This window comes from Poseidonocella pacifica (assembly GCF_900111875.1).
Taxonomy (GTDB): domain Bacteria; phylum Pseudomonadota; class Alphaproteobacteria; order Rhodobacterales; family Rhodobacteraceae; genus Poseidonocella; species Poseidonocella pacifica.
Window position 1 is genome coordinate 1 of sequence record NZ_FOJU01000009.1, and the last position, 56,396, is coordinate 56,396.

The window sequence follows — 56,396 nt, forward strand, 5'->3', positions numbered from 1 at the left end:
CTTGGCCTCCTCGGCCCGCAACACGGCCCGTCCATCGGCAACGGGCGCACCGTATGCCCGCAACAATCCCTTCGCCTGGTATTCGTGGATGTTCATGAAACTTGTCCCGTCTTGTTGCGATTCCCGAGCCTTTGAGCCCTATAATCGGGACTGTAGCCAAAACCGAAGCGAGTACATCGGAAAACCGTAGAAAACCAACATTTGTGATCACACTCAAAATTCGTGTGATCACAAAACATGGAATCTGTGCACGAACAGGGCGGCGGAACGGCGGACGGCCATGCGAACCGGGCCGAATTGAAGGGGACGAGGATGGCCGATTCAAGCTGGAGCGTGGCCTTGACGGTGCGGGAACCTGCGCCGCTGGTTCTTGCGAATGTGGCCTGGCATCTCGGGCAGGGCGCACGAGAGGTCCGAGTGTTTCTCGATGATCCCGGTGACCCGGTAGCGCCTGAACTGGAGGCCATACCGGGATGCATCGTGACCCGGTGCGATGAGGGGCACTGGGCGAAACGCGGCGGACGCAATCAGATGCAGACCCGGCGGCAGGTGTACAATGCGACCTTGGCCTATCAGGAAACCACGGCGAACTGGTTGATCCACCTTGATGCCGACGAATTCCTTTATCAAAAAACGCCCCTCGCGGATGAGCTTGGGCATCTGGCGGAGTTGCCCGGCTACCTGCATCTGGATGTCAGGGAGCGCTTCTATGAGGCGGGACATCAGGCACAGGATATTTTCGCGGGCGGGTTTCGATGCCCCTCGCGCGGGATACCGGTGTTTGACCGGGCGTTGTTCCGCGATCTTTCCCCGTGGCTCGCCAAGGGGCTTGCCGGACATGCGGCGGGTAAGGCGATCGTCCCAACAGGCAGGCCATGGCGCGTGGGCATTCACGCCCCCAAATACGGACAGCGGCGCAAAGAGAATCGGCTAGCTGGGCTCCCGTCGGGCAGTTCGGTCATCCTGCATTTCGATGGGCTCACGCGGGACCATTGGATCGGCAAGCTGCAGCGGTATGCGGGGCTGGATATCGAGGATGTGAACCGGATCGCCGCGCCCCATCGCCGGGCGCAAATCGCCATGGCGCGGGAATTCGGGGGCGATCACGAGGCGCTTGGCGCATTCCACGACCGCCTGAAATGCCTGAACGCGGATGAGGTCGCCCGCATGCGGGATCTGGGGCTGATCGACGACATCGCGTTCAACCCTGCGCCGGTCATCGCTTCGGTACTGGGGGAGCGCACGCCGGATCTGTCCGCAGCGGCCTTTGATCGCGCCTTGGGGACGCCATGAACGAAAAAGCCCCGGCGCGAAGACCGGGGCTTTTGTCAGGTATGATGTGCAATCACGCGAGGGAGTCGTCGATCCCCTTGCAAGCTTCGACGAGCCCTTTGACCGCTTCGACCGATTTGTCGAACATGGCTTGCTCGTCCTTGGTCATCTTGATGTCGACGATCCGTTCGACGCCGCCCGCACCGATCACCGAAGGGACGCCCACGTAAAATCCGTTGAGCCCCAAGGCACCGTCCACATAGGCTGCACAGGGCAGCACGCGCTTCTGGTCTTTCAGGAAGGCTTCGGCCATTTCGATGGCCGATGTCGCCGGTGCATAGAAGGCGGACCCGGTCTTCAGCAGGCCGACGATCTCCGCGCCGCCATCACGGGTGCGCTGTACGATGGCGTCGAGCTTCTCCTGCGTGGTCCACCCCATCTTCACGAGGTCGGGCAGCGGAATGCCCGCAACCGTGGAATAGCGCGTCAGCGGCACCATGGTATCGCCATGCCCGCCCAGAACGAAGGCGGTCACGTCCTTCATGGAAACGTCGAATTCCACGCTAAGGAAGTGGCGGAAGCGCGCGCTGTCCAGCACACCGGCCATGCCGCAGACCTTCTCGTGAGGCAGGCCCGAGAATTCACGCAGCGCCCAGACCATCGCATCGAGCGGGTTGGTGATGCAGATAACAAAGGCATCGGGGGCATTGTCGCGGATGCCTTCGCCCACGGCCTTCATGACCTTGAGGTTGATACCCAGAAGATCGTCGCGGCTCATGCCCGGCTTGCGCGGGACACCGGCGGTCACGATGCAGACGTCGGCGCCTGCGATATCGGCATAGGACTGGGTGCCGCGCAGCTTGGCGTCAAATCCCTCCGAGGGCCCAGATTCGGCGATGTCGAGCGCTTTGCCTTCAGGCGTGCCCTCGGCAATGTCGAACAGGACGACGTCGCCGAGTTCCTTCAGCGCGGCAAGATGGGCAAGTGTGCCGCCGATCTGTCCCGCGCCGATGAGGGCAATCTTGGGTCTGGCCATGAATCTCTCTCCGGTCCGTTGTTGGTCGCGCGTCTGCGTAAGCCCAAACCCGCGATCTGACAAGGGTGCCGCGCGGGGAGCCTTGGGTCGGTCGGGTCTCGCCATTCGCCCAGCTTCGCTCTAACTGAGTGGGAACACCCAACTTTTGCCGGAGCCGACAGCGTGATCGCGACCGACCTCTCCTTCTTCCTGATTGCCGCGCCGGCCGTCATCTTTGCTTCCGTGTCCAAGGCGGGCTTCGGGTCAGGCGCGGCCTTTGTTTCCTCATCGATTCTAGCACTTGTGCTTGATCCGGGGCATGCGCTGGGGATCATGTTGCCCCTGCTGATGCTGGTCGATGCCTTTAGCATGCGCCCCTATTGGAAGAAATGGAGTTGGCCCGACGCGCGCCTGCTGATCCTCGGCGGCATTCCGGGAACGGCGCTTGGGGCGTGGCTCTATACCATCGCCGACGCCAATCTCTTTCGGCTGTTGATTGGGGCGGTCTGCCTGCTTTTTGTACTCTGGCAGAGTTTGCTGTGGCTCGGAGTGGCGCGAATGCTCAATCGCCCGATGCCGCCATCGGCGGGGCTCATCGCCGGGGTCGTGGCCGGATTCACCAGCTTTGTCAGCCATGCCGGGGGGCCGCCAGCCTCCGTCTATCTGCTGTCGCGGCGTCTGACGAAGACGGAATTTCAGGGAACGACGGTGGTGTTGTTCTGGGTGCTGAATATCGTGAAATTCGTACCCTATGCCTTTCTGGGCATCTTTACGGCGCAGACCCTTCTGATTGATCTGATGCTCGCGCCGTTTGCGCTGTTGGGCGCCTGGATTGGCATACGCGCCCATGCGCTGGTGCCCGAACGGGCCTTTTTCGCGCTCACCTATGTGCTGCTGACCGCGACGGGCCTTCGGCTCATCTGGATCGCGCTGGCCTGATCAGGCGTCATTGCCCTTCGCGGGAAGAACTTCGGCCAGTTCCTCAAAGGCCTGACCGCTGGCGATAAGACAGGTGGTGCCTTCCGCGGTGGTCACGGTGATCGTCCACGAACCGGTTTCGTCGGAGGCAAAGACTTCGACGAGGGCATTGTTGGCCCCAAGGCCGATGGACTGGCGCGTTTCGCCGTATTTGTCGGCAAGTCGGCTCAGGACGGTTTCACGCTCTGCACATCCGCGCGCCTGTTCCGCATGGGTCATCCCGGCGGAAATGGCCAGAAAGCCGGCGGTCATCAGGGTCATCATCATCTTGGCGTTCATAGGTTCAACCTTTCAAAAAGGGGGCGTCAATTCAGGGTGCGCCCCAACCGTTCCTTCCTTTCGGACGATGCCGATATTCCGCAGTGACCTCTTCAACGGGCCTCATCATGTCTGATCCGATGCACAAAAGCTGGACCCTAACCCGTAAAGTCTGGTTAACGGCGCGCGCCGCAGGCTCTATTTTGGCCAGTTTCCGCAGTGCAGAAAAATACCCTTGAATTATTCGCGATAAAACGGGCATAGAAAGCGCAATAATATTACGGAGAACCCGATGGATTCGCACGCTCGCCCCTATCGCTCGATGCTCTACATCCCCGGCTCAAAGGTGCGCGCGTTGGAAAAGGCGCGCGGCCTGCCCGCGGATGCCATCATCTTTGACCTGGAGGATGCCGTCGCCCCGGCGGAAAAGGTCAGGGCCCGGGAGACATTGGCCGCTGCGCTTGGCGAGGGGGGATACGGCCCCCGCGCGCGGATCGTCCGGATCAACGGGCTCGACACGGACTGGGGCGAGGAGGATGCCCGCGCCGCCGTCGCCATGGGCGCCGAGGGTATATTGTTGCCCAAGGTCGAAAGCGCCGCGATGCTTGATGATCTTGCGCGGATCACGGGGGAGGTGCCGCTCTGGGCGATGATGGAAACCCCCTTGGGTATGCTTCACGCCGAAGAAATCGCCGCGCATCCGCGACTCGCCGGGCTGGTCATGGGCACAAACGATCTGGCGAAGGATCTGGGCGCACGGTTTCGGCCCGACAGGATGCCGATGCTGGGCGGACTCTCCCTATGTCTTCTCGCAGCGCGGGCGCATGGCCGGATCATCGTTGACGGTGTCTATAACGCCTTCAAGGACGAACATGGGCTGAGGGCAGAGGCGGAACAGGGGCGAGACATGGGGTTCGACGGCAAGACCCTGATCCATCCGGCGCAACTCGACGTGGCAAACACGGTATTCGCGCCGACTCAGGAAGAGGTGGATCTGGCCCGCCGGCAAATCGCCGCTTTCGAAGAGGCGCAGGCCGCCGGGGAAGGGGTCGCGGTGGTCGATGGACGCATCGTGGAGAACCTTCACGTTGCGACTGCCCGGGAAACTCTGGCAAAGTCCGCCGTGATAGAGGCGCTCGCAACGGAGTAACCCATGATTTTCCTCATTCTCGGCATCTTACTGTGGTCCATACCGCACTTGTTGCGGCGCTTCGCGCCGGAGCGACGTGCCCAGATGGGGGACAAGGGGCGCGGCCCCATCGCGCTCGCCATCATCCTCGGGGTGGTATTGATGGTCATCGGCTATCGCATGGCGGATGGCCCCTATTGGTGGGGACGTACCTCCGCCACCACGGGCATCAACAACCTGCTTATGCTGGTATCCGTCTATCTCTTCGCGGCCTCGGGGATGAAGACCCGCGTCACCCGCCTGATACGCCATCCACAGCTGACCGCCGTAATCCTCTGGGCGATCGCGCATCTTCTGGTGAACGGGGATCTGCCCTCATTCGTGCTCTTCGGCTCCCTGTTCATCTGGGCGCTGGCGGAAATGAGCCTTATCAATCGCAGCGAAAGCTGGACGCCGCCATCACCCGGTCCCGCACGCAAGGAGATCATGGCACTCGTCGGCACCGTGATTGTCTTCGGCGTCCTCGGCGGGGTGCATTATCTCTTTGGTCTACAGGTTTTTGGATAAACGCATGAAACTCTATCGCTTCCTCAGTGACGACGACACGTCCGCCTTTTGCCACAAGGTCAGCGCTGCGCTCGCCAAGGGGTGGGAATTGCACGGCAGCCCGACCTATGCCTTCGATCAGGCAAACGGCGTCATGCGATGCGGGCAGGCAGTCGTGAAAGAGGCGGCGGGTGAGTATTCTCCGGACATGAAGCTCGGGGAACAGTGATGGCCAAGACCTCCCCGGGGCGCTTTTTTGAGGATTACCACCCGGGGCTGATCCTCGATCATGCGGTTCCTCGCACCGTGACCGAAGGCGAGCGGGCGCTGTATCATGCGCTCTACCCCGCGCGGCACGCCTTGCAATCTTCTGACGACTTTGCCCGGGCTTGCGGCCTCCCGCGCAGCCCGCTGGACGATCTTGCCGCGTTTCACATCGTTTTCGGCAAGACCGTACCGGATGTGTCGATCAACGCCGTCGCGAATCTCGGGTATGCCGAAGGCCGGTGGCTTCGTCCGGTCTATCCCGGCGATACGCTGCGGGCGCGCTCGGAGGTGATCGGGGTCAAGCAAAACTCCAACGGGCGCACCGGCATTGTCTGGGTCCGTTCCCGTGGAGAGAACCAGCGCGGCGAGACGGTGATGGAGTACGTCCGCTGGGTCATGGTTCGCAAGCGCGACGCCGCATCCCCCGCGCCCGCGCCTGTGGTTCCGGACCTTCGCGACGCGCTGTCGCCGTCCGATCTTGTCGTTCCAGAGGGGCTGAATTTCACCAACTATGATTTCGCGCTGGCGGGGGAGCGCCACCGCTGGGGTGACTATGAGGTGGGGGAGCGGATCGACCATGTCGACGGCGTGACCATCGAAGAGGCCGAACACATGATGGCCACCCGCCTTTGGCAAAACACCGCCAAGGTGCATTTCGATGCGACACAGCGCGAGGATGGCAAGCGGCTGATCTATGGCGGGCACGTCATGTCTCTCGCGCGGGCGCTGAGCTTTAACGGTCTCGCCAATGCACAGCTTGTTGTGGGTCTCAACGGCGGAACCCATGCGAATCCCTGCTTCGCGGGTGAGACGGTTCGCGCATGGTCGGAGGTTATCGATCGCGCGGAAATGCACGCTCCGGGTGTGGGGGCGCTGCGTCTGCGCCTTGTTGCGACAACGGGTGGGGAGCCCTTCGTGCGAAAGAACCAAGACGGTAAATTTTCCCCTAACGTCTTGTTGGATTTAGATTATTGGGCTTTGATTCCGCGATAAATCAGACGCTCTGCCAAATTTTACGCCGCAGTGCAGAAAATTAACTTTTCGTAACGACGGAAAGTGCAGTAAGCTCACCCCCATGAGACTTGGATGTCCCTTGGGAAAGGCCGTTGGCATGATACTTCATTACCCCCGCTCAACGCAGGATGTATTGTCAGTACCGGGAGATTTAGTGCCGGAACTTGTCCGTTCCATGACCGCGGACCGAAGCTTTAGTAGGCTTGTCAATGAGATAAACGAAGAACTCCTCGGCGGTGACAAGCTGGCACGACAAAAGGCGCGCGACGCGCTCAGCCACCTCGGCTTTGTCGACTGATCCACACGTCGCAGTTTCCAACCGTATAAGCCGGCGTCCTTCAGGGGCGTCGGTTTTTTCTCGTGTTCATGCTGCACCACAGCATTTCGCGTTTCCTCGGCTGGCCAATTTTGTGATCACGGGCTATCTTCGTGTGATCACATAAGCAAAATTTCTGACGCGCTATGTCAAAAAACTGCCCCTCAGGCACCGGCGCAATCGTGACAACCGGGATTTTTAGCTTAAAACGAGGCAGCAACCGAAAGGAGCGATCATGGCCGACGTGAATCGGGGAAACCGTCCCCTCTCACCGCACCTGACTGTTTATCGTCCGCAGCTGACCTCGATGACCTCTATCCTCACGCGGATCACCGGCAATGCCCTGCTTGTCGCGGCGCTGCTCATCGTCTGGTGGTTCCTCGCCGCAGCGACATCCCCCGAAGCCTTCGCACGGGCCGACGCCGTGATCACAAGCTGGTTTGGCGATCTGGTGATGCTGCTTTCCGTGTGGGCCCTTTGGTATCACACGCTCGCGGGCGTCCGCCACCTGATCTGGGATACGGGCGCGGGGCTGGATCTGCCGACCGCCTACAAGCTCGGCTACGCCGTCATTGGCGGCTCGTTCCTGCTCACCCTGTTGACCGTCATCATCGTCTGAAGGATCCTGCCATGCGTTTTCTGACCGACCGCAAGCGCGCCGTAGGGCTTGGTGCCGCGAAATCCGGTGTCGAGCATTTCTGGGCGATGAAGGTCTCCTCCGTCGCGCTTCTGTTTCTCGTGCCGCTGTTCGTCATCACGTTCGGCCGCACGCTGGGCGCCGATTACGAGGCCGTACAGGCCTATTACGCGCGTCCCTTCCCGGCGATTGTCGCCGCGCTGACCCTCGTGGTCGGTTTCAAACACTTCAATGACGGCGTTCAGGTGCTGATCGAGGATTACGTCCACGGCATTGCGCAGAAGATCGCCCTGATCGCGATGACCTGCATTTCCTATGCCGCCGCCGCGACAGGCGTTTTCGCCATCGCCAAACTCGCCCTCTGAGAGCCGGAGCAACCGAACATGGCAGCTTACGAATACGAAACGCATGAATACGACGTGGTCGTGGTGGGCGCGGGCGGCGCGGGTCTCCGCGCGACCCTCGGCATGGCCGAACAGGGGCTGCGCACCGCTTGCGTGACCAAGGTGTTTCCGACCCGGTCCCATACCGTGGCGGCGCAGGGCGGCATCGCCGCGTCCCTGTCGAACATGGGGCCCGACCACTGGCAGTGGCACATGTACGACACGGTAAAGGGCTCCGACTGGCTCGGCGACACGGATGCGATGGAATACCTCGCCCGCGAAGCGCCCAAGGCCGTCTATGAGCTGGAGCATTACGGCGTGCCCTTCTCCCGTACCGAAGCGGGCAAGATCTATCAGCGGCCCTTTGGTGGTCACACCACCGAATTTGGTGAGGGCCCGCCGGTACAGCGTACCTGCGCTGCCGCCGACCGCACCGGCCATGCGATCCTTCACACGCTCTATGGCCAGTCGCTCAAGCACAACGCCGAGTTCTATATCGAGTATTTCGCAATCGATCTCGTGATGTCCGAAGACGGGCAGTGTCAGGGTGTTCTGGCGTGGAAACTCGACGACGGCACGATGCACCTGTTTTCCGCCAAGATGGTCGTTCTGGCCACGGGCGGCTACGGGCGCGCCTATTTCTCAGCCACCTCCGCCCATACCTGTACCGGCGATGGCGGCGGCATGGCCGCGCGTCAGGGGCTTGCCCTTCAGGATATGGAATTTGTGCAATTCCACCCCACCGGCATCTACGGCGCGGGCTGTCTCATTACCGAGGGCGCACGCGGGGAGGGGGGCTATCTCACCAACTCCGAGGGCGAGCGCTTCATGGAACGCTATGCCCCGACCTACAAGGATCTCGCCTCTCGCGATGTGGTCTCGCGCTGCATGACGATGGAAATCCGTGAGGGCCGGGGAGTGGGCGCTGAAGGCGACCACATTCACCTGCACCTCAACCACCTGCCGCCCGAGACACTACATGAACGTCTGCCCGGTATTTCCGAGAGCGCGCGCATCTTCGCCGGTGTCGACCTGACGAAGGAACCGATCCCGGTGCTGCCGACCGTGCACTACAACATGGGCGGCATTCCGACGAACTACTGGGGCGAAGTGCTCGACCCGACGGACGAGGACCCCGATCGGATCTTCCCCGGTCTCATGGCCGTGGGCGAAGCGGGCTGTGCCTCCGTGCATGGGGCCAACCGGCTTGGCTCCAACTCGCTCATCGACCTTGTGGTATTCGGGCGTGCCGCCGCGATTCGTGCGGCCAAGGTCGTCGATCCCGAAACCGCCGTGCCCGCGCCCAACCTGGCCAGTGTGGAAAAGGCACTGGATCGCTTCGACCATTTCCGCCACGCGAACGGCACGGTGCCCACCGCCGAACTGCGACTTGAGATGCAAAAGACGATGCAGCAGGACGCCGCCGTTTTCCGCACCGACAAGACGCTCAAGGAAGGCGTGGCCAAGATGGACTCCGTCGCGGCCAAGCTCGACGACATCAAGGTCACCGACCGCTCGCTGATCTGGAACTCCGACCTGATGGAAACGCTGGAGCTGACCAACCTCATGCCCAACGCGCTCGCCACGATCCACTGCGCCGAGGCCCGCAAGGAAAGCCGCGGCGCCCATGCGCAGGAGGATCACCCCGATCGCGACGACGAGAATTGGCGCGTCCATTCCCTCGCCCGCATCAACGGCGGCGTGGATCTAAGCTATCGCCCGGTCCACCTCGAGCCGCTCTCCACCCACGAAAACGGCGGCATCGACCTCAAGAAAATCGCGCCCAAGGCGCGGGTCTACTGACCCGGCCTGCCCGCATTCGACGTGTGCTGCTAGCCACCAATCATCTATACCGGTGGGCTGGGTCGGAAGTTGTGTTGTTGGAGCTTGCCGAAGAATTCGCGCGTCGTAACTTGGAAGTTTGCTTGCTGTGTAACGAATTAAGCGACGCGCTTCGTCCGGATTTCGCTGCATGCACACAGCAGGTGTTCGAAGAACCGGAGGTTGTCGATCCCTTTGACTTCGACCTGCTTTGGGCACAACATCACGTGCTGCAACCTTCGCTTCACGCCTCCAAAGTGCGGAATCGGAAGATGCCGGTTACGATCTTTAGCCATTTATCGCCCTATGATCCATTCGAGACGCCCGGCCCATTTGTCGAGCGTAAGCTCGCAGATATGATTTTCGCCAATAGCCCGGAAACTGCGGAGGCAATAAGGCGTTATGGCAAGGACTTCGATAGGATCGAGGTCCTTGCGAATCCTGCGCCACGTAATTTCGAGACGACGGCGAAGAGAGAGGGGTCGATTTCATCCCTCTTGGTCGTGTCGAACCATGTTCCCAAGGAACTGGATGTGGCCCTGAATCTTCTTGAGAAGACCGGTTTGATCGTCGAACGTATCGGTCGGCGGGCCACTCATATGCGGGTGACGCCCGAGATGCTCGCCCAAGCGGATGCCGTGATCACCATCGGGAAGACGGTTCAATATGCCCTCCGCGCTCGCCGGCCCGTATTTTGCTATGACCGCCATGCAGGGCCGGGATGGCTGTGCGAGGCCAACTTCGGGACTGCGGCCTGGTATAACTTCAGCGGGCGGGGCTTCGGCCCGGCTCGCAGTCCGGAAGATCTCGCCCGCGAGATAACCGCCGGAGCGTGCGAGGCGCAGGCTTTCGCTGGGTCGATTCCACCTAAACGCCTCGCTCCATTCGTTCTCGAAGACGAGATCAGTACAATCCTAGAGCGGGCCGAGCGGCATGCGGGTGATCCCGAGCGGTCAGCGCGGCTGAGCTACGTACTGAACGATCCCAATTTTCGTGCCGAATTAGCGCACGAGGCCGCGCTCTCAAGCTTAATCAATCGCGAATATCTCAGGCGTCGCAAACTCGAAACCCGCGTCGCACGCTTGAAAGATCGCCGCAGTTTTGGCTCATGGTTCCGTCGCAAAAAGGTGCCTGTTACATGAGGGCGGTTCGACTTTGCCTACCGTGCCCCCCGCCGGAGCCGGGAAAGTCTTGGGGTGACTGGTTCTTTGCCCGGTCGCTCGGGCGGTCCTTCGAAAGGGCGGGGATACGCGTCCGGTTCGATTTCTTCAGTCTGCGACGGCGCAAGGGCAAATGGACTTGGCCAACGCGTTGGCCGATACCGGGCGAGGTCGATCTGGTCATCCGCGGTTCGCGCCCCTACCGTCCCGTCATGGGTCGGCGCCTCTTCATCTGGCTCATCTCGCAGGCCGAGACGGCTTCCGAGGAAGAGCTTGCCAGTGCTCGGCACGTCTTCGTAGCTTCTCAACCCTATGCGGAGAAGCTCGCCGCGAAGGGGATATCGGCCTCTTTTTTACCGCAATGCACAGATGCGGAAATTTTCCGACCCAGGCCTCCGGCGAGTGAGCTTCGCTCAGAGCTGTTGTTTGTGGGGAATCGCCGCAAGTATGCGCCCCGTCCGGTTGTCGAACTTGCGCGTGCGACGGGCCACGAACTCGCTGTATGGGGCAGGGGCTGGGAAGGGATTCTGCCCGAGAACGTGTTTCGCGGCAGCGCGATCGAGAATGACGATCTCAGCGGCCACTACGCGTCCGCCCGTGTCGTCCTCAACGATCACACGGAGGGGATGCGGAAGGAGGGGTTTCTTTCGAATCGCGCCTATGACGTGCTCGCCAGCGCCCGCCCTATCCTCACCGAAAAGATGCCCGGCATCCCTGTGGACCTTCAAGAAGCGCTGTACCTTTATACGCCAGAGACCTTCACGGAGGTCCTAGAACGCGCTCTGGCAGAGGCTGATCAGGACCGTGAAGAGATGGCCAACTATGTGCGATCCAATCATGATTTCAGCAATCGCGCGGCCCGGATTGTCGAGGTGGCAACCAATGTATGATAGCGCGGACTCGCCGAACTTCCTTGGCCTGATCCCGTGGCCGGTCTACAACTCCTTTCGAAACCCAAAGTCAGCGAGGTTGCGCCAATGGTCCAACTGACACTCCCCAAGAATTCCCGCATCCGTACCGGCAAGACTTGGCCGAAACCTGCGGGCGCGTCCAACCTGCGCAAGTTCAGCGTGTATCGCTGGAACCCCGACGACGGGGAAAATCCGCGGGTCGATACCTATTTCGTCGACATGGATACCTGCGGGCCCATGGTTCTGGATGCACTGATCAAGATCAAGAATGAGATCGACCCCACGCTGACGTTCCGGCGTTCCTGCCGCGAGGGTATCTGCGGGTCCTGCGCGATGAACATCGACGGGATCAACACGCTTGCCTGCACCTATGGCATGGATGAAATCAAAGGCGACGTGAAAATCTATCCCCTGCCGCACATGCCGGTGATCAAGGATCTCATTCCCGACCTCACCCATTTCTATGCGCAGCACGCCTCCATCATGCCATGGCTGGAGACCAAGACCGCCGCGCCGGCAAAGGAATGGAAGCAATCCATCGAGGACCGCAAGAAACTCGACGGTCATTATGAGTGCATCATGTGCGCCTGCTGTTCGACCTCCTGCCCGTCCTACTGGTGGAACGGCGACCGGTATCTGGGGCCCGCCGCGCTGCTCCATGCCTACCGCTGGATCAACGACAGCCGCGACGAAGCGACCCCCGAACGACTTGATGAGCTTGAGGATCCCTTCAAGCTGTACCGCTGTCACACGATCATGAACTGCGCCAAGACCTGCCCCAAGGGTCTGAACCCGGCCAAGGCGATCTCCGAAATCAAGAAGATGATGGTCGAACGCGCCGTCTGAGTTACGGGCGGCCTTTTCCCGGGCCGCCTGATTGCCTATCTGGGCTTGCATGTTCTTCGTCGTCATCGGCCTCGCGCTGGCCTTCGTCCTCATTGCCATCTTTTCCCGCCGCGGGACACGCAACTGCCGCTGGCGGGCGGAACGTTCGGGCGATCGTGGCACCTTGCGCAAATATCGCTGCGCCGCATGCGGGGCCGAAGCCTTCACCGCAACCAGCGGTCCGCCCACGGATTGCAAGGCGGGACTCGGGCCGCCGAAACTCTGAAGGGACGCTAGATGGAACCTGCCGACGCCGACGAACGCCGCGCGATCCCGCCGGTCATCTGCTATCCAACGGACACCCTGCCGCGTCCCGATCTTGAGCTTTACCGAACGGCGCGCGCCACCGCGCGCAAAACAGGAGAAATTCGCGCAGCCCCCCGCGATGCCGCCGCGTTTCGCGTTCCCGCCGGGGAATTCTTTCGCATCACCTGTGTTGAGGGGCCGCAGGTCGGCGATCTGAACCTCTGGAACGCCAATGATCTGACGGAGCGATTCTTCTCCGGCAAGACCCGCGCCCTGCATGGCAGCCACGTGACCACCGGCGACCGGCTTTGGTCCTCATTGCCCATGCTTCGTCCGATGGCCACGATCGTCGAGGATTCGCTGCATTGGTATGGGATCGATCCCCACGGCGGCGCGGTGCATGACGTCATCGGCACGCGGTGCGATCCCTATACCCACGCCCTGCTGAGCGGGGGGGATTATCACCACTGCTGTCACTCCAACCTGATTCGCGCCTTGTCGGAGGCCGCCGGCCTCAGCCGCGACGAGGCGGAACCGCTAGTCCACGATGTGCTCAACGTGTTCATGTGCACCGGCTTCACGCGCGACACCGGGCAGTATTTCATGAAGGCCAGCCCCGTACGGCCCGGCGATTATCTGGAATGCTTCGCAGAAATCGACCTGCTTGGCGCGCTGTCGGCCTGTCCGGGGGGCGATTGCGGGGCAGAGCATTCATCCGATGCCGCCGCGTGTCATCCGCTGCTGATCGAAACCTTTGCGCCCGAACCTGACGCGCTGGCCGGTTGGCAATCACCGGCGCCCAATCCTTATGACCGAAGCCATGGGTAAAACCCGCGTATGCCGTTGGTGGCATACGCGAGTCATACAGATGTCATACGAAAGTCATACCCACTTTTCAGGGGGTTAGCCTTCAGGCGAAGGCTGCCTCAAGCGCGACTTCGACCATCTCGCCAAAGCTCCGCTCGCGGTCTTCGGCGGGCAGGGCTTCGTGCGTCTGAAGGTGATCGGACACCGTTAGAATGGCCAATGCGCGCACCGAATGACGCGCCGCGAGATTATAAAGCTCGGCCGCTTCCATTTCGACGCCGAGTATTCCATGCCGCGTCATGATCTCATTGAGATCCGGGCGCTCATCATAGAATACATCTGCCGAATAAATACCGCCCACATGGGTATCGCAATCGCGATTGCTCGCCGCCTTTACGGCTGCGTCAAGCAACTCCCAATTCGCGCAGGGGGCGAAATTTATTTCCTTGAATATCCCCGATGACGGCGTCGAAAGAGTCGTTGCCGTCATCGCGATAATCAGATCCCTGACTTTTACGAAAGGTTGCATACCGCCACAGGACCCGATGCGAATGAGTGTTTTCGCACCGAAATCCTTGATCAATTCGTTTGCATAGATCGAAAGTGAGGGCATCCCCATTCCCGAACCCTGAATCGTGACGCGATGCCCGTTCCATGTGCCGGTATATCCCAGCATTCCACGGGTCTCATTCACGAGGACCGGATCGGTGAGGAAGGTTTCTGCCGCCCACTTTGCCCGGCGGGGGTCGCCGGGCATAAGGACGGTTTCCGCGATCTGACCCGGTTCGGCGCCGATGTGTATGGTCATGTCGAACCGACGCTCCTAGATGGCCAGATCTTCGATGTCTTTACCCGCAGCCAGCCATTCGGTGACCCAGCCCGGCTTGCGGCCACGACCTGTCCACGTCTTCTCAGGGTTCTCGGGGTGCCGATACTTCGGGGGGTTCTTTTCCTTGGGCGCGCCCTTTGCGTAGATGTCATCGATGGAAAAGCCAAATTCCTTGGCGGCTTTTTCAACGGCTGCGCGGGCCTCGGCCTTGCGGCGCGTTTCGACGGACTTGAGTGCTTTGTCCACGTCGGCTCTCAGTGCGAGCAGTTCATCGCGGCTCATCTTTTCGAGGTTCAATGTCATTTAGTTCTCCTTTGAGTAGGTCGCAAAGGAGGCGCAAAAAATGTTAATTTCAAGGCCCATTCTTGTATCGTTCAACTTAGATTTGTGTAACCGGCAATTCCATGCCGAAAGACAGGCTTTCTATTCCGCCGCAGGGCGGGCGTCGGCAAGCTCCACAATGTCCATCATGATCGCATTCAATGCGAAATCCTTGGGGGTGTAGACCTTCGTGACCCCGAACGATTTAAGGCGTTCCGCGTCGTCGTCGGGAATGATGCCGCCCACGATGACCGGTATTTCTCCAAGCCCCGCTTCTTTCATGTCGCGCATGAAACTTTCAACTAGGGGAAGGTGACTACCCGAAAGTATAGAAAGGCCAATTACATGCGCGCGATTGGCCTGTGCCGCCTCAATAAGTTGTGTCGGGGTCAGCCGAATCCCCTGATAATCAATCTCCATCCCGCAGTCCCGAGCCCGATAGGCGATTTGTTCGGCCCCATTCGAATGCCCATCAAGACCCGGCTTGCCCACCAATAGCGAGAGCCGCCGCCCCAATCGGACACTGACCGCGTCCACGGCTTCGCGGATCTCATCGAGGCCTTCGGTCTCATTGGATCGTGCCGGAGAAATCCCCGTGGGGCCGCGATATTCGCCATGCGCCGCGCGAATTTCGGTGGCCCATTCCCCCGTCGTTACACCGGCCTTCGCGGCAGCGATCGAAGCGGGCATGATATTGTCCCCCGCGAGCGCTGCGGCGCGAAGTGCGCTCAATGCCTTTGCCACCGCCACGGAATCCCGCGTGGCGCGCCACGCATCGAGCCGGGAAATCTGCTCCCGCTCCACCTCGGGGTCGACCGTCATGATGCCGCCGTCTTCGCCCACAAGGGGACTTGGCTCCGCTTCGGTCCAGCGATTGACGCCGACGACCACTGTTTCGCCGCGCTCTATTCGGCCAATTCGCGCCGCATTGCTCTCGACAAGGCGGCCTTTCATATAATCGATTGCCTCAATGGCACCGCCCATGCTTTCAATCGTGGAAAGCTCATGGCGTGCGGCCTCTTTCAAAGAGGCAACTTTCGCGTCCACGGCGGGATTTCCATCGAACAGGTCTTCGAATTCAAGCAAGTCGGTCTCATGGGCGAGGATTTGCTGCATTCGCATCGACCATTGTTGATCCCAAGGGCGGGGCAGGCCGAGCGCTTCGTTCCATGCGGGAAGCTGCACTGCCCGCGCCCGTGCTCTTTTCGACAGCGTGACCGCCAGCATTTCAATCAGGATGCGATAGACGTTGTTTTCTGGCTGCTGTTCAGTGAGGCCCAGTGAATTGACCTGAACCCCATAACGGAACCTGCGAAACTTTTCCTCTTCAACCCCATATCGCTCGCGACAGATTTCATCCCACAGCTCGCAAAAGGCCCGCATCTTGCACATTTCGGTCACGAAACGGATGCCGGCATTTACGAAAAAGGAGATCCGCCCCACGATGGCCGAAAAATCCTCGGCTTTTACCCGGGGCCGCAGCTCATCCAGCACCGCAATCGCCGTGGCCAGAGCAAAGGCCAGTTCCTGCTCCGGTGTCGCGCCCGCCTCCTGCAAATGATAGGAACACACATTCATCGGATTCCATTTGGGAACATGCGTATAGCAGTATTCTGCCACGTCTCCGATCATGCGCAGCGAGGGTTTGGGTGGGCAAATATACGTGCCCCGGCTCAGATATTCCTTGATGAGATCATTTTGCACGGTCCCTGCAAGGCTTGCCAGATCCGCGCCCTGTTCTTCCGCCACCGCGATATAAAGCGCCAAAAGCCACGGCGCGGTCGCGTTGATCGTCATGGAGGTATTCATCTGCGCCAGCGGAATACCGTCGAAGAGCGCCCGCATATCGCCCAGATGCGAGACGGGCACGCCTACTTTACCGACTTCCCCCTTGGCCAGAATATGATCGCTGTCATAGCCCGTTTGTGTCGGAAGGTCGAACGCAACAGACAGCCCCGTTTGCCCCTTCGCGAGGTTGTCGCGATAAAGCGCGTTAGACGCTTCGGCCGTGGAATGGCCTGCATATGTGCGGATAAGCCAAGGACGGTCCTTACGGTGGTCGGTCATGCGGGCCCCTCAAGCGACTAAGCAACAAAATTACTCTGTGAGAGAGATACACGAAACAAAATAGCGATGTCAACGCGCCGCAGCGCGGCATTTTCAGCGGGACGGGGGCATCTGCTTGCCGGGTGGGGCTAACCCTGCTTTCGTCCCCCCATGACATCAACTGTTGAACTGCCGCTGTGGCTCTTCGTCGTGATCCTGCTCTTTGCGGCGGTCACTGCTGCGAGTCATCTCTTCTTTCCGTCGGTCCGTTGGTTCCTGCGCCGGCGCATGGAACGGGTGGTCGCGCGTCTCAATCGACGCCTCGTACGGCCAATCCAGCCGTTCAAGCTGTTACGGCGACAGGATATGATTCAACGGCTGGTCTATGACCCAGAAGTCACCCGCGCCGTTGTCGCCCACGCAGAGGCCAATAACCTGCGCGAAGACGTCGCCTTTGAAATTGCAAAACGGTATGCGCGCGAAATTGTCCCCGCATTCAGCGCCACCGCGTATTTCGGGTTTGCAATTCGCGCCTCTCGCTGGCTTTCCACCGCGCTTTATCGTGTCCGGCTGGGGCATTGGGATGAGGATGCTATTCGCGAAATCGATCCCGAGGCGACGGTCGTGTTTGTCATGAATCACCGCAGCAATATGGATTACGTGCTGGTCACTTATCTCGCGGCGGATCAATCGGCGCTGTCCTACGCCGTCGGCGAGTGGGCCAGAACCTGGCCGCTTAGCCCCTTGGTGCGAGCCATGGGGGCATATTTCATCCGGCGCCGCTCAAGAGATGCTTTGTATCGCAAGGTTCTCGCGCAATATGTTCGCATGGCGTCGGATGCCGGCGTCACACAGGCGATCTTTCCCGAGGGCGGACTAAGCCTCGATGGGCGGATCGCGCCCCCGCGTATGGGCCTGCTCAACTATATCGCGACAGGAGACAGGCAGGGCGGCCGCGACGTCGTCTTTGTGCCGGTCGCGCTCAACTATGATCGCGTTCTGGAAGACGGGGTATTGATTGCGGCACAGTCCCGATCCGAACGGCGGTTTCGGGGGAGTGTTCTCGTTGCCTTGGGATTTATCCTCGGAAAGCTTTGGCTCTGGGTCACATTCCGTTACCGGCGTTTCGGCTATGCCGCAGTGCAATTCGGTCCTCCCGTCTCGCTCGCGGAGATGAAGCGTGGAGGCGACGATTCCACCAAAGCCTTGGCGGAAGAGTTGTTTCGGCGCATCAAGCGCAGCGTGCCAGTTCTTCCTGTTCCCATGGTTTGCCTCGCTTTCGAGGGCGAAGATGAATTGACGGTGAGCGTGACCGAGGCTCGCGTCGAAGCCCTTCTCGCAAGAATGCAGGTGTCGGGCCAGTTGCCGGTGCCACCGCGAGAGAGCTTTGCCGGTTTCGGCATACGGCAACTCGTGGACCGGGGCTTGCTGAAGCGTCGCGGGGAAAGGCTGCACGCGCCGCATGCCAAAGAGCCTCAGCGGACGTACTATGCAAACTCTGTAAGGCATCTTCTCCGAGAGAGTGGCGATAAGATACCGCACACCGATGTTCGTGAGACATAAAATTTCAATATAGGTCACGAAATGGTTGCAATGTTACTTCTTGCTGCGTATCCCGAGATAAGCACCAAAATTCTGCGGTGCAGCGCTGGTATGGAGGAGTTGAGATGGCCTTGGACACCGAGATCGGGATTGCAACCTATGATGCTCCGGAGAAGGACCTGTATGCAGTAGGGGAGATGCCCCCGCTTGGCTTCGTTCCGAGGCAGATGCACGCATGGGCAATCCGTAGAGAGCGGCACGGCGAGCCTGATCAGTCGTTTCTGGCGGAAGTCGTGGATGTGCCCAAGCTCGACAGCAACGACGTGCTCGTCCTCGTTATGGCCGCAGGGGTCAACTACAATGGCGTTTGGGCCGGGCTCGGCATTCCGATCAGCCCTTTCGATGTCCACCATGCGGAGTTTCATATCGCGGGATCTGATGCGTCCGGCATTGTTTGGGCGGTCGGGGACAGGGTGAAGCGCTGGAAGGTTGGCGATGAGGTCGTCATCCATTGCAATCAGGACGACGGCGACGATGAGGAGTGCAACGGCGGCGATCCGATGTATTCGCCTTCTCAAAGGATCTGGGGCTATGAGACTCCGGATGGGTCTTTCGCGCAATTCACCCGGGTTCAATCGCAGCAGCTTATGCCGCGTCCAAAGCATCTGACATGGGAAGAGAGTGCTTGCTACACGCTGACGCTGGCCACGGCCTATCGCATGCTCTTCGGCCATCACCCCCATGAACTCAAGCCCGGGCAGAACGTGTTGGTTTGGGGGGCGTCGGGTGGCTTGGGATCCTATGCCATTCAGCTGATCAATACGGCAGGAGCAAATGCGATCGGCGTGATCTCGGAAGAAGACAAACGAGAGTTCGTCATGAGCCTTGGCGCCAAGGGGGTCATCAACCGGCGAGATTTCAAGTGCTGGGGGCAACTGCCGACCGTGAACACGCCGGAGTACAAGGAGTGGTTCAGCGAGGTTCGCAAGTTCGGCAAGGCCATCTGGGACATCACAGGCAAGGGCGTGAATGTTGATATGGTGTTTGAGCATCCCGGTGAGGCAACTTTCCCTGTCTCAACCTTCGTCTGCAAGAAGGGGGGGATGGTGGTGATCTGCGCGGGAACTACCGGATACAACCTTACGATGGATGCGCGGTACGTCTGGATGCACCAGAAACGCATCCAAGGCAGCCACTTCGCCCATCTCAAGCAAGCGGGCGCCGCGAACAAGCTGATGGTGGAGCGCAGGCTTGATCCCTGTATGTCAGAGGTCTTCCCTTGGGCAGAGATTCCGCAGGCGCACATGAAGATGCTCCGCAACGAGCACAAGCCCGGCAACATGGCTGTCCTCGTTCAATCGCCCCGCACGGGACTGCGCACCTTCGAGGATGCGCTCGCGGTAAGATAACGCCGAAATGGAATCACCCCGGCATGGTTAACAGACCGCGGAGCAGGAGGCTGTTCCGCGGTCTTACTCTGTTCTGATTCGCGGTTTGTTTGGTTTCAAGGAGTTGCAAAATGGCCCCTCGCTATTTCTGGGGAGTTATAAAACGCGAATTTATGAACGGATCTGGCTCGTGCTATGATTGTGTTAATGAGTTGTTAACCACCTAGAAGCGAGAAACCAAATGCAAAGTACCTGGATTGTTGACGTGATCGCCGACCTTCGCACTTATGCGCGGACGAATGATCTTTCGGCTCTGGCCGAACAGCTTGACGACGCGCTGATGGTTGCGGCGATCGAAACAGCCCCGGTGTCTCGTTCACATGCTGTGGGGGTTCGCGGTGCTCATGAAAACGTCGCTCGAAGCGATTTTAGAGCGTTTGGAGAAATCGAGCGCGCTTGAAGAAATGCAGTCGGTTGCGGAGAGTATCCGTGACCACTACGGCGTTTCGCATCTTGTCTATCACTGGGTCAGTAGTAACGGTGAACAGTACGGATGCGGCACCTACTCGATGGAATGGGTCGAACGATATCTGGAGAAAGAGTATCTCCGCGTCGATCCGGTCATAGCAGGCTGCTATAACAAGTTTCATCCCGTAGACTGGAAACAACTGGATTGGTCGAGCAAGGGTGCCAGACAGTTCCAGAAGGAGGCAATCGAGTACGGGGTCGGAAACCAAGGGTATTCCATTCCGATCCGCGGTCCCAACGGTCAATACGCCCTCTTCACGCTGAGCGACGACACGTCGGATGCAGACTGGGCCGAGTTCACAGAAAAGAACCGGCGTGATTTGATCCTGCTAGCTCACGCGATGAACGAGAAGGCGTTGGAACTGGAACCGGGGCGCGAAGGTCCGCCGATCACCTCTCTGTCCCCGAGGGAGGTCGAAGCGATCACCTGTCTCGCACTTGGTCAATCCAGAGCCCAGGCCGCGCAGAGATTGTCGATCTCCGAGCATACCTTGCGTGTCTATATCGAAAGCGCGCGTCACAAGCTCGGTGCTCTTAACACTACCCACGCCGTAGCCCGGGCGATGCAAAGGGGCATAATCGTTGTTTAATTGCGGCCCCACCGTACGGTGCGGTCAACGGCATCTTATGGTCTCGCGCGCTGCCGCTAACGCCTGTTAACATTTCGGGCGCAAATTTTCCCCATCAAAACATTCATCGGGGAATGACAACATGCTGCGCTACATCTACGCCGAAGACCTCCACAACTATCCTCTCCTCCGCGACACGATGTTCCGGGACCGGGCCCTCCAGTTCCAAGAACGTCTTGGCTGGGAAGTCAGCGTGGATGAGCAAGGTTTCGAAACCGATCAGTATGACGATGTCGATCTCAATCCACTCTATGTGATCTGGGAACGTGCCGACGGCCGTCACGGTGGCTCTATGCGCTTTCTGCCCACGACGGGGCGCACCATGGTCAATGAGCATTTTCTGCACGTCACCGATGGCACGGAAATCCGCTCTGGCCTGATTTGGGAGTGCACCCGATTCTGTCTCGCACCTGATGCGGATGCTAATGTTGCTGGTGCCTTGATGCTTGCAGGCGGCGAACTGATGGACCGTTTCGCACTCCGCCACTTCGTTGGCGTATTCGATGCGCGGATGATCCGTATCTATAGCCGAATTGGCGCAAAGCCGACCGTTCTTGGCACCATCGGTGAAGGCCGCGACGCGATCAGCGTTGGGCTGTGGGAGTTTTCCGCAGAGGCAAAAGAGCTTGTCGCCAAGCGTGCTGGGCTTAATCTTGGCCTCTCCGACCACTGGTTTCGCCAATCTTTCGATCTGTACCAACCTCGACTCGCCGCAATCGCATAAAGGCTGCTTTTCCCCGGGCGGCGGGGCGCGTAATGTCGGCGCATGAGCGCACCCGCCGTAATCTTCTCGGAAGATCAAGCCGAAGCATATGACCGGATTGCCGAGGGGCTCGCCTCGGCCGGGGTCGATATATCCGATGCTATCCTGACGCCCCCGAGCGACGGAAAGAGTTCCGTTCTGGCGGTGCTCGGCAAAGCAGGGTCAGGCAAGACTCTGTTGCTATCGGAACTTTACAAGTCCCTTCGATCTGCTGGTGTCGAGATCGTAACGGGCGACTACGAGAGCAAGCGCTCTCTTGAGCGCCGATCGCTCGCTATCCTTGCTCCTACCAATAAGGCGGCCAGCGTTCTCAGGATGCGCGGCGTGCCTGCAACCACGATCCACCGTATCCTTTACACGCCGGTCTATGATCCCGAGTATGAGAAGATTGCCGAGTGGCTTGCCGGTGACGGCGAAAAGCCCGAGATTGAGGAACTCTCGGAGGAAGCATTAGAACGGGCTGCGGCATTCTTCTCCAAGATGCCGTCCATTCCCGGGGCGCTTGCGGCTGCTGGTTTGCGGGGGTCCGATTTTATCAGGGGATGGAAACGCCGCGAAGAACCGCTCGATATTGGGCTTGTAGATGAAGCTTCCATGCTCGATTCGCGCCAGTTTGAAGATTTGCAGGAAATCTTCCCCAATCTGCTGCTGTTCGGCGATCCGGCCCAACTCGCGCCGGTCAACCAATCTGGGGCCATGGTTTTCGACTCTGTGCCGGATTCGCAAACATTGAACCTGCGCCGTATCCATCGGCAAGACGCGGATAATCCGATTCTCGACCTTGCCCACGCGCTTGCAGATCCCGATGTGGACTTTCATTCTTTTGAAAACTTGGTCGAGGAAGCCGCTCGGAAAGACGACCGCGTTGTCTGGGGGCAGCGTGTTGAAGTGGATCTCATGGCCCGCTCGCCGGTTTTGGTCTGGCGCAACGCGACGCGGATCAGGTTGATAAATGCATTCCGGCAGGTCCACGGCGCGCCCGAAGACGCGTTGCTCGAGGGAGAGCCGTTGATTTGCGATGGGCTGGAGCTACCGCTCAAATACCGTAAGAAGCGACTGGACCTTGAGGCGCGCGGTCTGATCAAGGGGGCACAAGTGATTTACCTCGGGCCTGGACGCAAGGCGGGGTTTTCTCGTTTGCATGTGATGGGGGCGGAAGACCCGCAGGTTTCAGCGGCGTCTATCGTCAAGATCGAAAAGCCGGACGAAGAAGAGCCCTTTATCCCATATGCCGCGAATATGGGGGCTACGTTTCTGCATGGTGCCGCGGTCACGATCCACAAGGCTCAAGGCTCGCAATGGGAGGCGGTTCAGGTGTTTGCGCCCGATCTCTATGCGGCGGCTCGCATGGGCCGGACTGAGGCGGGGCAACCTCTTTGGAAGCGTCTTGCCTATGTGGCGATTACCCGCGCGCAGGAGCGTCTCTATTGGATCGTCCGGGCGCGACTTTCCAAGCCATCCGGGCCGCTCCGGACGGATGATTTGCGCCGGATACCTGCTGCGCCGCTTGCTCTTGAAACTGTGGAGGTGGAATGAAGACGATACTGATTACCGGTGCGAGCAGCGGAATCGGGGCCGCATGCGCGATGTATTTTCTCGCGCAAGGGCATGAGGTTGGCCTCATGGCGCGGTCGAAGGACAAACTTGAAGAGTTGGCCCGTAACCATGCGAACGCGCATGTCTTACCTGCCGATGTGACCTCCGAGGGAGAGGTGGACGCAGCCTTTGAGGCATTCGTCGCGAAGACCGGGCGGCTGGATGTGCTCTTCAACAACGCCGGAACGTTTGGCAGGGCGGCCTATGCAGATGACCTTTCACCTGAGGAATTCGCGCAAACGCTCGCGGTGAACGTGACGGGGATGTTTCTTTGCGCTCGTGCCGGCTTTGGACAGATGCGACGCCAATCCCCCCAAGGCGGGCGGATCATCAACAACGGTTCGATTTCCGCCCATACTCCGCGGCCGATGTCTGTGGCCTACACTACCACCAAACACGCAATCACCGGCCTGACGAAAAGCTTGTCTTTAGATGGGCGTGATTTCGACATCGCGTGCGGACAGATCGACATCGGGAATGCGCGAACCGACCTTCTTGAGGGCATCGTCGCGGGCGCGGCGGAGCGCCCTCCGATGATTGAAGTCGGGGACGTGGTCAAAGCGGTCTCTTACATGGCGGGTCTGCCGCCCGAGGCGAATGTCCAGTTCATGACAGTCATGGCTACCAAAATGCCCTACGTGGGACGCGGGTAAGCGCCTAGCGGCGCAGCAGCGCGAAACCGGCGGACGCGCCCCATCCGGCCACGAGTGCTATTCCGACAGCCATAATTCCGTAAACGAAAGGCTGCTCCCTCGAGAGTGAGAATAGAAACCGTTCCAACCCGACTTTCTGCACGTCAATCACTGTCTTGAATTGGTGTACGATCTCGCCTTGGCGCGTCAGGAAAATTCGCGTCTCATATCCCCCTTCGGAGATATTCGCCGGGAGTTGCACCGAGGTGCGGAAAAGGGTCTGTTCATCTAGGACGACATGATAGGGCCGCCGCTGGTAAAGACCTTCGCGCAGTCGAATGCGCACCAGCGCATCGATGAACCGGGCGGTATCTGTGCCTTCGGGCGCGGCGCTTACGGTACGAATGGCGTTGTAGATGCTCACGCGGCTGCGCAGGTCTTCTTCCTCACTCATGGCGACGACGAGAGGGGCTGTACTGGCGACTGCATAAAAGCTCGGGGCGGAGGCGACCTCGACGGATTCGGTGTTGACCCAGATGCCGAACCTCCGCTCCTTCCGGCGAATGACCAGTGGCTCCCTCGGACCTTCTACGGTGATGATGACCTCCAACCGTTCCTCCGGGATCGGCTCATCCCGTTTGACAGCGCCAAAGACGAGGATCTCCGATCCGTCGAAGAATGCGGTGATGGAAACCCGGTCACGGCTAAGCCCGAGCACGACTTCTTCGGCCGCAGAGGCCGGCAGCGCGAAACACAGAGCGAGGAGGAGAATGCGAACCATCAACTCTCTCCCGGCGGGCCAAGGCTGTAGAGTTCGGATGGGGTAAGCAACAGATCGAGCGCAAGTTTCGTGCAGACGGCGAGGACGAGGACAGCGAGAAGGATCCGAAGTTGCTCTGCGCGCAGGCGAAGCCCGATGCCCGTGCCCACTTGGGCCCCGATGATGCCACCAAACAGCAGCAAGACCGCAAGCACAACATCCACGGTATAATTCGTTGTGGCATGCAAAAAAGTGGTGAAGGCCGTAACGAAGATGATCTGAAAGAGCGATGTGCCGACCACGACCTTGGTGGGCATATGAAGCAGATAGATCATCGCCGGAACCATGATGAAGCCGCCGCCGACCCCCATCACGGCAGACAGAATGCCCACGAAAAATCCGACGAGGATTGGCGGAATGACCGAGATATAGAGCCCCGAGGTCCGGAAGCGCATCTTCATTGGCAGCGCCTGTGCCCAGCCCCGCTTGCGCTGGCGGGCGGGCTTGCCGCGCCCGGAACGACGAAGCGCTCTGACACTTTCGACGAACATCAAGGCGCCGATCACGCCGAGGAACAGCACATAGCACAAGGTCACGAACAGATCGACTTGCCCGAGCGCGCGGAGAACGTTGAAGAGATAGACGCCCAAGGCGGCTCCGGCGAACCCCCCGATGAGCAGAATCCACCCCATTCGAATATCGACGGTCTTGCGCCTCAGATGCGCGAAAAGCCCGGAGACGGATGAGGCGACGATCTGGTTCGCGCCGGTGGCGACGGCGACGGCGGGCGGAATTCCGATAAAGAAGAGCAGGGGTGTCAGCAGAAATCCCCCTCCGACTCCGAACATTCCTGACAGCACCCCGATCAAGCCGCCCAAGCCGAGCAGCAGGAAGAGGTTTACCGAGACCTCGGCGATGGGGAGGTAGATCTGCATGCCCCTACATTGCGCGGGCAATTTGGGCTTGGCAACGGCCCTCGCACGTCATTTCGCGCGGAGGCCGTGATTGCCATTGCACAGGATCAACGTTCCTTGACGTAGGGCTCCCCACCGGCACGGGGGGGGATGGCCTTGCCGACAAAGCCAGCGAGGATCACCACGGTCAGGATATAGGGAAGGGCATCCATGAACTGCACGGGAATCTCGAAGGCGCCGAGGTCGATATTTTGATAGCGAAGCGCAACGGCTTGCAGCAGCCCGAAGAGAAGGCAGGCCCCGAGTGCATACCAAGGTCGCCATTTTGCAAAGATAAGCGCGGCAAGGGCGATATAGCCCCGTCCCGCCGTCATGTCCTTCACGAAGCCAGCCTGTAGCCCGGTGGCAAGGTAAGATCCGGCAATCCCACATAGAATCCCGCAGATTCCAACCGCTGCATAGCGTAATCCGACGACCGAAACACCGGCGGTATCAACCGCCTCCGGGGCTTCGCCCACGGCCCGCAGGCGCAAACCAAAGCGCGTCCGAAAGAGTATCCACCACGTCAACGGCACGGTCGCGAGGGCGACATAGACAAGGATTGAATGGCCGGAAAGCAGTTCGGAATAGATCGGTCCCAGAACCGGAACGTTGGCCAGTGCGTCGGCAAAGGGGAGCGTGATCGGTTCGAACCGCCCACCGCCGAACAGCGATGGCGTTCGCCCACCCTGGCTGAACCAGTCTTGAGCAATCAGCACTGTCATACCGGCGGCAAGAAAGTTTATCGCAACGCCGGAAATAAGTTGGTTTCCCCGAAACGTGATGGAGGCAAGACCGTGCAGCGCGGATAGGGCCAGAGAGGCCGCGATCCCCGCCAGAAGGCCTAGCCAGACTGAGCCTGATGTATATGCGACGGCGGCGGAGAAAAATGCCGCGGCCAGCATCTTGCCTTCAAGCCCGATATCGAAAATCCCGGCCCGCTCTGAAAAGAGCCCTGCGAGACACGCAAGCAACAACGGCGTAGCAAGACGCAGGGTGGAGTCGAGTATTTGGACGATGGTGAGCAGGTCCATGGCTCAGCTCCCTTTACGTCGAAAGGTCAGGAAGAGGCGTTCCAGCGGCATGCGTACCATGTTGTCGAGGGCACCGGTGAAGAGGATCACGAGCGCCTGTATCACAACGATGAGTTCGCGCGGGATCGAGGTCCAGAGCGCAAGCTCCGCGCCGCCTTGATACAGAAATCCAAAGAGGATTGCCGCGAAGAAGACCCCGAGCGGATGGTTGCGGCCCATGAGCGCAACGGCGATTCCGATGAACCCTGCGCCTTCCACGGCATTCAGAACGAGGCGTTCCGCCTCACCCATCACGTTGTTGATCGCCATGAGCCCCGCGAGCCCGCCGGAGATCAGCATGGCGATGATTGTGATCTTGACCGGGCTGATCCCCGCATAGCGGGCGGCTGGTTCGGAATGGCCAAGAGCGCGGATCTGATACCCGAGCTTCGTACGCCAGATCAGCAGATAGACGAAGATGCAGGCGAGGATGGCAATCACAAGGCTGACGTTTGCCGGCGCCGCGCGCGAAAATTCGATGCCAAGCGGCGCGAGCAACTCATGCAAGGTGGGGAGTTTAGCGGCATCGGGAAAGCGCGCAGTCGCCGGGTCCATGCTGCCTTCGGGGCGCAGGACATTCACCAGCACATAGTTCAAAAGGGCGGCCGCGATGAAGTTGAACATGATCGTCGTGATGACGATATGACTGCCCCGTTTTGCCTGAAGATAGGCCGGAAGGAACGCCCAGGCGGCACCGAAAAGCGCGGCCATGCCGCACGCAGCCAGGATCGCCAGCGACCAATGCGGCCAAGGAATGTAGAGACACGCGAGCGCCACCCCAAGACCGCCCAGAGTAGCCTGACCTTCGCCACCGATGTTGAACATACGTGCGTGAAATGCAACTGCCACCGCGAGGCCGGTGAAGATGAAATTGGTCGCGTAATAAAGGGTATAGCCCCAGCCATAGGTCGACCCGAGCGATCCGGCAACCATGAGTTTGACTGCCGCGATCGGGTCCTCTCCGATCCCGATAATGACAAGGGCGGACAACGCTGCCGCGAGGATGAGAGAGATCAGCGGGACGAGAATTGCGTCCGCCCAAGCTGGCATTCTATCCATTGTGCGCGGCCTCCTCTTCGGCCTGCTTGCGGGCCATCATTTCGTCCACCGCCTCGATCACCGGCTTGTCAGGCTCCCCTTGGATGCCTGCCATCAAAAGGCCGAGCTCTCTTTCGTCGGTCTCATGCGGAAGCCGTTCACCCATGATCTGGCCATCGAACATGACGGCCACACGGTCGGAGAGCGACATGATCTCATCCAGTTCCACACTGACGAGAAGAATCGCCTTGCCCTCGTCGCGAAGGCGAACAATCTGTTCGTGGATGAACTCGATCGCGCCGATATCGACACCTCGGGTCGGCTGCCCGATCAACAGCAGGTCAGGATTTCGCTCGATCTCCCGCGCGACGACGATCTTTTGCTGGTTGCCACCAGAGAAATTCTTGGCGGCGAGCCGTGGATTGGGTGGGCGTACGTCGAACCGGGACATCTTGCCTTCGGTATCGGCCATCATTTCGGCGTGGCTCATGAAGATACCAGCGCCGAACCGTGGGTCGTTGTGGTACCCAAAGGCGATGTTTTCCCAAGCGGCAAAGTCCATGATCAGACCTTCCTGCTGGCGGTCCTCTGGAACGTGCCCGATCCCGCGCGCCCTGCGCGATTGACCGTCGGAGTATTTGCCCGAAAGGTCGATGGATGCGCCGTTGACCCGCACCATGCCCGTGGCCGCACATATCCCGCCAAGCACCTGAAGAAGCTGAGACTGTCCATTCCCGGACACACCAGCGATCCCGAGAATTTCGCCCGCGCGCACATGCAGGTCGATCCCCTTGAGACGAACGACACCGGCCTCGTCGGTTACGGTAAGCCCTTCGACTTCCAGGACTTTCTCTCCCGGATTTCCGGCCTTTTTCTCAACCCGCAGCAGGACCTTGCGGCCAACCATCAACTCGGCCAGTTCCTCGGGACTCGTCCCTTCGGTCTTGACCGTCGCTGTCATTTCGCCACGCCGCATGACGCTCACCGTATCGGTGATGTCCATGATCTCCCGCAGCTTGTGCGTGATTAGGATGATCGTTTTGCCTTCGCGGCGCAGGTTGTCGAGAATTCGGAAAAGGTGGTCGGCCTCCGCAGGGGTAAGCACGCCAGTCGGTTCATCAAGGATGAGGATATCGGCCTGACGATAGAGAGCCTTGAGAATCTCGACCCGCTGCTGATGCCCGACGCTGAGATCTTGAATCAGCGCGTCCGGATCGACGTTCAACTCGTATTCTTCAGCGAGTTGCTTCAACACGCCTCGTGCCTTGGCGAGCGAGGGGCGGAGCAGGCGACCGTCCTCGGCCCCGAGAATGACATTCTCAAGGACCGTGAAATTCTGGACGAGCTTGAAGTGCTGAAACACCATGCCGATGCCAGCCGCGATGGCAGCCTGACTATCGGGGATTTCGGTCTTGCGCCCGTTGATGAACACCTCACCGGCGTCCGCCTTGTAGAACCCATAGAGGATCGACATGAGCGTGGATTTCCCCGCGCCGTTCTCGCCGATGATTCCATGGATCGTTCCGGGCATCACACGGATCGAAATGTCCTTGTTCGCCTGAACCGGACCGAAGGCCTTGGAGATGCCTTTTAGTTCAATGGCAGGGGCGGCAGTTGCCTGCCGCCCCGTATCGAGTTCTTGTGCCACGGGCGCTATTCAGCCGGGCAGGAGCTGTCGGCCATGTAGTCATGCACGACAAGTTCTCCGGAGGAAATCTTGGCCGCGGCCTCGTCGACGGCTGCTTTCATTTCCTCGGTGATGAGGTCTTTGTTGTGCTCGTCCAAGGCGTAGCCGATGCCGTTGTTTCCAATCCCCATCACGTTGATGCCGGTCTCGAGGTCTTCGCCGGAGGTAAACGCCTCATAGACGGCCACGTCGACGCGCTTGAGCATGGAGGTCAGGATCTTGCCCGGGTGCATGTAGTTCTGGTTGCTGTCGACACCGATCGAGAGGATGTCCTCATCCGCCGCGGTTTGAAGCACGCCGACACCGGTGCCACCTGCGGCAGCATAAACAACATCAGCGCCTTGGGAGATCTGCGCCTTTGTCAATTCGGAGCCCTTCACAGGGTCGTTCCATGCGGCGGGGGTCGTGCCGGTCATGTTCTGGATGACTTCAGCGTCGGCGTTGACTGCCTTCACGCCCTGTACGTAGCCGCAGGCGAATTTGCGGATCAGGGGGATATCCATGCCGCCGATAAAGCCAACCGTGCCGCTTTCAGACGCCATGGCCGCCATCATCCCCACGAGATAGGAACCTTCGTGCTCATTGAACACGACCGAACGGACGTTGGGGGCATCCACGACCATGTCGATGATCGCGAATTTCGTGTCGGGATAGTCGGGTGCAACCTGACCGAGCGCGTCACCAAAGGCGAAGCCGGTCATGACGATCGGGTTCGCGCCGGATTCAGCGAAGCGGCGCAGGGCCTGTTCGCGCTGTGCTTCGGACTGAAGCTCAATCTCGCGGAAGCTGTTGCCGGTCTCGTCGGCCCAAGCCTTGGCCCCGGTGAAGGCGGCCTCGTTGAAGGATTTGTCGAACTTGCCGCCAAGATCGAAAATCAGCGCAGGCTCGGCCATTGCGGCGCCCGCGGAAAGGGCAAGCGCAGCGGTCGCGCCAAAAAATTTCTGCATTCGGGTCATAGGACTCTCCCAGTTGGTCATTCACGCGCGTGGCCCGCTGACCGGGCTTTTCCGTACCACCGTCCGGGGAACGGGGCGCCAGCGTGATCGCCCGCAATTTAGGACGTAGCGCAGCCTGAGGGTCAATAGATTTTTACCGTTCACGCAATTTGACTTCGCGTTTCTGCAATTTTCCCTTAGGTCAACGGCTTATGCATGAGCAATGCGTCTACGGGGCCGCCACTGGCACGGGGGTAGTATCCGGGCCGCCGTCCCGCCTGAGCGTATCCGGCGGACTGGTAGAGCGCGATGGCCGCTGTATTGTCTTCGGCCACCTCCAGAAATGCCCGCTCGGCGCCTCGGCAGCGGGCATCTTCTTCCCAAGCGATCATAAGGCGGCGCGCTCGTCCTTGCCGCCGAAGCTGCGGATCGGTGGCAATCATCAGAAGTTCGGCTTCGTCCAGGATTACATGAGCAAGGGCGAAGGCCCCCTCATCTGTCTTGAGAAGCGTGTAGGGAGACGCCAGAAGCGCGTCGAACTCTGCGGCGGCCCAAGGGCGTTGCCCGGTCATGGCCCGAAGGTGCAGCGCCGCCAGGTCTTCTGCCGTCACTCAACAACCTCAGGCGCGGTATCGCGGGGAGGGGCGGCATCTGCTGCGCGGACATAGAGCGGCGCGGGCGGGGTACCATCATGGGGCAGTCGTTGCGCCGTGATACGGGCGATCCGTTCGGCCATTTCCTGCGGTGCAGGCAGTGTGCGTGCGTCTGGAGCATCCGTTTCCGCCACCAGGTATGGCGCGGCATCATCGGATTCGCGCAGATAAACCTGCCCGCGCGGTGCGGGGACGGTCGCGGCCCCTGTTGCACCGTTCAGGGCGATGTCAAAGCTATCGACGCCAATTGCAGGGATATCGAGGGCAAGCGCCAAACCGCGCGCTGCGGAGACGGCAATACGGATACCGGTGAAGTTGCCCGGGCCGATCCCGACGCCAATCGCATTGAGCTGCGGCCAGTTGATCCCCGCCTCCGCCATCAGGGTTTCCATCACCGGCATAAGGCGTTCAGCCTGCCCGCGTGTCATCTCTTCTGCAGTACTGGCAAGCACGGTCTCCCCGCGCAGCAAAGCGGCCGCGCAATGCGCGGCCGATGTGTCAAACGCCAGAATGAGTCGATCCGTCACAGGACGCCAACGGGGCGGACCTCGGTCACTTCAGGAATGTAGTGACGCAGTAGGTTCTCAATCCCCATCTTCAGGGTCAGGGTGGACGACGGGCACCCGGCACAGGCACCTTGCATGTGCAGGTAGACAACGCCCCGCTCAAACCCGTGGAACGTTATGTCGCCACCATCCTGCGCGACAGCGGGCCGAACGCGGCTGTCGAGGAGTTCCTTGATCTGGCCGACGATCTCCGAATCCTCACCGCTGTGCTCTGCGTGGCCGGAGTCCATCTGGGCATCGTCGTTCATGACGGGACGGCCCGATTGGAAGTGCTCCATGATGGCGCCGAGGATTGCGGGCTTTACGTGATCCCACTCGGTGTCATCGGCCTTGGTCACCGTAACGAAGTCGTTGCCGAAAAAGACACCCTTTACGCCAGCCACCGAGAAGATCCCGCTGGCAAGCGGAGAGACTTCCGCACCTTCGGGGCTCGGGAAATCCGCTGTGCCCGTCGCAAGGACTGTTTGGCCGGGCAGGAATTTCAGAGTCGACGGGTTCGGTGTGGATTCAGTTTGTATGAACATTGGCGCCTCCGGGGTTATGGTAGGGATATGCTGGGCATGGGGGCTGCTGTCAAGGTTTGGAACCGTTCTAAAGTTTGAAATGGCGGCATATCGGTATCCACAAACGAAAAAGGCCGACCCCGAGGGGCCGGCCTGTTCCGCGAGTGAAGCGTAGCTTAGCGAACTTTCACGCTCAGACGCTCGGTGGCGAGCACGTCGTTGCCCGAGGAGATCACGGCGAGGACGTCGCCTTTGATCTTGTCGTTGAGGTTCACTTTGACGTTGCCGTTGGCGCCGGCTTGAACAGGTGCGGTGCCGAGCACTGCGCCCTGCTCACCGAGGCGGTAGTCATAGATAGTGACGATTGCGTCGGAGTCGGCGCGGACCACGTCGAGGTTCACGTAGGTGCTCTCGAACTGGGGCTCATCAACGGTCGTGACATAGTTGGATGCGGCCGATGCGATCGTCGCGGTGCCGGCGGTCAGAGCGAAGGCGGCGGCTGTGAGAAACTTGGACATTTCGAATTCCTTTCGGGTTTGCGTCGTAAATCTTGTCGCTGTGCTTGGGGTGCTGCCCGTTGCTGCGATGAGAGGGAATTGGGGGTGAAACCGCCGAAAGGAAAGACGTGCCGGGGTCACAACGATGCGCAGGTTTTGTGATCGAAAATCGCCTTGAAACTGACGGGCGCCGCATGCGAACCCCGGCGGTGCGCGCGGTATCCGGCGACTGTGCATCAGAGCGCAGAACTGTGAGGTCCGCCCGTTTTTGCGATCACGGCAGCGTGAGATTGCCGTCAGAATAAATTTTGAAAATCAGGTGATGCTTTCAAGTTTATCTTTGCTCAGGTCCCCCGGAACCACTGTGATGGGCACAGGGAGACTGCCTGAGGACTTGATGAGCTGAGTCACAAGAGGTCCGGGGCCGCTCTTTTCGCTTCCCGCGCCTAGCACGAGTACCCCGATCGAAGGATCGTCATGGATCTGGGCAAGGATTTCGGGCACCGGCTCCCCCTCGCGGATGACGAGTTCGGGATGGACGCCCTGACGATCTCGCATCCATTTGGCGAAAACCTCGAAATGCGCTTCGATCCGGTCACGCGCCTCTTCGCGCATGATGTCGCTGACGCCGATCCAGTGGTTGAATTCCTCAGGGGGAATGACGGCGAGGATCGCGATCCCGCCACCGGTATGGGCCGCACGCATTGCGGCAAACCGCATTGCATTGAGGCATTCGCGACTGTCATCGAGAACGACGAGAAACTTGCGCATCACATGGTCCTTTCGCGCGGATCATGCCCGCTCAGGGCCGCGCAGGCAACCGGCACGAATGGATCAGGCGCTTGCCGCCCAATCCCAGTAGAGTTCGCGCGCCCGCCGCGTGATGGGTCCGATCTCATATTGACGGTCCTCAAAGGCACTTACCGGGGTGACCTTCATGAGGTTGCCGGACAGAAACACTTCGTCCGCACCCTCGAAATCGGCGAAGGTCAGCACGGTTTCATGTACCGTGATCCCGTCGGCACGCAGGTTCGAGATATGGCGTGCGCGGGTGATCCCCGCGAGGAAGGTGCCATTGGGAACGGGTGTAAAGACTTCGCCGTCCCGAACCATGAAGACGTTGGCGGACGCACTTTCCGCGACATTACCGAGCGCGTCGGCGACAAGAGCGTTGCCAAATCCCTTCGACCGGGCCTCCGCCAGCATCCGCGCATTGTTCGGATAGAGACATCCGGCTTTGGCGTTCACGACATTGTCGGCAAGCAGCGGGCGGCGAAATTGAGTGCGGGTGAGGGTCGTCGCGGCATCCGGATCGGCCATGGGGATGGCCTCGAGGCTGATCGCGAAGCCGGTCGCACCTTGCTTCGGAACGATCCCGAGGTAGTCTCCCTCCAGCGCCCAATACATGGGCCGGATATAGATCGCCTGATCAGGGCGATAGGCTGCGAGTCCCTCTTGGACGATCGCGATCATGTCTTCGGCGCTCACCGTGGGTGTGATCATCAGCGCCTCGGCGGACCGGTTCACGCGCGCGCAATGCGCGTCGAGGTCCGGGGTCAGCCCGTTGACCGAACGCGCCCCGTCAAAGACAGTCGTTCCCAGCCATGATCCGTGATCCCCCGCGCGCATGACGGCAACATCGCCCTCGTGCCAGCGTCCATCGAAATAGGTGCGCAGATCGGTTCCTGTTGCCATGTCGCCTTGTCCCCCGTTGACTCGGCGGCGACACTAGCGACCGGGGCCGCAGAGTAAAGCAGGGACCAAAGGAAACGCCCCCGGCATGGGGACACCGGGGGCGAAAACGTCTAAATTGGCAGGTTATCGAAATGATATTGGCGCTTCACGGTGCGCCCTTCTCCCATACTGCGGAGATGCGTCAGATTCGTGACGGTGCCGCCAGCAAGGCTTCGATATCGAGAGGGGCGTTCACCATGGCGAGGTTGCCTTCGGCGTCCCGTGGCCAGTCGGTCTCGGGACGATCACGGTAAATCTCAATGCCATTCTGGTCTGGGTCGCGGAAATAGAGCGCTTCGCTCACGCTGTGATCCGCAGCGCCGTCGATCTCTATTCCGGCGTCCAGCACCCGTTGCAAGGCCTCGGCAAGCGCGCGGCGATCGGGATAGACAAAGGCCACATGGTACAGGCCGGGCGCACGTCTGGGTCCGGGGGCGGCACCTGCGCTGTGCCACGTATTGAGCCCGATGTGATGGTGATAGCCGCCGGCCGAGAGGAAGGCCGCCTGCGTTCCATGGCGCGTGATAAGGTCAAAGCCCATCACATCGTGGTAAAAGGCGATGGACCGGTCGAGATTGGACACCTTCAGGTGAACGTGGCCAATGCGGGTTTCTGGATGGGCGCGGCTCATGGTGGTCTCCGGGTTGATCGTACCCCCTGAAGCTAGGCAAACAGGCTGCGCAACAAAACGCTCACGCGCGCAGAGGCCATGCGCGCTTTTGCGTAGCTCGCAATTCTGCACGGTATCGTGATTTGTGAATATGACTGCGTGGTGGTTCGTGTGGGAAGAGGCAAGCAAGGAGATACGCATGCGATACAATGGGCTTACGCGCCGCCGATTGCTCCTGACAGGTGCGGCGGCTGGTGTTGCGGGGATGGCAGAGGCTGCATCGACCCGGCACAACCTTTCGAGCTTTCGCGCCGTGCGCTGGCAAGAGCATTTCGACACGCTTCGAAACGGTGCGATCCTCGCGGATACGCAATCACGCGCGCTGCATTACTGGTCGGAGGACGAGAGCTTCTACAAGGTGTATCCGACGTCCGTTCCGATCAGCGAAGAGTTGACGAAGCGCGGCTATACCGAAGTCGTGCGCAAGGTCGAGGGCCCCACCTGGACGCCGACCCCCTCCATGCGCGAACGTGATCCTTCGTTGCCACCGGTGATCCCGGCAGGCCCTGAAAATCCGCTCGGGACTCATGCGCTCTACCTCTCATGGCAGTATTACCGCATCCACGGGACCCACGACACGCGCAAGATCGGCCGCCCGTCATCGGATGGCTGCATCGGGCTTTATAATGAGATGATCGCAGAGCTTTACCAGCTGGCGACAGTCGGCACGCAGGTTCGGCTGATCTGATCTCAGGGCTGAAGGAAGCCGACGATTTCGTAGGTTTGCTTCAGCACCGGCTCGGCAATCGCCCGCGCTCTCAATGCACCCCGTCCGAGGACGCGGTCGATTTCCGAAACATCGTCCATGAGGCGGTTCATTTCCCCGGTGATCGGGCTGAGAATTTCCACCGCGAGATCAGCGAGCAAGGGTTTGAACTCCCCGAACTGCTTGCCGCCCATTTCCGCGATCACGTCTTCGGCGGTGCGGTTCGACAACGCGGCATAGATATTGACGAGGTTGCGCGCCTCGGGGCGATCCTTCAGCCCCTCAAGCTCGGAGGGCAGCGGCTCGGGATCTGTCTTGGCCTTGCGGATCTTTTTGGCAATCGTGTCGGCATCGTCACTCATGTTGATGCGGGAGGCATCCGAGGGATCGGATTTCGACATCTTCTTGGTGCCGTCGCGCAGGGACATGACGCGCGTCGCTTCGCCTTCGATGACCGGATCGGTCATTGGAAAGAAGTCCACGCCATAGTCATGGTTGAACTTCGCGGCGATATCGCGCGTCAATTCAACATGCTGTTTCTGGTCGTCGCCAACCGGGACGTGGGTTGCGTGATAGATCAGGATGTCCGCCGCCATGAGCGAGGGATAGGCATAAAGGCCGAGCGAGGCCTTCTCGGCGTTCTTGCCAGCCTTGTCCTTGAACTGGGTCATCCGGTTCATCCAGCCAATCCGCGCCACACAGTTGAATACCCACGCAAGTTGCGCATGCTCGGGCACCGCCGATTGGTTGAAGAGAATGGCCTTTTCGGGATTGAGCCCCGCAGCAATATAGAAGGCGGCAAGCTGGCGCGTACGCAGGCGAAGCTCCGCAGGGTCCTGCCAGACGGTGATCGCGTGCAGATCCACCATGCAGTAGAGCGTTTCGGGAAATTCATCCTGCATGGCGACAAAGCGCCGCACGGCACCGAGATAGTTGCCAAGGGTCAAACCACCCGACGGTTGCACCCCGGAAAACACCCGGGGGGTGAATTTCGCCGTTGCTAGGCCTTGAGCTGCCTCTGTCATGGGGAACTCCGTCTGGATTTATGGTCTGCGGTGGCTTATCGGTGCGCCGCAACCCCGTCAAGCGAGGCACCTGATGCACGACAACGACGCAAGCCCGGTCAACCCGCTACCACCGGTGGTCTGGGCCCTGTTCCTGCTGATCTTCGGGGTGGAAATCATCCTCTCCCTTGCCTCCCGTGGGCTTATTGGCGGAGCGGGGGGAGTCGGCTGGCGGCTCGAAGCGCTGAGCAGTTATGGGTTTTCCAATGAGTGGATGAGCTTCGCGGTAGAGCGCGGCGCGCTCGGGTTGGATACGCTCAAGCGCTTCGTCACCTATTCCTTCGTCCACGGGGCGTTCACGCAAACGCTCTTTGTCGGGGTCTTTCTGCTCGCACTGGGCAAGTTTGTGGGGGAGGTCTTTCACCCTGTCGCTCTGCTCGCGCTCTTTATTCTGTCGGGAATTGGTGGCGCGCTGGTCTTTTGGGTGTTTGGGCCGGAGCAGGGATGGCTCATCGGCGGCTTCCCTTCGGTCTACGGTCTCATTGGCGGCTTCACCTATCTGATGTGGCTTCGCCTCGGCGCGTTGGGACAGACCCAGCTTATGGCGTTTCGACTGGTCGGGGTGCTGTTGGCGATCCAGCTTCTGTTCGGGTTGCTGTTTGGAGGTGGTTCCGATTGGATCGCCGACTTGGGCGGTTTCGCAACCGGATTTCTCTTCTCAATCCTCCTCGCACCCGGGGGACTGTCGCGGTTGCTCGCGAAGATGCGTCAGCGGTAGAAGCCGCTCAGCGCCGCAGCGGCGTAACACTGGCGCCGGCTCTTGCGACCGGTTCGTCCCCGGTCTCCGCAAGGAAGTGCTCCCACAGCGGTTGCAGCGCCGGTTTGGTATTGTCGCGCCGGCGATAGAGGCGGATTTCCAGATCGGTTTCAAAGGCCGGGCCGCCGGCGCGGACGAGCGCGCCGCTTTCCAGTTCAGCGTCGCAGAACCGGGACGGAAGCCACCCAAGCCCGAAACCTTCGAGGATGAGGGCCTTGACCGAGCTGGACAGCGCATTCTGACTTACCAACAGGGTGTTCGCCGTCCCGCTATGGGCCATCAGCAAATCATCCACGATGGGGCGCAGGACGGAGGCGGTGCCGTAAGAGATCAGGGGAACCCTGCTCTTGTCTGTGTTGGGCAGGCGAAAGAGCGGCGTGCGATCGGGACCGGGACGTGCAACCGGGATGAACCTGTCCCGCGCCAGACAGATGTGATCGAAGCCTTTTTGATCCAGCGGCGTGAGGAAGCTCAGGGCGGGGTGCCAATAACACAGCATGAGATCGCACCCCCCTTGCACCAATGATCCCACGAACTTTTCAGCGGGCCAGGAGACCGAGCCCAGCTCGACCGACAACAGCCCCCGATCCACCTGCGGTTGGATGTGGCTGCCATGATAGGTGGTGTAGAGTGACTGGCTCGCCGCGAGGCGAAGGACGCGGGCATCCTCGGCATCCGCAATCTGGCAGCGCTCGATGGTCTCTTCCATCTTGCGCAGCATGCTCTGGGCCTGCCCGAGGAAAATCTCGCCCGCCGGAGTGAGGCTGAGGGGAAGTGTGTCGCGGTTGATCAGTTGTGCGCCGACAGCGTTTTCAAGCGCGCGAATACGGCGCGAGAACGCGGGCTGGCTTACGTGCCGTTCTTCGGCGGCACGGGAAAAACTCAGGGACGCGGCGAGAGAAATGAAATCTCTCAGCCAGTTGAATTCCACGTCAGACAGCCTCCTGCAGGGTCATTCCTGCATCGGTGCGCCCTTCCTCAACCGCGTGGCAGGCAACCAATGCGCCGTCACTTTGCGCGAATGGCTCAGGTTTTTCAACGCGGCATCGGGCGTTGGCAAGCGGGCAGCGGGTCTGGAACGGGCATCCGGGGGGCAAATCAATGGGCGTCGGGATCTCTCCCTTGAGGCGGATGTGGCTGGGGCTGTCGTCGTTGAGGGAGGGCACGGCGGACAAAAGCGCCTTGGTATAGGGGTGTTTCGGGGCGGAAAAGAGCGTGCGGGTATCGGCGACTTCGCAGATGGATCCGAGGTACAGCACCACCACACGGGTGCCGAAATGTTCAACCACGCTCAGGTCATGGGTGATGAAGAGATAGGTGATGTCGTGCGCTTCCTGCATCTCCAGCATGAGGTTGAGCACCTGCGCCTGAATGGAAACATCGAGCGCGGAGATCGGCTCATCCGCGACGATGAATTCAGGGTCGACGGTGAGGGCCCGCGCGATGGCGATCCGCTGACGTTGCCCGCCCGACAATTCGTGGGAATAGCGCGCCGCCCAAGTGGGATCGATGCCCACCGATTTCATCACCTTCGCGATCTTGTCGCGGATCTCTCCCGATCCAAGGCCGGGATTGTGATAGCGTGTCGGCTCTTCGAGGGTCTGGCCGATGGTCATGCGCGGGTTGAGCGAGGCATATGGGTTCTGAAACACCATCTGGATCTTGCTGCGGATCGGCAACAGGGCCTTGCCCCGCAAGGTATCGATGCGCTGACCGTCGTAGTGGATCGACCCGCCACTTGGGGTCAGCAGGTTCGCCACCATCCGGGCGACGGTGGATTTTCCGCAGCCGGATTCACCAACCACGCACACCGCCTCACCGCGGCCCACGTCAAAGGAAATATCGTTGACCGCATGCACCGCGCGCGTATCCCGGCGCAGCTTCCCACCGCGAAACTTCAGACTCTCAAGAAAGCCGCTGTCGACGTCGAAGCGCTTTTCGAGGTTACGGATTTGCAGCAGCGGCCCGTCTTTTTGTTCGGGGGTCATTGTGCGCCCTCCAGTTCGGCCAGTTCGGCGTGCAGTCGTTTCACCTCGTGGCAGGCAACCTGAACCTCGCCGAACTGGGTGATCTCGGGCATTCGGGCACGGCAGACGTCGGTGGCCAATTCGCAGCGCGGATTGAAAGGGCATCCGGGCGGCATGGTCGAGAGCGTCGGCATGGAGCCGGGGATCTGTCGCAGCCGGGTGCCCGGCGGTGTTTGCTGCGGCAGGGCGTTGATCAGGCCCTGGGTATAGGGATGCTGCGGGTCGTTAATGATGGCGCGGGTCTTGCCGCTTTCGATGATGCGGCCGGCATACATGACCAGCGTGCGTTCGGTGACCTGACTGACCACCCCGAGATCATGGGTGATCAGCATCAGCCCCACCATGTTGGACCGGCACATTTCCAGAAGCAGTTCCATGATATCGGCTTGGATCGTCACGTCGAGCGCGGTGGTCGGCTCATCCGCGATGATAAGCTGCGGGTCGAGCAACAGCGCGATGGCGATCACGATCCGCTGACGCATTCCGCCCGAAAGCTCGTGCGGATATTGGTCCAGCCGGGCCTCTGGGGAGGGGATGTACACTTCCTTGAGCTTGACGAGCGAGATCTGACGCGCGTCGTCATAGGAAAGCCGGCGATGCGCGCGCAGGGTTTCGATCATCTGTTGGCCGATGGTCAGAACCGGATTCAGCGTGACCATGGGATCCTGAAAGATCATGGCCATGCGGTTTCCACGGAGCCTGCGAATTTCCCGGTCGGACATCTTGGTGACGTCCTTGCCTTCAAAGAGGATCTCGCCGCTGTCGATGTAGCCGGGACGCGAGAGCAGGTTCATGAGGGCAAAGCCCGTGATCGACTTGCCCGCGCCGGATTCACCGACAACGCCGACACGTTCGCCGCGCGCCACGTCGAAGGAGATGCCGTGCAGCGCGGTGACGGGAGTGCCGCGCGTGCCAAACTTTACGGTGAGATCCCGAACGGAGAGCAATGTCATGAGTCAGCCCTTGTAGAGTTTCGGGTTAAGCACGTCGCGGGTCCAGTCACCGAGCAGGTTGATGACCAGAACCAGTGTCACCAGAACCGCGCCGGGGATGACGGTGATCCACCAACTGCCCGAAAGGATGTAGTCGAAGCCCGAAGAGATCAGAGAGCCAAGCGATGGCTGGCTCGGCGGCATTCCCAACCCCAGAAAGCTCAGCGAGGCCTCGGAGATAATCGCGTTGGCGACCTGCACGGTAGAGATGACGAAGATCGGCGAGAGTGAGTTGGGCAGGATGTGGCGGAGCATGATGCGCCCCGGCCCGAAGCCAAGAACGCGTGCGCTGTCGACATATTCCTTCTTCTTCTCGGCAAGCACGGTCGCACGCACGGTTCGCGCGTATTGCGGCCATTCCGCAACCCCGATAACCGCGATCAGAAAGACAACAGCGTAGCGACTGAAGATCTCGGAGCCAAAAAGCGCCTGCGTCAGAGCGAGAAAGATGATCGCCACCATGAGGGTGGAGAAGGAAAGTTGAATATCGGCCAGCCGCATCAGCACGCTGTCGGTGCGCCCGCCGACATAACCGGAGATGAGACCAATGGAAATCCCGAGGAAGGCCTGCACCGCGACGGCGCAGACGCCGATTATGATCGACAGGCGTGTACCATAGAGGATTGTCGAGAGCAGGTCGCGCCCCTGATCATCCGTGCCGAGGCTGAACTCCGGCAGGGCGCCATAGACCCAGAATGGGGGGTATTCGCTGTTCAGAATGTCGATCTGGGCCGGATCATAGGGATCGAACGGAGCGATCAGAGGCGCGCAAAAGGCCACACCGGTGATGAGGAGGAAAATCGCCATGGAGACGATGGCCACGGGATTGCGGCGAAAGGAATAGGCGATGTTGCTCGCCCAGAACTCGCGCAGCCGCGACGGGCGGCGTATCGCGATGACGGGGTTTTCGGCGGTCTGGTCGGTCATGCGCCCATCCTCGCGAGTTTGACGGTCGGGTTGACCAGCCCATAGATCAGATCAACGATTGTGTTGGTCACCACGAAAATGAAGCCCACGACGATCAGGTAAGCGACGATAAGCGGCGTATCCACACGGTTTACCGCCTCAAGAAACATCGAACCCATCCCCGGCCAGCTGAACACGGTTTCCGTCAGGATCGTGTAGGCGACCATGGTGCCAATCTGGACGCCGCCGACGGTGATCACGGGCAGAAGCGTGTTTTTGAGCGCGTGCACGAAATAGATACGCCCCGGCGCGATGCCCTTGGCGCGCGCAAAGCGGACGTATTCGCTCTGCATCACCTCCATCATCTCGGCCCGGATCAGCCGGATGAACATCGGCAGCATGATGGAGGAGAGGGCGATAGAGGGCATGATGATATGGGCCCATCCATCGACGGTCAGAAAATTGGTGTCCCATGATCCGATGATGTGGACCGTCTCTCCGCGCCCGAAGGAGGGCATCCAGCCCAGTTCCACGGAAAAGAAATAGATCATCAGGATCGCGGTCAGAAACACCGGGATTGAGATGCCGATGATGGAGATGGCCATGATCGCCCGGCTGAGGATCGAGTTTGGCCGGATTGCCGTATAGATCCCGAGCGGCACGGAAAGACCGATGATGATGATCGTCGCACCGAAGACGAGTTCCATCGTGGCGGGAAGCTTTTTCAGGATCACCTCAAGCGCCGGTTCCTTGAAGAAATAGGAGGTGCCAAGGTCGCCCTGAAGCGCGCTGCCGAGGAAGCGCCAGTATTGCACCAGAAAAGGATCGTTCAGCCCGAGATCTTCGCGAAGCTGTTGCCGCACCTCTTCGGAAACGGATTGCCCCAGAAGCTCGCGCAGCGGATCGCCAAGGTTTCCTTGGATCGCAAAGGCAATGAGCGAGATCGCCAGCATCACGGCGATGGCCTGCAAGAGCCGTTTGACGAGGTAGGCAAACATCCCTCGGATTCCTTGTTGACAGTGATATGGCGCGTGGGCGCGAACGGTATGGCCGGTGGTCAGGGGGCGCGCGGGGCGCCCCCATCCGTCGTGATTACTCGGAGATCTTCAGATCGCCGAAGTAGGGGAAGTTGAGCGCGTTGACGATTTCGTCGGCGTTCATGCCCTCCTTGGCGCCCCACGCGAGGTTCTGCCAGTGCAGCGGGATGAAGGCGGCCTCATCATAGAGGATCTGCTCCAACTGCTGGAGGAGTTCGCCGCGCTTGGCCTGATCGGTTTCGGTGTTGGCCTGATCCATCAGCGCGTCGGCGTCTTCGTTGCAGTAATTGCCCGAGTTGTACTGGCCATTCCCGGTCTCTGCGTCGGGGCAGGCGGTCAGGAACTGGTGGAAGTTGGCCGAATCCTCGGTGTCCGCGTGCCAGCCGATCATCATCATGTCCGCCGACCGCTCATCGAACTCGGGCCAGTACTGCGCCTTGGGCAAGGTTTGCAGGTCTACCGTGATACCGATCTGCGACAGCATGGAGGCCACCGCCTGTGCGATCTTGTCGTCGTTCACATAGCGGTTGTTTGGCGCCATCATGGTGATGGAGAAGCCGTCAGCATAGCCAGCTTCGGCCATCAGTTGCTTGCCCTTCTCCACGTCAAAGCGCGGCTCTAGGCTTGCGATGTGGCCAAGATAGCCTTCGGGGGATGCCTGTGCGCCCACGGTGCCGAACCCGCGCATGATCCGATCCACGATGCCGGCGTTGTTGACAGCATGGTCAATCGCCTGCCGCACCTTGGGGTCCTTGAAGGCCTCGACGCGTTCCTGATTCATCTGGAACGTGATGATACGCGTGCCGGGCATAGTGATCAGGTTGACGCCTTCGGCATCTTCGAGGCGCTTGAGATCCGTCGGCGGGACCGGTGCGATGAAATCCACGTCCCCGGAGAGAAGCGCGGCCACGCGGGTCGGGTCTTCCTTGATGGGGGTAAGGACGATCTCGTCCACGTTGCCCTCGGATTCCGTATCCCAATAGCCGTCAAAGCGCTCGAAGGTTACCTTCACGCCCTGTTCCCGCTCGGTCACGATGAACGGGCCGGTACCGGAGATGTTGCGCGATGCAAAGCTGTCGCCGTGCTTGACGATCTCGCCCTTGTCCTTGCCGTCTTCGGTCGTGCCAGAGTAAAAGGCGCTGTCCATCGGGAAGATATACGTGGCGGTGTGCAGGACCAGCGGGAAGGGTTCCGCGGTCTTGAGGTCGATCGTATAGTCGTCGACTACCTCAAGAGCGGTGAAGGGGGCAAAGATACCCTTGAAGTCGGGGCTTTCCTTGACCCGGTCGAAGGTCCAGGCGAAATCCTTGGCTGTCATCTCGTTGCCGGAGTGGAACTTGACGCCCTCCCGCAGCTTGAAGCGCATGGTGGTCTCGTCAATCTGCTCCCAGCTTTCTGCAAGGCGTGCTTCGAACTGGAGATCCTGCGTCCAGCGTACGAGCGGATCGAAGGCCATGTGGTTGAGTTGCAGAGTGCCGCCGGAAAGCTGCTCGTACGGGTCGAGCGAAACCGGATCGGCATCGTAGGCGACGCGAAGGGTATTTTCGGCCATGGCGCCCCCCGCAAGCGCAATGGAAAGCGCAGCAGAAGCCACGCAGGATTTGAGGAAATTCATTTTATTTTCTCCCTGTCTTGGATGCAGCGCAGCCTAGGTAAGGGTGTAGCCGAACTGCAAATGCCGGTTTTGCATAGTCATATGCGCCCCGGGCATGGGGAGGGCATTGCGCGCCCGAAAACGGCAAGTCTTGGGCCGGGGTAAAAGAAATCACGTTCCAGACCTAGACGACCGGTCTATTTGTACTTACCTGCTGCTTATGACAGAGCAAAGAAAATCCGATTTGACGCGCCGCAAGATCCTCACCGCAGGGCAGGACCTGGTGCGACGCCATGGGTTCGGCGCGGTGGGATTGTCGCGCATCCTGTCGGAGAGTGGCGTGCCGAAGGGCTCCTTCTACTACTACTTCAGTTCGAAGGAGGCGTTCGGACAGGCGCTTTTGCAGGATTACGTCGATCAATACCTTCTACGCATCGACGCGCTCTTTGACGGGCCCGGATCGGCAGGAGACAGGCTACTAAAATTTTGGTCCGCCTGGCTTGCCGAGGGAAGAACGGAAGGCATCGCACAGCAATGCCTCGTTGTTAAACTGGGTGCCGAGGTCGCGGATCTTTCGGAAGGGATGCGCCACACGCTTGATGAGGGCGTTTCGCAGCTTCTGCGCCGCGTGTCCGCCGTGTTGGCGCAGGGCGTTGACGATGGGTCGATCCGCCGCTTTGACGACCCCGATGCGACGGCGCGCATGCTCTATGCCAAATGGCTGGGGGCGGCCATTCTCGTCAAACTTTCTGGCGAACAGACGCCCCTGCAACAGGCATTGGCCGACACGGTCCATGCTCTGTCCCCTGAAAATAAACTATAAAAGGATGATCGCCATGAAGGCAGCAGTACACGACACATTCGGCGACCCGGCAGAGGTCCTCTCTGCGCAGGAGATCGAAACTCTGAACCCGGGCCGCGGAGAGGTACTCATCAAGACCACGCTCTCCCCCATCCACAACCACGATTTGTGGACCGTTCGCGGGAACTACGGCTACAAGCCCGAACTCCCCGGTGCAATCGGCGGGTCCGAAGCCCTCGGCTTCGTGGAGAAGGTCGGTGAGGGCGTAGATGATACAATGATCGGCAAGCGTGTGACGGTGGCCGGGGTGCACGGATCTTGGGCGGAGTATTTCACGGCCTCTGCGGATAGCGTCCTTCCCCTGCCGGATGCAATTTCCGACACGGTGGGCGCACAGCTTATTGCGATGCCGTTCAGCGCCTTGTCCCTGCTTGAGCTTCTACAAGCAAAAGAGGGTGATTGGGTCATACAGACTGCGGCAAACGGCGCGGTCGGCAAGATCATGGTGACATTGGCCAAGGCGCGCGGCATTCACCTTGTGAACCTCGTTAGACGCCCCGAAGCCAAGGCCGAACTCGAGGCGCTGGGCATCGAGAATGTCATTTCGACCTCCGACAGCGATTGGGTAGAGGCGGCGAGAGCGCTGCTTGGTGAAAAAGGCGCGGTCTCGGCCATCGATTCAGTGGGCGGCGAGATTTCCGCCGACCTGGTCGAACTGTTGGGCGTGGACGGCGAGCTTGTGGTCTTCGGCACTGCGACCGGGGCACCGATGCCGCTGTCGTCCGGGACGATCATCATGAAACACATCACGATCAAGGGGTTCTGGGGCGCGCGGGTAAGCCGCGACATGCCTGCCGAAGATCGCAGCCGGTTGATCTCCGAGCTTGTCCAATTGGCGGCATCTGGCGATTTGATGCTCGACGATGGGGGCAGCTATTCGTTGGAGGACATCTCCGAGGCGGTGACCGCAGCGCTTACGCCCGGCCGGGCAGGCAAAGTGATGCTGCGCCCCTGATCACATGGGGGGCGCGCATGATCTGCCGTGAGGTCATGCGCGCCTTCACCTGATATCGCCTAAAAGAGCGGCACTTTCACGCGGTCTACCGGCGCAGGGCGCGTTTCAGTTCCCGAAGGGGAAGCCCGCCCAGAACATGCGCGGCGCCAAAATAGCTGATCGTGCCACAGGCGATCAGGATGAGCAGCGCCAGATAACGCCAACCTGCCGTGCCAAGCCACGGGCCGAGTAGCAAGTTGGCGGCCCATAGTACTGCGCCCATGAACACCGCCGCCGCGCAGATACGCGGAAGCCGATAGCGGAACCGGTCGTCGTATCGCGCGACTTCGCCCATGGGGCGCGCCCCGAAGTGAAGCAGCAGAACCATCGCCCAGCCCGCGATCGTGGTTGCAAGCGCCGTGGCGATCCAGCCCAGCACCGGCGCGAGGCCGATGGCCAGAACAGCGTTTACGATCATCGACACCACCGCAAAGTGGAAGGGTGTCCGCGTGTTTTCCCGCGCGAAATAAAGCGGCTGAAGAACCTTCTGAAAGACGAACGCCGGCAGGCCGAGCCCATAGATTGCGACCGCCATTGCGATTGCGGCGCTGTCGTCGGCGGTAGTCTGTCCGCGCTGGAACAGCACAGATACCAAAGGCAGGGGAATGACCACGAGGGCGACCGCGGCGGGAATGGTGAGGGCTAGGGAAATCTCTCCCGCGCGGGAAAACGCGGCTCTGCCCCCCGCCGTGTCACCGGCCTTCAGGCGCCGTGCGAGATCGGGGAGCAGGACGATCCCGACCGCGATCCCCACCACACCAAGCGGCAACTGATAAAGACGATCCGCTGCGTAGAGCCAGCCAACGGCCTTGTCGAAATAGGAGGCAACCTGCTGCCCGACGAGGAGGTTCACCTGCACCACTCCGCCTGCCAGCGCAGCGGGAACAGCCACACGCACCAGCCGGCGAAGTTCGGGTGTCAGGCGCGGGCGTCCGATCCTGACGGGATACCCGGCACGGGCCGCTGCACGCCATACCAATATGAGCTGACCCAACCCGGCCACGGGAATACCCCAGATCAGCGCATCTGCGACAGGGCCACCAAGCCAGTAGGCCACCGCCATCGCGGAAATGAGAATGAGGTTGAGTAGAACTGGCGCGGCGGCGGCGGCGGCAAACCGGCCGGTCGCGTTGAGAACACCCGAGAGGAGCGCTGCGAGAGAGATGAAAAGAACGTAAGGAAAGGCGATCCGGCCAAAGGTGATGGCCAGATCAAACTCCGGCTGCCCACGAAAACCGCTGGCCAGCGCCAAGATAGCCCAAGGCATGGCGATCTGTACCGCCAGGGTCAGAATGAGGAGTACCATTGCAAGTCCGGCAAAGGCATCGCGTGCGAATCCGACGGCATCTTCGCCGCCCTCGACCTTCTTCGAGAAGATCGGGACGAACGCCATATTGAAGGCCCCTTCGGCGAAGAAGCGGCGGAACATGTTGGGCAGGCGAAATGCCACCACATAGGCCTCATAGACCGGGCCAATGCCCAGCAGGGCAAGGATGATCGCGTCTCGCAAGAAGCCAAGCACGCGGGAAAGGAGCGTCCAGACGCCCACAGTAAAAACGCCCGACATCAGGCGGATCGGTTGCATTCTGCTATCCTGTCATGAAAGGGCGCGTTCGACGCCCTGCTCGATTGCCTCGCGCAATTTACGCTCCAGCGTTTTTTGCCGCGAGGGAGAGTGGAATTTGAGCCCGAACATATCCTTCACATAGAAGCTGTCGACAACCTGTTCTCCATAGGTCGCGATCACGGCGGAGGAGATGTAGACATTGGCGGCGGCCAGCGTTCGGGTTAGATCGTAGAGCAGGCCGGGACGGTCCCGCGTATCGACTTCGATGATGGTGAAGACTTCGGAGCCTTCGTTATCGAAGGTGATCGAGGTGGGGACCCGGAAGGCCTTCTCGCGTTTCTTGAGTTTATCCTTGGACTTGATGGCCTCGCGCGCGATGACTTCGCCCTTCAGGGTTTTGTGGATCATCTGGCGAAGCTTTGGCAGGCGTTCTTCTTCGTACGTGGTCCCGTCACCATCCTGTATCCAGAAGGCGGCCGTCGCATAGCCGTCCTTGGTGGTATAGGTGCGCGCGTCGACGACATTGGCACCGACAAGCGCCAGAGCACCGGCGAGCCGCGAGAAGATCCCCGGGTGGTCGGCCATGACGAAACATGCGCGCGTCGCGTCGCGGTCTTCGTCGATCTGCAGATCAATGGCCACTTCGTCGGCGTGTATGTCGCGCAGGAGATTGGCAAAAACGGCATGGGCCGTGACGTGCAGGCCTTGCCAATAGGGCGGGTAGTGGCGCCCCGTCTCGCGCTTGATGTCGCGGATCGGCCAATCGGCCAATGCCTCGCGCAGATTGCGTTTGGCGTCGGAGCCGCGTTGCTCTCGGTTGAGGGCCTCCAGCCCGCCTTCCATGGCACGCCGTGTCTGGCGATAGAGCCCGCGCAGGAGGGCGGCTTTCCAATTGTTCCATGTGGTCGGGCCAACGCCTCGGATGTCGCAAACCGTCAGGACGCAGAGCAGGTCGAGCCGCTCCTTCGTCTGCACTGCTTTGGCGAAATCGCGCACGGTGCGCGGGTCGGCGATATCACGCTTTTGGGCCATGTCCGACATGAGCAGATGATAGCGCACGAGCCACTCGACCGTGTCGACCTCCTTGGGTTTGAGGCCAAGCCGGGGGGCCACCTTGCGGGCAATCCGCGCGCCCAGAACCGAGTGATCCTCTTCACGGCCCTTGCCGATGTCATGCAACAGCAGGGCGGTATAAAGCACCTTGCGATTGATCCCCTCCTTGAGGATCGACGAGGCGATGGGCAATTCCTCGATCAGATCGCCGTGCTCGATTTCCGACAGGGTGCGGATGCATTGGATCGTGTGCTCGTCCACGGTGTAGCTGTGGTACATGTTGAACTGCATCATCGCGACGATCGGTTCAAACTCAGGGAGAAACGCCGCCAACAAGCCAAGCTCGTTCATGCGCCGCAGGGCGCGTTCGGGGCTGCCGTGCTTGAGCAGCGTATCAAAGAAGATCTTCTGCGCTTCGGGGGTCTGCCGAACGCTGTCGGTTATGAGATGCAGGTTGGAGGAGACGAGCCGCATTGCATCGGGGTGGATCAGCATGCCGGTTCGCATCGCCTCCTGAAACAGGCGCAGGAGATTGAGCGGTTCGGCAAGGAAAGCGAACTCGTTCTCAACCCCCAGCCGGCCATTGACGACCGTATACCCGTCGCGGACCTTGCGCCGACGGTTCAGAATCCGTTCCAGCAGGGGAGCCGATTTGACGTTTTCCGCCTCCAGCTTGGTCAGGAAGATCCGGGTCACGTCCCCCACGGCGGTGGCGTGGCGGAAGTAATCTTGCATGAAGTGTTCGACCGCGCGGCGACCTCCGCGATCCGTATAGCCCATTCTCTCGGCCACCTCGACCTGCAAGTCGAATGTCAGCTGTTCGGTCGGGCGGCCCGTGAGGAGGTGAAGATGGCACCGCGTGGCCCACAGGAAATTCGCCGCCTTGATGAAGCGATCGAACTCTTCATCGGTGAAGACCCCCAGCGGAACGAGTTCGGCCGCATCGCGCACCCGATGGATGTATTTCGCAATCCAGAAGAGCGATTGCAGGTCCCGCAGGCCGCCCTTGCCTTCCTTGACGTTCGGCTCGACCATGTATCGCTGGCCCTGTTTGGCGTGGCGACTGTCGCGTTCCGCAAGCTTGGCTTCGATGAAATCCTTCTCCGTGCCCCGGAAAAGGTCATTGACGAGCCGGTCGTGCAATTGGCTGGCAAGCGCCGCATCTCCGGCAAGCAAACGATGCTCCAGCATCGCAGTGCGGATCGTATAATCCTCTCGCCCAAGGCGAAGGCAGTCCCGGATCGTGCGGGAGCTGTGCCCGACCTTCAGCCGCAGATCCCACAGCATGTAGAGCATGGATTCGATGACATTCTCCGCCCAGGGTGTGATCTTGTAGGGCGTGAGAAAGAGCAGATCGACGTCGGATTGCGGGGCCATTTCACCACGCCCGTACCCACCAACCGCCAAGACGGCCAAGCGTTCGCCTTCGGTCGGACTGGGATTGGGATGCAGGTATTCCGTCGCGACCCGAAGCGCTGTCGTCACAAGACAATCGGTCAGGAAGCTGTAGGCGCGGATGGTTGGCCGGGCGGAGAAGGGCTTTGCCGTGAACCCGGCGGCGATGCTGTCCATCGCAGACTTCCGCGCGGCGAGCAGGATCTTGACGACGCGTTGCCGCAGATCGACCGCGCCATCCGCGTGGGTCACGGCGTCAGCAATCGCCGCGTCGATTGCGACGCGGTCAAACACGACCTCCGGCGGGACGATGAGTGCCATCGGCCCTTGGTGGGGGGCGTCTTGGGTCAGTGGGGCCGGGTCAGAAACCGGCGCCACCGAAGGAGACTGGGGCGGGGTCAAGAATGATTACCTGCTTTTCGCGGATCTGCGCTACGGCCAGTCCCCGCTGGTTGGTGCCGTCGGGGAACAGGCGGAACACGCCGTTGACGCCTGAGAAGCCCTGAGACTGTGTGAGACCAGCGCGGCCAAGCGCGTCGGGCCGCCCCGAACGAGCAAGTGCCCCCACCGCGGCGATCCCGTCATAGGCAAGCCCGGCGAGAGAATGCGGGGCGTTTCCGTAAGTTGCGGCATAGCGGCCGATCCATGCCGCGCTCCGCTGGCGGTCCGGCAGGGCAAAAATCCCGCCTTCAGCGCCGGGCAGGTCGAGGATCTGGGTTGATGCGGTCCAACGTGTCAGGCCCAGATACTGCGTCTGCTTCGGATCGACCCCCGCTTCGGGAAGGGAGGAGAGGATGAAGGGAAGGTCGGAATCCGCATCTGCCGTGGTGAAGATGGCCTCCGCGCCGGTGTCCTTCACGGCGCTTGCCACGCGGCTCGCCGCCGACGCGACGCCTTGCTGACTGAACGGATAACTGACTCGGGCCACGACAAGACCGCCCGCCCCTTGTACTGCGCGTTCGATCGCGGCTTCGCCCACTGTTCCTGCGGGCGCTTCGGAATGTACGGCGACGTAGCGCGACACGCCGCGTGTGCTCATGTAGCTGGCAAGCCGGCGGGCCGTGTCGTCAAACGTATTGCCCAGAAGGTAGACGTTGCCACCCGCGATGGTCGTGTTGTTCGAAAACGACAGAATGTTCACACCGCTGCCCGATGTGGCAATGGCTGCGGCGTTGGTGGCCTCTGCAAAGAGGGGCCCGAGGATGATCTGTGCGCCTTCCTGCACAGCCAGCACGGCCTGATCGGCTGCGCGCGCCGGGTTGCCTCCCGTATCATAGACCTTGAGCGTGATCTCCGCTCCCTCAAGGTCCGCGATGGCAAGGCGGGCCGCATTCTCAAGGCTATCGGCGACCGAGCTTGCGCCGGGATCGCTCTTGGGCACCAGAAGGGCCACCTGAACCGGTTCCGATGCGTCGAACGGGCGTCCACCACCCCCTGCGGTCGGAAAGGCCGAAGGATCGCAGGCGGCGAGCCATACCATCGAAAGCAGCGCGATGAGCTGCGCGAGGCGATTGCGGATTGGCTGGAACACGGCAAACATGATACGGGCTCTCCCTTGTCAGGCGACTTGGGGAGGCCAGCCCCCCTGAATTTCATTCGCCGAAATCATAGAGTACGGGGGAGGCGGGTCCAGTGGCGAATTACGAAAAGGTTGAACTTGATACCGGTCTGCATCTTGTGGCTGTGCCGATCGGGACCGCGCGCGACATCACCTTGCGCGCCCTGGATACTCTCGCCTCTGCCGATGTTCTGGTTGCGGAGGACACGCGATCGCTTCGGCGCTTGATGGATATTCATGGTGTGCCCCTCGGCGGACGGCGGATCGTGGCCTATCATGATCATTCCGATGCACGCGCGAGAGAGCGCGTCTTGGCCGAAATCGCAGCAGGGCATTCGGTTGCCTATGCGTCCGAAGCTGGAACGCCTCTTGTGGCCGATCCGGGATATCAACTTGTCCGGGAAGCAAAGGCCGCAGGGCATCATGTGACTGGCGCGCCGGGCCCTTCGGCACTCATTGCTGCGCTGTCCATCGCGGGGCTTCCGACCGACAGCTTCTTTTTCTCGGGTTTCTTGCCCAACGCAAAGGGCGCGCGGCAGGGAGAGCTGCGAGGTCTGGCCGAGGTCCCCGGAACGCTGATCTTTTATGAATCGCCCAAACGTATCGGCGCGATGCTGCGCGATGCGGCGGAAGCACTGGGCGGGGCGCGGGAGGCTGCGGTTTGCCGCGAGATCACCAAGAAGTTCGAGGAGGTCCGGCGCGGCACCCTGAGCGAATTGGCGGAATTTTACGCGGAGGAGACGCCAAAGGGCGAGATCGTGGTGCTGATCGACCGGGGGACGGGTGTTCAGGCCGGTGAGGAAGACATTTCCGCGGCACTTTCCAAAGCGTTGGAAACGATGTCGGTGCGCGATGCGGCGGATGCCGTGGCCACGGCCTTTGGGTTGCCAAGGCGCAAGGTGTATCAACAAGCCTTGGCCTTGGGCAGATGAGCCGCGTCGATCGGGGTAAACGCGCCCAACGAGCCGGTGCGGCGGCCGAAGATACTGTCCTGCGGCACTACGAGGAGAGCGGGCACCACATGGTCGCGCGCAACTGGCGCGGCCACGGGGGCGAAATTGACCTTATCTTTCGGATCGGCGCCGAGCTGATCTTTGTCGAGGTCAAATCCAGTCGTACTGGGGCGGGGGCGAGCCGCCTGCGCCCGGCGCAACTGGCGCGTATTCAGGCGGCCGCAGAAGAATTTCTCGGGGGGCAACCGGCGGGGTTACTGACGCCCATGCGGATCGATCTGGCCACGGTTGATGGTACCGGGCGCGTCGAGGTGCTGCAAAACCTCGGGGTCTGATCGCCATTGCAAGCAGGGGGGGGCTGCGCCATGTAGTGCCCGAGGCTTGGACAAAGGGGGTGGCGCATGGCGCTCAAGGTCGCAATCCAGATGGACCCGATAGGGCCGGTCAATATCGACGCCGACAGCTCATTCCGTATCGCGGAAGAGGCACAGGCGCGGGGGCATGAGCTTTTCTACTACACGCCCGACAATCTTTCCTTCCGCGAAGGACGCACCATTGCACGCGGCTGGCCGTTGACAGTACGGCGCGTGAAGGGCGACCACTTTGAGTTGGGAGCAGAGACGGAAATCGATCTTGCGGAGTGGGACGTCGTCTGGCTCCGTCAGGACCCGCCCTTCGATATGCACTATATCACCACGACCCATCTGCTCCAGCGGGTGACGCCGGGCACGCTGGTCGTCAATGATCCGTTTTGGGTGCGTAACTACCCCGAGAAGCTGCTGGTTCTCGACTTCCCCGAGTTGACGCCGCCTACCGCAATCGCGCGGGATCTGCGCACCATCCGGGAGTTCAAGAAGACGCATGGGGACATCATCCTCAAACCGCTCTACGGCAACGGCGGCGCGGGCGTGTTTCGGCTCGACGAGAACGACCGCAACCTTGCCTCCTTGCATGAACTCTTTACCGGGTTTTCCCGCGAGCCGCTGATCGTGCAGAAGTTCCTTCCCGCCGTGAGCAAGGGCGACAAGCGCGTCATCCTTGTGGATGGGGAGCCCGTGGGCGCGATCAACCGTGTCCCGGCAGAGGGCGAAACGCGCTCCAACATGCATGTGGGCGGCCGCGCCGAAAAGGTCGGCCTGACGGAGCGAGATCAGGAGATCTGTGCCGCGATCGGGCCGCTGCTCCGGGAGAAGGGGCAGATCTTTGTAGGGATCGATGTGATCGGCGACTATCTCACGGAAATCAACGTGACCTCTCCCACGGGACTTCAGGAGTTGGAGCGGTTTGACGGCGTCAATGTGACTGCAAAGCTCTGGGAGGCGATCGAGGCGCGCCGGGAGAGATGATCTCGCGGCGGTTGCGCCTTGCGAACCTGTTGCTGAGAGCGATCGGCAAACCGTCGCTCCAGCGTATCGAGACCCCCGAGGAGGCGGCTCGGGGCATGGCCCGCAGCTCGCGCTTCTTTCTGGCGCCTCCGGGCCTCGTTGCCTATCGCGACAGGGCCGGGTTCGCGCGTGTTCAGGTTGGCCGGATCGCGCCACGCCGCGCCCTGCTATATTTCCACGGCGGCGGTTATGTCGCCGGGGGTCTGCACAGCTATCGCGCCATGCTGGGTCGGTTGTCGTTGCTGACCGGACTGCATGTGGTGATGCCGGAATATCGCCTTGCCCAAGAGGCTCCCTTTCCGGCGGCTTATGGGGATGCCTTCTCCGCTTGGGTCTATTTGCGCCATATGGGCTATAGGGCTGAGGACATCGTGATTGGTGGCGATAGCGCGGGCGGGGGGCTGGCCCTGTCGCTGCTCGCGGGGCTGTGCGTGCGGGAGGAGCCTCCCCGGGCTGTCTTCGTCATCGGGCCGTGGACAGATCTGGCAGGCACCGGGGAGTCGCTCCAGTCGAATGCAGAGCGGGATCCATTCCTTCCTGCCGATCGGGTCGGCGAATTGGTGGATTTCTATCTGGGCGGTGCCAGCGCTGAGGATCCGCGCGCGTCTCCGCTGTATGCCGAGTTTCCAAAGCCGCCGCCGGTCCTTTTGCAGGTGGGCGAAGATGAGATCCTGCGCGATGATGCGGTGCGAATGGCCGCACGGCTTGGACCTGCGGCGACCCTGCGTCTGTGGGATGGGGTGCACCATGTCTGGCACATGGGGGATGGGTGGTTCCCCGAGGCGCGGGCGGGGTTGGTCGAAATCGCGGATTTCGTTCAGGCAGCCTTTACCGAGGAAAGCTCTGCGAGCCGGTAGCCGATCGCCTCGGCGACATGCGGGCGCCGCACCTCTGCCGATGTATCCAGATCCGCGATGGTCCGTGCGACGCGCAGGACGCGGTGATATCCGCGCGCCGACAATCCGAAGCGTTCGGCAACGCGGGTTAGAAGTGCCCGTCCTTCGGTATCTGGGGTTCCAATCTCCTCGAGCACTTCGCCTTCGGCGTCGGCATTGGTGCGCATGCCGGGATGATCCGCAAATCGTTCGGCCTGAACACTCCGCGCGGCCGCCACACGCTCCGCCACCTGTGCGGAGGTTTCCCCGCTTGGCGGGAGATCCAGATCGGCGAATGCCACGGGAGGTACATCGACACGCAGATCGAACCGATCCATGAGCGGGCCGGAGATTCGCCCGAGGTAGTCGTCGCCGCATTGCGGGACGCGCGCGCAGGCGCGGGCGGGATCGCTCATGTAGCCGCATTTGCACGGATTGGCCGCGGCCATCAGCATGAACCGGCACGGATAGCGGATATGGGCATTGGCGCGGGCCACCATGACCTGTCCTGTTTCGACAGGCTGGCGAAGCGTCTCTAGCACCTGCCGAGGAAACTCTGGCAATTCGTCGAGAAAGAGAACACCGTTGTGCGCAAGGCTGATCTCTCCGGGTTTGGCCAGACGCCCACCGCCGATGATCGCCGCCTGCGACGCGGTGTGGTGTGGCTCTCGGAACGGGCGGGCGCGGGAAATGCCCCCTTCGTCAAGTAACCCGGCGACCGAGTGGACCATGGAGGTTTCCAACGCTTCGGTTGCGGTAAGCGGGGGCAGGATACCGGGCATACGGGCCGCAAGCATGGATTTGCCGCTGCCGGGTGTTCCGATCATGAGCATATGGTGGCGCCCAGCGGCTGCGATTTCCATCGCGCGTTTGGCGCGTTCCTGGCCCTTCACGTCGCGCAAATCGCGGTGGCGTATATCCTGAGAGACTTCTCCCGGTAATGCCGGGGAGATCAGGGTGCGTCCCGTGAAATGTGCCACGACCTCGCCCAGCGTGGTCGCGCCGAAAACGGTGCAGGCCCCGACCCAAGCCGCCTCTGGGGCAGAAGCACGGGGGCAGAGCAGTGTGCGGTCCTCCGCCGCGGCGGCCATCGCCGCAGGCAGCGCGCCCACCACCGGAACGATCGCACCATCAAGCGACAACTCCCCCAGAGCGACGAGGTCCTGCGAGTCCTCTGCGGGGATGATGTCGAGCGCAACGAGAAGCGCGACCGCGATAGGCAGATCAAAGTGGCTGCCGACTTTCGGGAGGTCAGCGGGCGAGAGATTGATGGTGATCCGGCGCGACGGCAGGGCGATCCCCATGGCCGCAAGTGCGGCTTTGACGCGGTCCCGCGCCTCGGACACCGCCTTGTCGGGCAGCCCGACGACGGCAAAGGTAGGCAAGCCCGGTGTCACGGCACATTGCACTTCGACGAGGCGGGCTTCGACCCCCTCGAACGCAACTGTATGGATCCGCGCGACCATCGGCACCTCCCTCAAGGTTAGGGTTAACGCCTACGCCCGGGAAGGTTACCGAAGGATGAACGCGTTCAGACTGGCCACTCCTTCGTGGGCCATTCCCGTGCATAGTGTGTCTGTGGCGCGTCGGAGAGCCCCGCATCACGCCATTCCATGAATGCGGGATCGGTCAGATGCGCCGTCACATAGGCCTGTGCGTCCGGACCTACCTTGAGGCTATGCC

General features: G+C 60.7%; 59 protein-coding genes (1 of these 59 running past the window's edge). 29 read left to right on the top strand and 30 right to left on the bottom strand.

The genetic code is table 11. The features are described 5' to 3' along the window. The first annotated feature begins 237 nt into the window (after positions 1–237). Complete coding sequence (locus BM234_RS16775; RefSeq protein ID WP_092066940.1) at positions 238–1,293, top strand: glycosyltransferase family 2 protein; 1,056 nt, start codon at positions 238–240, stop codon at positions 1,291–1,293. A 52-nt stretch (positions 1,294–1,345) separates the two neighbouring features. On the opposite strand, the gene mdh is transcribed toward BM234_RS16775, so the two are convergent. After that, on the bottom strand, positions 1,346–2,308 hold the full coding sequence (mdh, locus tag BM234_RS16780) for a malate dehydrogenase (protein WP_092066941.1): 963 nt from the start codon (positions 2,306–2,308) through the stop codon (positions 1,346–1,348). A gap of 162 nt (positions 2,309–2,470) precedes the next feature. Here mdh and BM234_RS16785 point away from each other — a divergent pair, with 162 nt between their 5' ends. Continuing rightward, positions 2,471–3,226, top strand: a complete 756-nt coding sequence (locus BM234_RS16785; RefSeq protein WP_092066942.1) for a sulfite exporter TauE/SafE family protein — start codon at positions 2,471–2,473, stop codon at positions 3,224–3,226. Here BM234_RS16785 and BM234_RS16790 read toward each other — a convergent pair whose 3' ends face one another. Next, a complete protein-coding gene (locus BM234_RS16790; protein ID WP_425439252.1) occupies positions 3,227–3,517 on the bottom strand; it encodes a hypothetical protein in 291 nt (96 codons plus the stop codon). It lies immediately after the preceding gene. Between the two features lie 298 nt (positions 3,518–3,815). Between BM234_RS16790 and BM234_RS16795 the strand changes: the two genes are divergently transcribed. The 13 genes from BM234_RS16795 to BM234_RS16850 all read left to right on the top strand — a co-directional run bounded on the left by BM234_RS16795 (position 3,816) and on the right by BM234_RS16850 (position 13,666). Continuing rightward, complete coding sequence (locus tag BM234_RS16795) at positions 3,816–4,673, top strand: HpcH/HpaI aldolase/citrate lyase family protein (protein WP_092066943.1); 858 nt, start codon at positions 3,816–3,818, stop codon at positions 4,671–4,673. A gap of 3 nt (positions 4,674–4,676) precedes the next feature. After that, positions 4,677–5,219: an NnrU family protein gene (locus tag BM234_RS16800; protein ID WP_092066944.1), complete on the top strand. Its 543-nt coding sequence runs from the start codon at positions 4,677–4,679 to the stop codon at positions 5,217–5,219. Positions 5,220–5,223: 4 nt separating this feature from the next. After that, complete coding sequence (locus tag BM234_RS16805) at positions 5,224–5,427, top strand: DUF1737 domain-containing protein (protein ID WP_092066945.1); 204 nt, start codon at positions 5,224–5,226, stop codon at positions 5,425–5,427. Beyond that, a complete protein-coding gene (locus BM234_RS16810) occupies positions 5,427–6,458 on the top strand; it encodes a MaoC family dehydratase (RefSeq protein WP_092066946.1) in 1,032 nt (343 codons plus the stop codon). Before BM234_RS16805 ends, BM234_RS16810 begins: the two co-directional genes overlap by 1 nt. A 175-nt stretch (positions 6,459–6,633) precedes the next feature. Then, entirely contained in the window at positions 6,634–6,777 is a 144-nt protein-coding gene (locus tag BM234_RS17535; RefSeq protein WP_175501311.1) for a hypothetical protein, read from the top strand. Between the two features lie 253 nt (positions 6,778–7,030). Continuing rightward, entirely contained in the window at positions 7,031–7,414 is a 384-nt protein-coding gene (gene sdhC, locus BM234_RS16815; protein WP_092066947.1) for a succinate dehydrogenase, cytochrome b556 subunit, read from the top strand. Positions 7,415–7,425: 11 nt separating this feature from the next. Next, the gene (gene sdhD, locus BM234_RS16820; RefSeq protein WP_092066948.1) at positions 7,426–7,797 is read left to right on the top strand and encodes a succinate dehydrogenase, hydrophobic membrane anchor protein; all 372 of its coding nucleotides are present in this window, start codon (positions 7,426–7,428) and stop codon (positions 7,795–7,797) included. 18 nt (positions 7,798–7,815) lie between these two features. Then, positions 7,816–9,618 (top strand): succinate dehydrogenase flavoprotein subunit, encoded by a 1,803-nt coding sequence (gene sdhA / locus BM234_RS16825; RefSeq protein ID WP_092066949.1) that lies wholly within the window; start codon positions 7,816–7,818, stop codon positions 9,616–9,618. A gap of 71 nt (positions 9,619–9,689) precedes the next feature. Beyond that, on the top strand, positions 9,690–10,778 hold the full coding sequence (locus BM234_RS16830) for a glycosyltransferase family 4 protein (RefSeq protein WP_281247992.1): 1,089 nt from the start codon (positions 9,690–9,692) through the stop codon (positions 10,776–10,778). Beyond that, entirely contained in the window at positions 10,775–11,686 is a 912-nt protein-coding gene (locus tag BM234_RS16835; RefSeq protein WP_092066950.1) for a glycosyltransferase family protein, read from the top strand. The genes BM234_RS16830 and BM234_RS16835 overlap by 4 nt, the downstream gene beginning before the upstream one ends. An 87-nt stretch (positions 11,687–11,773) precedes the next feature. Next, a complete protein-coding gene (locus BM234_RS16840) occupies positions 11,774–12,553 on the top strand; it encodes a succinate dehydrogenase iron-sulfur subunit (RefSeq protein ID WP_092066951.1) in 780 nt (259 codons plus the stop codon). Positions 12,554–12,602: 49 nt separating this feature from the next. Continuing rightward, positions 12,603–12,818: a hypothetical protein gene (locus BM234_RS16845; RefSeq protein ID WP_092066952.1), complete on the top strand. Its 216-nt coding sequence runs from the start codon at positions 12,603–12,605 to the stop codon at positions 12,816–12,818. 11 nt (positions 12,819–12,829) lie between these two features. Beyond that, positions 12,830–13,666: an urea carboxylase-associated family protein gene (locus BM234_RS16850; protein ID WP_092066953.1), complete on the top strand. Its 837-nt coding sequence runs from the start codon at positions 12,830–12,832 to the stop codon at positions 13,664–13,666. A gap of 82 nt (positions 13,667–13,748) precedes the next feature. On the opposite strand, the gene deoD is transcribed toward BM234_RS16850, so the two are convergent. The 3 genes from deoD to BM234_RS16865 all read right to left on the bottom strand — a co-directional run bounded on the left by deoD (position 13,749) and on the right by BM234_RS16865 (position 16,862). Next, the gene (gene deoD / locus BM234_RS16855; protein ID WP_092066954.1) at positions 13,749–14,453 is read right to left on the bottom strand and encodes a purine-nucleoside phosphorylase; all 705 of its coding nucleotides are present in this window, start codon (positions 14,451–14,453) and stop codon (positions 13,749–13,751) included. 15 nt (positions 14,454–14,468) lie between these two features. After that, entirely contained in the window at positions 14,469–14,777 is a 309-nt protein-coding gene (locus tag BM234_RS16860) for an H-NS histone family protein (RefSeq protein ID WP_092066955.1), read from the bottom strand. A 120-nt stretch (positions 14,778–14,897) separates the two neighbouring features. Continuing rightward, positions 14,898–16,862, bottom strand: a complete 1,965-nt coding sequence (locus BM234_RS16865) for a protein meaA (protein WP_092066956.1) — start codon at positions 16,860–16,862, stop codon at positions 14,898–14,900. A 150-nt stretch (positions 16,863–17,012) separates the two neighbouring features. On the opposite strand from BM234_RS16865, the gene BM234_RS16870 reads away from it, so the two are divergent. The 6 genes from BM234_RS16870 to BM234_RS16895 all read left to right on the top strand — a co-directional run bounded on the left by BM234_RS16870 (position 17,013) and on the right by BM234_RS16895 (position 23,940). Further along, positions 17,013–18,404, top strand: a complete 1,392-nt coding sequence (locus BM234_RS16870; RefSeq protein ID WP_092066957.1) for a 1-acyl-sn-glycerol-3-phosphate acyltransferase — start codon at positions 17,013–17,015, stop codon at positions 18,402–18,404. 104 nt (positions 18,405–18,508) lie between these two features. Beyond that, complete coding sequence (gene ccrA, locus BM234_RS16875; protein WP_092066958.1) at positions 18,509–19,792, top strand: crotonyl-CoA carboxylase/reductase; 1,284 nt, start codon at positions 18,509–18,511, stop codon at positions 19,790–19,792. A gap of 359 nt (positions 19,793–20,151) precedes the next feature. Then, the gene (locus BM234_RS16880; RefSeq protein ID WP_245752742.1) at positions 20,152–20,889 is read left to right on the top strand and encodes a helix-turn-helix transcriptional regulator; all 738 of its coding nucleotides are present in this window, start codon (positions 20,152–20,154) and stop codon (positions 20,887–20,889) included. 121 nt (positions 20,890–21,010) lie between these two features. Continuing rightward, the gene (locus BM234_RS16885) at positions 21,011–21,652 is read left to right on the top strand and encodes an acyl-homoserine-lactone synthase (protein WP_092066959.1); all 642 of its coding nucleotides are present in this window, start codon (positions 21,011–21,013) and stop codon (positions 21,650–21,652) included. A 42-nt stretch (positions 21,653–21,694) separates the two neighbouring features. After that, complete coding sequence (locus BM234_RS16890; RefSeq protein WP_092066960.1) at positions 21,695–23,227, top strand: ATP-dependent DNA helicase; 1,533 nt, start codon at positions 21,695–21,697, stop codon at positions 23,225–23,227. Then, positions 23,224–23,940, top strand: a complete 717-nt coding sequence (locus BM234_RS16895) for an SDR family oxidoreductase (RefSeq protein ID WP_092066961.1) — start codon at positions 23,224–23,226, stop codon at positions 23,938–23,940. Before BM234_RS16890 ends, BM234_RS16895 begins: the two co-directional genes overlap by 4 nt. Before the next feature lie 4 nt (positions 23,941–23,944). Here BM234_RS16895 and BM234_RS16900 read toward each other — a convergent pair whose 3' ends face one another. The 13 genes from BM234_RS16900 to BM234_RS16960 all read right to left on the bottom strand — a co-directional run bounded on the left by BM234_RS16900 (position 23,945) and on the right by BM234_RS16960 (position 34,949). Continuing rightward, entirely contained in the window at positions 23,945–24,700 is a 756-nt protein-coding gene (locus BM234_RS16900) for a TIGR02186 family protein (RefSeq protein ID WP_092066962.1), read from the bottom strand. Further along, complete coding sequence (locus BM234_RS16905; protein ID WP_092066963.1) at positions 24,700–25,614, bottom strand: sulfite exporter TauE/SafE family protein; 915 nt, start codon at positions 25,612–25,614, stop codon at positions 24,700–24,702. The genes BM234_RS16900 and BM234_RS16905 overlap by 1 nt, the downstream gene beginning before the upstream one ends. Positions 25,615–25,700: 86 nt before the next feature. After that, a complete protein-coding gene (locus tag BM234_RS16910; protein ID WP_092066964.1) occupies positions 25,701–26,666 on the bottom strand; it encodes an ABC transporter permease in 966 nt (321 codons plus the stop codon). A 3-nt stretch (positions 26,667–26,669) separates the two neighbouring features. Then, on the bottom strand, positions 26,670–27,764 hold the full coding sequence (locus BM234_RS16915; RefSeq protein ID WP_092066965.1) for an ABC transporter permease: 1,095 nt from the start codon (positions 27,762–27,764) through the stop codon (positions 26,670–26,672). Beyond that, on the bottom strand, positions 27,757–29,391 hold the full coding sequence (locus BM234_RS16920; protein WP_092066966.1) for an ABC transporter ATP-binding protein: 1,635 nt from the start codon (positions 29,389–29,391) through the stop codon (positions 27,757–27,759). The genes BM234_RS16915 and BM234_RS16920 overlap by 8 nt, the downstream gene beginning before the upstream one ends. A 5-nt stretch (positions 29,392–29,396) precedes the next feature. Then, positions 29,397–30,386 carry a BMP family lipoprotein gene (locus tag BM234_RS16925; RefSeq protein WP_092066967.1) on the bottom strand — a complete coding sequence of 330 codons (990 nt, stop codon included), beginning with the start codon at positions 30,384–30,386 and terminating at the stop codon, positions 29,397–29,399. Positions 30,387–30,562: 176 nt separating this feature from the next. After that, complete coding sequence (locus BM234_RS16930) at positions 30,563–30,976, bottom strand: GNAT family N-acetyltransferase (RefSeq protein WP_175501313.1); 414 nt, start codon at positions 30,974–30,976, stop codon at positions 30,563–30,565. Next, complete coding sequence (gene tsaB, locus BM234_RS16935) at positions 30,973–31,545, bottom strand: tRNA (adenosine(37)-N6)-threonylcarbamoyltransferase complex dimerization subunit type 1 TsaB (RefSeq protein WP_092066968.1); 573 nt, start codon at positions 31,543–31,545, stop codon at positions 30,973–30,975. Before tsaB ends, BM234_RS16930 begins: the two co-directional genes overlap by 4 nt. After that, positions 31,542–32,108: a NifU family protein gene (locus BM234_RS16940; protein ID WP_092066969.1), complete on the bottom strand. Its 567-nt coding sequence runs from the start codon at positions 32,106–32,108 to the stop codon at positions 31,542–31,544. Before BM234_RS16940 ends, tsaB begins: the two co-directional genes overlap by 4 nt. 155 nt (positions 32,109–32,263) lie before the next feature. After that, positions 32,264–32,605: a hypothetical protein gene (locus BM234_RS16945; protein WP_092066970.1), complete on the bottom strand. Its 342-nt coding sequence runs from the start codon at positions 32,603–32,605 to the stop codon at positions 32,264–32,266. Positions 32,606–32,899: 294 nt separating this feature from the next. Then, positions 32,900–33,355, bottom strand: a complete 456-nt coding sequence (locus BM234_RS16950; protein ID WP_092066971.1) for a universal stress protein — start codon at positions 33,353–33,355, stop codon at positions 32,900–32,902. A gap of 63 nt (positions 33,356–33,418) precedes the next feature. Continuing rightward, the gene (locus BM234_RS16955; RefSeq protein WP_092066972.1) at positions 33,419–34,279 is read right to left on the bottom strand and encodes a branched-chain amino acid aminotransferase; all 861 of its coding nucleotides are present in this window, start codon (positions 34,277–34,279) and stop codon (positions 33,419–33,421) included. 181 nt (positions 34,280–34,460) lie between these two features. Further along, a complete protein-coding gene (locus BM234_RS16960) occupies positions 34,461–34,949 on the bottom strand; it encodes a VOC family protein (RefSeq protein WP_092066973.1) in 489 nt (162 codons plus the stop codon). 178 nt (positions 34,950–35,127) lie between these two features. Here BM234_RS16960 and BM234_RS16965 point away from each other — a divergent pair, with 178 nt between their 5' ends. Continuing rightward, complete coding sequence (locus tag BM234_RS16965; RefSeq protein WP_175501314.1) at positions 35,128–35,676, top strand: L,D-transpeptidase; 549 nt, start codon at positions 35,128–35,130, stop codon at positions 35,674–35,676. 2 nt (positions 35,677–35,678) lie between these two features. Here the strand turns inward: BM234_RS16965 and trpS are convergent, their stop codons facing one another. Then, positions 35,679–36,719 carry a tryptophan--tRNA ligase gene (trpS, locus tag BM234_RS16970; protein WP_092066975.1) on the bottom strand — a complete coding sequence of 347 codons (1,041 nt, stop codon included), beginning with the start codon at positions 36,717–36,719 and terminating at the stop codon, positions 35,679–35,681. 73 nt (positions 36,720–36,792) lie between these two features. On the opposite strand from trpS, the gene BM234_RS16975 reads away from it, so the two are divergent. Next, complete coding sequence (locus tag BM234_RS16975; protein ID WP_092067010.1) at positions 36,793–37,476, top strand: rhomboid family intramembrane serine protease; 684 nt, start codon at positions 36,793–36,795, stop codon at positions 37,474–37,476. Between the two features lie 7 nt (positions 37,477–37,483). Here the strand turns inward: BM234_RS16975 and BM234_RS16980 are convergent, their stop codons facing one another. The 6 genes from BM234_RS16980 to BM234_RS17005 form a co-directional block, all read right to left on the bottom strand. Beyond that, a complete protein-coding gene (locus BM234_RS16980) occupies positions 37,484–38,446 on the bottom strand; it encodes a LysR family transcriptional regulator (RefSeq protein WP_092066976.1) in 963 nt (320 codons plus the stop codon). 1 nt (position 38,447) lies between these two features. Further along, positions 38,448–39,503 carry an ABC transporter ATP-binding protein gene (locus BM234_RS16985; RefSeq protein WP_092066977.1) on the bottom strand — a complete coding sequence of 352 codons (1,056 nt, stop codon included), beginning with the start codon at positions 39,501–39,503 and terminating at the stop codon, positions 38,448–38,450. Beyond that, positions 39,500–40,495: an ABC transporter ATP-binding protein gene (locus BM234_RS16990; protein ID WP_092066978.1), complete on the bottom strand. Its 996-nt coding sequence runs from the start codon at positions 40,493–40,495 to the stop codon at positions 39,500–39,502. Before BM234_RS16990 ends, BM234_RS16985 begins: the two co-directional genes overlap by 4 nt. Before the next feature lie 3 nt (positions 40,496–40,498). After that, the gene (locus tag BM234_RS16995) at positions 40,499–41,461 is read right to left on the bottom strand and encodes an ABC transporter permease (protein ID WP_092066979.1); all 963 of its coding nucleotides are present in this window, start codon (positions 41,459–41,461) and stop codon (positions 40,499–40,501) included. Continuing rightward, a complete protein-coding gene (locus tag BM234_RS17000; RefSeq protein ID WP_092066980.1) occupies positions 41,458–42,438 on the bottom strand; it encodes an ABC transporter permease in 981 nt (326 codons plus the stop codon). The genes BM234_RS16995 and BM234_RS17000 overlap by 4 nt, the downstream gene beginning before the upstream one ends. A gap of 94 nt (positions 42,439–42,532) precedes the next feature. After that, positions 42,533–44,092, bottom strand: a complete 1,560-nt coding sequence (locus BM234_RS17005; protein WP_092066981.1) for an ABC transporter substrate-binding protein — start codon at positions 44,090–44,092, stop codon at positions 42,533–42,535. 223 nt (positions 44,093–44,315) lie between these two features. Here BM234_RS17005 and BM234_RS17010 point away from each other — a divergent pair, with 223 nt between their 5' ends. Then, entirely contained in the window at positions 44,316–44,894 is a 579-nt protein-coding gene (locus BM234_RS17010) for a TetR/AcrR family transcriptional regulator (protein ID WP_342714737.1), read from the top strand. Between the two features lie 13 nt (positions 44,895–44,907). Then, positions 44,908–45,888 (top strand): zinc-binding dehydrogenase, encoded by a 981-nt coding sequence (locus tag BM234_RS17015; protein ID WP_092066983.1) that lies wholly within the window; start codon positions 44,908–44,910, stop codon positions 45,886–45,888. Between the two features lie 85 nt (positions 45,889–45,973). Here BM234_RS17015 and murJ read toward each other — a convergent pair whose 3' ends face one another. Genes murJ through BM234_RS17030 form a run of 3 tightly spaced genes read right to left on the bottom strand, consistent with a single transcriptional unit; the run spans position 45,974 to position 51,482 of the window. Beyond that, entirely contained in the window at positions 45,974–47,512 is a 1,539-nt protein-coding gene (murJ, locus tag BM234_RS17020) for a murein biosynthesis integral membrane protein MurJ (RefSeq protein WP_092066984.1), read from the bottom strand. Positions 47,513–47,524: 12 nt separating this feature from the next. Continuing rightward, the gene (locus BM234_RS17025; protein WP_425439249.1) at positions 47,525–50,344 is read right to left on the bottom strand and encodes a [protein-PII] uridylyltransferase; all 2,820 of its coding nucleotides are present in this window, start codon (positions 50,342–50,344) and stop codon (positions 47,525–47,527) included. After that, positions 50,304–51,482, bottom strand: a complete 1,179-nt coding sequence (locus BM234_RS17030) for a penicillin-binding protein activator (RefSeq protein ID WP_092066986.1) — start codon at positions 51,480–51,482, stop codon at positions 50,304–50,306. Before BM234_RS17030 ends, BM234_RS17025 begins: the two co-directional genes overlap by 41 nt. A gap of 92 nt (positions 51,483–51,574) precedes the next feature. On the opposite strand from BM234_RS17030, the gene rsmI reads away from it, so the two are divergent. The 4 genes from rsmI to BM234_RS17050 all read left to right on the top strand — a co-directional run bounded on the left by rsmI (position 51,575) and on the right by BM234_RS17050 (position 54,695). Beyond that, complete coding sequence (rsmI, locus tag BM234_RS17035; RefSeq protein WP_139226825.1) at positions 51,575–52,432, top strand: 16S rRNA (cytidine(1402)-2'-O)-methyltransferase; 858 nt, start codon at positions 51,575–51,577, stop codon at positions 52,430–52,432. Further along, positions 52,429–52,788, top strand: coding sequence for a YraN family protein (locus BM234_RS17040; RefSeq protein ID WP_092066987.1), 360 nt, complete (start codon positions 52,429–52,431; stop codon positions 52,786–52,788). Before rsmI ends, BM234_RS17040 begins: the two co-directional genes overlap by 4 nt. A gap of 66 nt (positions 52,789–52,854) precedes the next feature. Beyond that, complete coding sequence (gene gshB / locus BM234_RS17045) at positions 52,855–53,799, top strand: glutathione synthase (RefSeq protein WP_092066988.1); 945 nt, start codon at positions 52,855–52,857, stop codon at positions 53,797–53,799. Further along, entirely contained in the window at positions 53,796–54,695 is a 900-nt protein-coding gene (locus tag BM234_RS17050; RefSeq protein WP_092066989.1) for an alpha/beta hydrolase fold domain-containing protein, read from the top strand. The genes gshB and BM234_RS17050 overlap by 4 nt, the downstream gene beginning before the upstream one ends. On the opposite strand, the gene BM234_RS17055 is transcribed toward BM234_RS17050, so the two are convergent. Together BM234_RS17055 and BM234_RS17060 are read right to left on the bottom strand one after the other, a co-directional pair. Next, a complete protein-coding gene (locus BM234_RS17055; protein ID WP_092066990.1) occupies positions 54,656–56,179 on the bottom strand; it encodes a YifB family Mg chelatase-like AAA ATPase in 1,524 nt (507 codons plus the stop codon). The genes BM234_RS17050 and BM234_RS17055 overlap by 40 nt on opposite strands. A 65-nt stretch (positions 56,180–56,244) precedes the next feature. Next, positions 56,245–56,396, bottom strand: partial view of a glutathione S-transferase gene (locus tag BM234_RS17060; RefSeq protein WP_092066991.1) — the final stretch only. 523 nt of this gene lie beyond the right edge of the window; 152 of the gene's 675 nt are visible here — the last part of the coding sequence; its start codon lies beyond the right edge, outside the window — the gene reads right to left on this strand; it ends in the stop codon at positions 56,245–56,247.

Bases quoted from the DNA above. Each gene is read 5' to 3' on its own strand.
- murJ (WP_092066984.1), bottom strand. From the start codon at position 47,512: ATGCAACCGATCCGCCTGATGTCGGGCGTTTTTACTGTGGGCGTCTGG.
- BM234_RS16870 (WP_092066957.1), top strand. From the start codon at position 17,013: ATGACATCAACTGTTGAACTGCCGCTGTGGCTCTTCGTCGTGATCCTG.
- BM234_RS16960 (WP_092066973.1), bottom strand. From the start codon at position 34,949: ATGAGCCGCGCCCATCCAGAAACCCGCATTGGCCACGTTCACCTGAAG.
- sdhA (WP_092066949.1), top strand. From the start codon at position 7,816: ATGGCAGCTTACGAATACGAAACGCATGAATACGACGTGGTCGTGGTG.
- BM234_RS16805 (WP_092066945.1), top strand. From the start codon at position 5,224: ATGAAACTCTATCGCTTCCTCAGTGACGACGACACGTCCGCCTTTTGC.
- BM234_RS16790 (WP_425439252.1), bottom strand. From the start codon at position 3,517: ATGACCGCCGGCTTTCTGGCCATTTCCGCCGGGATGACCCATGCGGAA.
- BM234_RS16975 (WP_092067010.1), top strand. From the start codon at position 36,793: ATGCACGACAACGACGCAAGCCCGGTCAACCCGCTACCACCGGTGGTC.
- trpS (WP_092066975.1), bottom strand. From the start codon at position 36,719: ATGACAGAGGCAGCTCAAGGCCTAGCAACGGCGAAATTCACCCCCCGG.
- BM234_RS16775 (WP_092066940.1), top strand. From the start codon at position 238: ATGGAATCTGTGCACGAACAGGGCGGCGGAACGGCGGACGGCCATGCG.
- BM234_RS17050 (WP_092066989.1), top strand. From the start codon at position 53,796: ATGATCTCGCGGCGGTTGCGCCTTGCGAACCTGTTGCTGAGAGCGATC.
- BM234_RS17055 (WP_092066990.1), bottom strand. From the start codon at position 56,179: ATGGTCGCGCGGATCCATACAGTTGCGTTCGAGGGGGTCGAAGCCCGC.
- BM234_RS16900 (WP_092066962.1), bottom strand. From the start codon at position 24,700: ATGGTTCGCATTCTCCTCCTCGCTCTGTGTTTCGCGCTGCCGGCCTCT.
- BM234_RS16990 (WP_092066978.1), bottom strand. From the start codon at position 40,495: ATGACATTGCTCTCCGTTCGGGATCTCACCGTAAAGTTTGGCACGCGC.
- BM234_RS16905 (WP_092066963.1), bottom strand. From the start codon at position 25,614: ATGCAGATCTACCTCCCCATCGCCGAGGTCTCGGTAAACCTCTTCCTG.
- sdhD (WP_092066948.1), top strand. From the start codon at position 7,426: ATGCGTTTTCTGACCGACCGCAAGCGCGCCGTAGGGCTTGGTGCCGCG.
- BM234_RS16940 (WP_092066969.1), bottom strand. From the start codon at position 32,108: ATGTTCATACAAACTGAATCCACACCGAACCCGTCGACTCTGAAATTC.
- BM234_RS17015 (WP_092066983.1), top strand. From the start codon at position 44,908: ATGAAGGCAGCAGTACACGACACATTCGGCGACCCGGCAGAGGTCCTC.
- mdh (WP_092066941.1), bottom strand. From the start codon at position 2,308: ATGGCCAGACCCAAGATTGCCCTCATCGGCGCGGGACAGATCGGCGGC.
- BM234_RS16895 (WP_092066961.1), top strand. From the start codon at position 23,224: ATGAAGACGATACTGATTACCGGTGCGAGCAGCGGAATCGGGGCCGCA.
- BM234_RS17000 (WP_092066980.1), bottom strand. From the start codon at position 42,438: ATGTTTGCCTACCTCGTCAAACGGCTCTTGCAGGCCATCGCCGTGATG.
- gshB (WP_092066988.1), top strand. From the start codon at position 52,855: ATGGCGCTCAAGGTCGCAATCCAGATGGACCCGATAGGGCCGGTCAAT.
- BM234_RS16925 (WP_092066967.1), bottom strand. From the start codon at position 30,386: ATGACCCGAATGCAGAAATTTTTTGGCGCGACCGCTGCGCTTGCCCTT.
- BM234_RS16890 (WP_092066960.1), top strand. From the start codon at position 21,695: ATGAGCGCACCCGCCGTAATCTTCTCGGAAGATCAAGCCGAAGCATAT.
- BM234_RS16810 (WP_092066946.1), top strand. From the start codon at position 5,427: ATGGCCAAGACCTCCCCGGGGCGCTTTTTTGAGGATTACCACCCGGGG.
- BM234_RS16910 (WP_092066964.1), bottom strand. From the start codon at position 26,666: ATGGACCTGCTCACCATCGTCCAAATACTCGACTCCACCCTGCGTCTT.
- BM234_RS17005 (WP_092066981.1), bottom strand. From the start codon at position 44,092: ATGAATTTCCTCAAATCCTGCGTGGCTTCTGCTGCGCTTTCCATTGCG.
- BM234_RS16840 (WP_092066951.1), top strand. From the start codon at position 11,774: ATGGTCCAACTGACACTCCCCAAGAATTCCCGCATCCGTACCGGCAAG.
- BM234_RS16950 (WP_092066971.1), bottom strand. From the start codon at position 33,355: ATGCGCAAGTTTCTCGTCGTTCTCGATGACAGTCGCGAATGCCTCAAT.
- BM234_RS16885 (WP_092066959.1), top strand. From the start codon at position 21,011: ATGCTGCGCTACATCTACGCCGAAGACCTCCACAACTATCCTCTCCTC.
- ccrA (WP_092066958.1), top strand. From the start codon at position 18,509: ATGGCCTTGGACACCGAGATCGGGATTGCAACCTATGATGCTCCGGAG.
- BM234_RS16985 (WP_092066977.1), bottom strand. From the start codon at position 39,503: ATGACCCCCGAACAAAAAGACGGGCCGCTGCTGCAAATCCGTAACCTC.
- BM234_RS16835 (WP_092066950.1), top strand. From the start codon at position 10,775: ATGAGGGCGGTTCGACTTTGCCTACCGTGCCCCCCGCCGGAGCCGGGA.
- BM234_RS16860 (WP_092066955.1), bottom strand. From the start codon at position 14,777: ATGACATTGAACCTCGAAAAGATGAGCCGCGATGAACTGCTCGCACTG.
- BM234_RS16795 (WP_092066943.1), top strand. From the start codon at position 3,816: ATGGATTCGCACGCTCGCCCCTATCGCTCGATGCTCTACATCCCCGGC.
- BM234_RS16850 (WP_092066953.1), top strand. From the start codon at position 12,830: ATGGAACCTGCCGACGCCGACGAACGCCGCGCGATCCCGCCGGTCATC.
- sdhC (WP_092066947.1), top strand. From the start codon at position 7,031: ATGGCCGACGTGAATCGGGGAAACCGTCCCCTCTCACCGCACCTGACT.
- BM234_RS16915 (WP_092066965.1), bottom strand. From the start codon at position 27,764: ATGGATAGAATGCCAGCTTGGGCGGACGCAATTCTCGTCCCGCTGATC.
- BM234_RS16865 (WP_092066956.1), bottom strand. From the start codon at position 16,862: ATGACCGACCACCGTAAGGACCGTCCTTGGCTTATCCGCACATATGCA.
- BM234_RS17040 (WP_092066987.1), top strand. From the start codon at position 52,429: ATGAGCCGCGTCGATCGGGGTAAACGCGCCCAACGAGCCGGTGCGGCG.
- BM234_RS16845 (WP_092066952.1), top strand. From the start codon at position 12,603: ATGTTCTTCGTCGTCATCGGCCTCGCGCTGGCCTTCGTCCTCATTGCC.
- BM234_RS16995 (WP_092066979.1), bottom strand. From the start codon at position 41,461: ATGACCGACCAGACCGCCGAAAACCCCGTCATCGCGATACGCCGCCCG.
- BM234_RS17030 (WP_092066986.1), bottom strand. From the start codon at position 51,482: ATGTTTGCCGTGTTCCAGCCAATCCGCAATCGCCTCGCGCAGCTCATC.
- BM234_RS16945 (WP_092066970.1), bottom strand. From the start codon at position 32,605: ATGTCCAAGTTTCTCACAGCCGCCGCCTTCGCTCTGACCGCCGGCACC.
- BM234_RS16955 (WP_092066972.1), bottom strand. From the start codon at position 34,279: ATGGCAACAGGAACCGATCTGCGCACCTATTTCGATGGACGCTGGCAC.
- deoD (WP_092066954.1), bottom strand. From the start codon at position 14,453: ATGACCATACACATCGGCGCCGAACCGGGTCAGATCGCGGAAACCGTC.
- BM234_RS16880 (WP_245752742.1), top strand. From the start codon at position 20,152: ATGCTGTGGGGGTTCGCGGTGCTCATGAAAACGTCGCTCGAAGCGATT.
- BM234_RS16800 (WP_092066944.1), top strand. From the start codon at position 4,677: ATGATTTTCCTCATTCTCGGCATCTTACTGTGGTCCATACCGCACTTG.
- BM234_RS16965 (WP_175501314.1), top strand. From the start codon at position 35,128: ATGCGATACAATGGGCTTACGCGCCGCCGATTGCTCCTGACAGGTGCG.